Source organism: Butyrivibrio sp. TB (assembly GCF_900110805.1).
Taxonomy (GTDB): Bacteria; Bacillota; Clostridia; order Lachnospirales; family Lachnospiraceae; genus Butyrivibrio; species Butyrivibrio fibrisolvens_C.
On the sequence record NZ_FOER01000004.1, the window covers coordinates 601 to 58271 of the forward strand.

Here is a 57671-nt window from a genome sequence, read left to right on the forward strand (position 1 = left end):
GGGATCTTAGCTCAGCTGGGAGAGCATCTGCCTTACAAGCAGAGGGTCACAGGTTCGAGCCCTGTAGGTCCCACGCTTTAGATTTTATCTAAAGTTTTCTATGAAAACGCCGATGTGGCTCAATTGGCAGAGCAGCTGATTTGTAATCAGCAGGTTAACGGTTCGAGTCCGCTCATCGGCTTTTTTCATAAGGGTGGCTTCCCGAGTGGCCAAAGGGGACAGACTGTAAATCTGCTGCAAATTGCTTCGGTGGTTCGAATCCACCGCCACCCACTTGATAACTTAATACAGACAATAGTGGGAGTTCTTGAAGAACTTCAATGACGCGGGGTGGAGCAGTCTGGAAGCTCGTCGGGCTCATAACCCGAAGGTCATAGGTTCAAATCCTGTCCCCGCTACTTTGTGCCTTGATAGCTCAGTTGGTAGAGCAACGGACTGAAAATCCGTGTGTCACCGGTTCGATTCCTGTTCAAGGCACTTTTTTTATTTTCGACATAAGTATATCTTATGTCTTTTTTTATGTCATATTTTCTGGTATTAAACTCATAAGATCATCAAATATCCTATTGGGGATATATGATGATCTTATTTTCTTTCAAAGATACGATGCAATGGTGAAGATTCTTTACAATATTCAAGATAGTCCTGTCATGGTATAATAGATAAGTTATTAATAGTGGTAGTGCAAAGTTTTGCAGATAATAATACATTTGGAGATACTATTGGGACAGTTATGGGATAAGCTTGGTGATCTTAGCAGAAGCAATATGTATCCTTATCATATGCCGGGCCATAAGAGAAATGCAGGCTGCGGCATGGATACAGCTCTTTTCTTTGATCATGATATTACAGAGATAGATGACTTTGATAACCTGCATGATGCAAGAGATATTATAATGGATTGCCAGAACAGGGCTAATGCTCTGTATAAGGCTGGTGAGACATACTTCCTTGTAAATGGCTCGACCTGCGGCGTTCTGTCGGCCATATCGGCTGTTACAGGCGATGGAGATACTATCCTTACTGCAAGGAACTGTCACAAGTCTTTATATCATGCTGCCTATCTTAGAAATCTTAAGCTGGAATATTTATATCCTCAGCGTATAAGCGGCTATGATTTCTGCGGCGCTGTTAAGCCGGAAGATATTGATGCTGCGCTTAAGGCGGGAACTTCTATCAAAGCAGTGTTTATCACATCACCTACTTATGAGGGTGTGTATTCGGATGTCAGGGCTATTGCTGACATAGCTCATTCATATGGCGCAGCTTTGATAGTAGATGAAGCTCACGGGGCGCATCTTGGAATAAGTGATCGTATAAGTGAAGGTGCTATTGAAGGGGGAGCTGATATTGTAATACACAGTCTTCATAAGACACTTCCCAGCATCACTCAGACAGCGCTTTTACATGTGAATGGGACGATAGTTGACAGGGACAGGCTTAAGAGGTTTCTTAGGATCTATCAGACTAGTAGTCCGTCGTATCTTATGATGGCGTCTATTGATGACTGCATCACTTATATGACTGCTAATGGGAATCTGTGGGCCGATAGCCTTATGTCTTATCATGACAAGATCATAGATGCTACAAGACAGTTACAGCACCTTGAGATCCCGGATGATAATATAGTCAATGATCCATGCAAGGTAGTTATCTCCTGCAGGAATACATCTATAAGCGGATCACAGCTATATGATCTGCTGCGGACCAGATATGCTCTGCAGCCTGAGATGGCATGTGAGACCTACGTCCTTATGATAATCACCGGTATGGACACCATAGAGGGCATAGATAGACTTATAGAGGCCGTAGAAGATATAGATAGAAGACTGGGCTTTGCTCGCGACACGAGGTTAAAGAATGATACTCTTTCTACGGATACGGCTCCAAAAGCTATAAAGACTTTGCGTGATGCATGGGATAGCGGCTTTGAAGAGGTGATCCTGGAATCCGCAGTAGGACGTATAGCAGGAGATTTCGTGAACTTATATCCGCCTGGGATACCTATCATAGTTCCCGGAGAAGAGATCTCTCAAGATATTGTAAGTACTATCCGCGACAGTTTATCCAAAGGACTTAATGTTCAGGGAATTTCAGAGACAGGTAAGATAAGAGTTATTACCTGAAATTAAATATACATTGTGAGGTTTAATATGGGGAAAATAGTTCTGCTCATGGGTAAGAGCACTACAGGAAAAGATACAGTTTATAAAAATCTTCTGGAAAAGCATATTCTGGATCTAAAAAAAGTTGTTTTATATACCACAAGACCCATGCGAGACAAGGAAGAAAATGGCGTTCAGTACTACTTTTGTGATGAAGAGGGTTATCAGAAGTTTTTGAATGACCGAAAGATAATAGAAGGACGTACTTACGACACATGTTATGGACCGTGGCGATATTTTACCGTAGATGACGGGCAGATAGATCTAAGCCTTGGAAGCTTTCTGATGATCGGTACTCTTGAAGCCTATGAGTCCATGAAGGAATATTTTGGGGCCGACAAGGTAGTTCCTGTTTATATCGAGATCTCTGACAGGATCCGCATGGAGAGAGCCATGCACAGGGAGAATAAACAAGAGCACCCCAAGTATGATGAGATGTGCCGTAGATATCTTGCAGACGAGGAAGATTTTTCCGAAGAAAAGATAAAAGTAGCAGGAATCACGCGCAGATTCAATAACGAGGGCTCAATTGATCAGATACTGGGTGAGATAACGTCATACCTAAAAGATATGGGTGTCTGATATCTGTTATCTGTAAGAGGACTTTTAGTATCAAAGATCGGTTGCCTTGCGTAGGATCTGGATGTGATCTTATAAGTTTTATTCCTGCGTGATAATAAAGCGTAAGGAGGCGATTGCATGGATATTAAAGTCGGTCAAGTGCAGCAGACTCAGCAAGTACAGCAGACAGATGCTGCCCAGATAGTTGATGATCAGTTTAAGTTCACTCTGGCATCAAAACTTGAAGACTCAACCCTTGCAGACCGCCTTACGACTATGATGCAGGACATACAACAGCAGGGCAAACTCATTGGCAAGAAGCATGATATCAGAGATATGCAAAGGTATAGGAAGCTTATCAAGGAATTCCTCAACGAAGTCATTACAAGATCACATGCTTTTTCCAGAGAGAACTTCCTGGATAGAAAAGGGCGCCACCGCGTATACGGAATAGTGAGACTTGTTAATGAGAATCTTGATGCTCTTACGCAGGAGCTTTTCAAAGATGAGAAAGATCATATCGCCATAATGGGGAGAATAGGCGATATTGAAGGGCTGATACTTGATATTTTTACTTGAGTATTGAACTTTACGTTCAATAATGTATTTTTGTAAGTCTATGAATGTGTCAGTACATATGTAGCGATAATCATTATTTGTAAAAAGAGGACTGGGAATGGCTGATTTTGCCGATATAATCGGACAAAAGCAGATGATAGATCATCTGCAGAATGCGCTGCGTACAGGTAAAGCATCGCATGCATATATAATCACGGGAGAAAAGGAGTCCGGCAAGGAGTTCATTGCAAGAATATTCGCACAGACTCTGCAGTGCACAGACAGGCATGAAGAATACGGCCTTTTAGAACCCTGTCACGAGTGTCATTCCTGCATTCAGGCAGAAAGCGGCAGTAATCCTGACATAATAACAGTAACCCACGACAAGCCAAACACTATAAGTGTTGATGAAGTCCGTGCTATTTGTGACGATGTTGTTATCAAGCCATATGCGGGGCCTTACAAGATCTATATTTTCCCTGATGGAGAAAAAATGAATATTCAGGCTCAGAATGCGCTTTTAAAGACGCTGGAAGAGCCGCCGTCTTACGTTGTCATGCTGATACTTACAGACAATCTTGATGTCTTTTTGCCAACGATTCTTTCAAGGTGCGTAGTTCTTCCCATGAAGCCGGCGCCGGATGATGCTATTAAGAATTTTCTCATGAAAGAGTACCATACTCCTGATTATAGGGCGGATCTGTGCGTCTCATTTGCAAGGGGTAATGTGGGCAAAGCGATCATGCTGTCTCAGAATGAAGACTTCGACAGGATGAGAAAGCAGACCTTTGGCCTTCTTCAGAAGATAAGCCGAAAAGAGCTCCATGAGATTCTTGATATGGTCAAAGAAATAGAGACACCTCTGGACGAATCAGGGAATGAAGCGAATGCTGACAAGAAGGAAGTTATATCCGATTTTTTGGATATGCTGCTGTTCTTTTTTAGGGATGTACTGGTATATAAAGCCACGGAAAGTGACGGGGGCTTGATTTTCGCAGGCGACCTATCGTATATTAGAGATACGGCTGAAAAATGCACTTTTGAGGGCTTAAATGCCATAGTCAAACTTATCACTAAGACGCGAAGAAGGATACAAGTTAACGTCAATCCCGACATTGCAGTAGAGATGCTTATGATCGGAATAAAGGATAATATGGCATGAATAGCTTGCTAGGTTGAAAGTCATATAGTTATAAGTGGACAAAAGTTTCTTATAATAAAAAATTTAATAGATTGAAAATGATCCTAAATCATCATAGAAACGAGGTTAAGATGACCAGAGTAATAGGCGTACGTTTTCGTACTGCCGGAAAGATATATTTTTTTGATCCGGGAGAATTAGAAATTAAAAGAGGCAGCCATGTTATCGTGGAGACTGCCAGAGGCATAGAGTACGGAACTGTTGTGGCTTCTGCATATGACGTTGAGGATGAGAAGGTTGTAAAGCCCATCAAGACAGTCATCCGTATTGCCAATGAAGTTGATGAGAATCAGGAAAAAGAGAACAGAGTCAAGGAGAAGGAAGCTTTCAAGGTATGTCAGGAGAAAATCCGTAAGCACGGCCTTGATATGAAGCTTATTGACGCTGAGTATACTTTTGATAACAATAAGATCCTTTTCTACTTTACTGCAGATGGAAGGATTGACTTCCGTGCGCTTGTTAAGGATCTTGCGGCTGTATTCAGGACCAGGATAGAGCTGCGCCAGATCGGTGTAAGAGATGAGACCAAGATAATAGGCGGATATGGAATCTGCGGAAGACCTCTTTGCTGCCATTCATATCTTTCTGATTTTGCGCCTGTGTCTATCAAGATGGCCAAGGAGCAGAACCTCTCTCTTAACCCTACCAAGATATCCGGTGTGTGCGGAAGACTTATGTGCTGTCTTAAGAATGAAGAAGAGGTCTATGAAGAGCTCAACAAGAAGCTTCCTAAGGTCGGAGATATCGTAAGAACAGATGACGGATTTGAAGGTGAGGTTGCTAATGTAGGCGTACTGCGTCAGACTGTCCGTATCCTTGTAGATGTTAATGATGAAAAAGAGGTTCACGATTATACAGCTGATCAGGTACACTTTGTAAGGAAGAAGTCCAAGCATGGTAATGAAGCTAAGGCTGATAGGATCGAAGAAGTAAGCCTTGAAGAATTAAAGGCTCTTGAGGATAGCGGTACAAGCGGAGACCTTGACAGTGAGGAGACTCCTAATCAGGGTCAGCCAAGAAATCAGGGAAGAAATAACAAAAATCAAGGTTCAAGGGGCTCCAGACCTCAAAGAAGCGATAACAATAACAGAAATTCTGATAATAGAAATAATGACAATAGGAATGCTTACAACAAGAGCGCTGATTCCAGAAATAATGACGGAAGAAATTCCGACAATATAGAGAACAGCACAAGGAATGCTGATAACAGAACTTACGACAATAGAGAACATGGCAGCAGTTCAGACAGTAGGAATTACGATAACAGAAATAATGACAACAAAAATGTAAACAACAAAAATAACGACAACAGAAACAGATCTGACAATAATCGCGACAATAATTCACAGGGTAATGGACGCAGGCAGGACAACCAAAACTCACATGATAACGGCCGCGGTAATGGTCAAAGAGGCGGCAATCGTCACAACAACCGCCATAATAACAGACGTCAGAATCCTAATGCTAATGCTGCTGATCAGTCAAATGGTAATCAGCAGACAAACTCTCGTCAGAGCTCTGGTCAGGATTCAAATCAGTAATTGGATGGGATTTTCTAATGGAAGTTAAGTTAAAGCCGGGTGAAAGGATAGATGATCTTCAAAGAGACGGACTTAGGATAATACAAGATCCTGAACGTTTCTGCTTTGGGATGGATGCTGTACTTTTGTCCGGCTTTGCTGTATCTGCAGATCCGGTCAAGGGTATAGCAGTAGGCAACAACATGGAAGGAAAGCGTGTACTAGATATGGGCACAGGAACAGGCATCCTTCCTATTCTTTTGTCATCTAAAACAAAGGCCCGTGAGCTGATAGGTCTGGAGATTCAGGAAGATAGTGCAGAAATGGCGGCAAGGAGTATAGATCTAAATGACCTTGCTCCAAGAGTATCTATAGTACGTGGTGATATAAAGGACGCAAGCAGTATATTCGGAGCCGCCTCTTTTGACGTGATAACCTGCAATCCCCCATATATGATAGGAGGTCACGGACTTCAGAATCCGGATTCTCCCAAGGCTATTGCAAGACATGAAGTCATGTGTACATTTGAAGACGTAGCAGAGCAGGCCAAGAAGCTGTTAAAGCCTTCAGGTAAGCTGTTCCTTGTTCACAGGCCATTCCGCCTGTCTGAGATCATGGTGACACTTACAAAACACAGACTTGAACCTAAACGTATGCAATTGGTATACCCTTATATTGATAAAGAACCTAACATGGTACTGATCGAGGCTGTCAGAGGCGGCAAGCCAAGGATAGCTGTAGAGAGACCTCTTATCATATATAAAGCACCGGGCGAATATACCAAAGAAGTATATGATATATATGGATATTAATGATATGGGTATTAATGAATTATAATAGCAAGTGGCAATAAATATGAGTAATAATATGAATAATAATACAAATAGTAAATGTGGAATGCTCTATCTGTGTGCAACCCCCATAGGCAATCTTAAAGATATAACAGCAAGAGTTTTAGAGACTCTTAATATGGTTGATATCATAGCTGCAGAGGATACCAGAAACAGCATACATCTTCTGACTCATTTTGATATACATACACCTATGACCAGCTACCATGAATACAACAAGGTAGACAAGGCCTATTATCTTATAGATCAGATGAAGGAAGGAAAGAACATCGCCCTTATAACAGATGCAGGAACTCCCGGAATATCTGATCCCGGTGAAGTCCTTGTTAAGATGTGCCATGAATCAGGCATCACAGTAACATCTCTTCCGGGACCGGCTGCATGCATCACAGCCCTGACTCTTTCCGGGCTTCCAACCAGAAGATTCTGTTTCGAAGGATTCCTGCCAGGAAGTGATGACAAGAAAGCCAGGAAAGATATCTTGGAAGATCTCAAGGATGAGAGCCGTACTATGATAATCTACGAAGCACCTCATCATCTAAAAGCGGCACTTGTAGACCTGTATGAAACACTTGGCGACCGCAATATGGCTATCTGCAGAGAACTTACCAAGAGATTTGAAGAAGTAATGCCGACAACTCTTAAAGCCGCAATAGATTATTATAATGAGAACGACCCAAGAGGCGAATATGTCATGGTCATAGAAGGAAAGAGCCTTAATGACCAGAAAAAGGAAAAGCAAAAAGAGTGGCTTTCCATGTCAATAGAAGAGCACATGGAGTACTACGAAAGCCAGGGAGTATCTCATAAGGATGCTATGAAAAAAGTTGCATTAGATAGAGGCGTTCAGAAACGTGAAATCTATCAGGCATTAATAAAAAAAGACTAACAAGCTTTGAAAAAGAGATCAAAGCCAGGAGGAGCGGTATGTCAGACAAGCATGTAGCCAAATATCCCCCCATGGGATGGAATTCATGGGACTGTTATGGAGCAAGTGTAACCGAGGAAGAACTCCTTGGTAATGCAAGATACATGGCAGAGAATCTTAAGGAGTACGGATGGGAGTATATAGTCTGTGACATTCAGTGGTCAGAGCCAACAGCAGATTCATGCTGGTATCACAAGTTCGCAGAGCTCAACATGGATGAGTATTCAAGACTTATCCCTGCAGAGAACAGATTCCCATCATCTAAAGGTGGACAGGGCTTTAAGCCTATAGCCGATCAGATCCATGATATGGGTCTTAAGTTCGGCATCCACATCATGCGCGGAATCCCGCGTCAGGCAGTTCATAGAAATACCAAGATACTTGGAACTGATAAGACAGCAAGAGACATAGCACATCCTGCATCTATCTGTGTATGGAATACGGATATGTACGGAGTTGATGCGAGTCAGGAAGGCGCTCAGGAATATTATGACTCTATATTCCAGCTGTATGCGCAGTGGGGAGTTGACTATGTCAAGGTTGATGACCTTGCAAGAGTTGACGTAGGACCTGACGCACCAGGAGCAGGTTTTTCTGAGATAAGACTTATAAGAAATGCAATCGAGAAGTGCGGAAGACCTATAGTCCTTAGCCTTTCACCGGGACCTGCAAGAGTTGACCAGAAGGATTTCCTGTTAGAGAATGCCAACATGTGGCGTATGACAGATGATTTCTGGGACAAGTGGGAACTTCTCTACGGCATGTTCGAAAGAGCTGATGCATGGGCAGGAATCGGATGCAAGGATCACTGGCCGGACTGCGATATGCTTCCTCTTGGTCACATCGGAGTAAGGACTACACCTGACAGGCATGATGACAGGATGACAAACTTCACCCAGGATGAGCAGAGACTTCTCATGACACTTTGGTGCATATTCAGATCACCTCTTATGTTCGGCGGAGAGCTTCGCGACAACGATCCGTTCACACTGGGCCTTCTTACTAACAAGAAACTCCTTAAGATGCACAGAGACGGACGTAAGGCTCGTCAGATCTCAAGGAAAAAAGACATAGTAACCTGGATGTCCAAGACCAAGGATGGCATAAAATATCTTGCGATCTTCAATCTTAATGATGAAGTCAAAGAAGTAAAGCTTAAGTTTGAAGACTATGGTTTTGATAAAGATGCAAAAGTCAGCTGTACAGAGATATGGTCAGGACGACAGGGAAGTCTTGAAAACGGAGACAAGATAGCGCTTAATCCTCACGGATGCATGTGTTTTGAGATAGAGGCATGATAGCTTCATTCTTGAATAACAGGCTAATGTTTTTGGTCAAAATTGCCGATATAATAGTCGGCGAATGTCCATGTGGAACGTTAACAAAAGCTAACGTTCCACATACTGAAAATACAAGGAATTTTACAATTTTTTAACTTTGTATTTTGGATTTTATGATGACATAGACCTTAAAACCATGTATAATGACGGGTGTAGATTGGTAAACTTTTATCATACTAATCTTTATGCTGCAAAACATTTTGCAGCTAACGATTGAATTTGTGATAGGTTATCAGACACAAGTTTTCGTGTGGAAACTCACTCCACATTTCAACCGCAAATTTTTAATTGTCCATAAAGGAGGCTTAAAAAATGAGCAATGTAGATTTATCACAGTATGGCATCTCTGATGTCAAAGAAGTTGTTTACAATCCTTCATACGAACAGCTTTTCAAGGATGAGACAGATCCTTCTCTTACAGGTTTTGATAAGGGTCAGGAGACAGAGCTTGGCGCTGTTAACGTTATGACAGGTATTTACACAGGACGTTCTCCTAAAGATAAGTTCATCGTAGAAGATGAGAAGTCTAAGGATACAGTATGGTGGACATCTGAAGAATATCCTAACGATAACCACAAAGCATCACAGGCTGCATGGGATGCTTGTAAGAAGCTTGCAGTAGAAGAGCTTTCAGGCAAGAAGCTTTATGTTATAGATGGTTTCTGCGGAGCTAATGAAGGAACACGTCTTGCTGTTCGTTTCATCATGGAAGTAGCTTGGCAGGCACACTTTGTTAAGAATATGTTCATCCGTCCTACAGATGAAGAGCTTGCTAACTTCAAACCTGACTTCGTTGTTTACAACGCTTCTAAGGCTAAGGTTGAGAACTACAAGGAACTTGGACTTAACTCTGAGACAGCAGTTCTTTTCAACGTAACATCTAAGGAACAGGTTATCCTTAACACATGGTACGGCGGAGAGATGAAGAAGGGTCTGTTCTCAATGCAGAACTATTTCCTTCCTCTTCAGGGCATCGCTTCTATGCACTGCTCAGCTAACACAGATATGGAAGGTAAGCACACAGCTATCTTCTTCGGTCTTTCAGGAACAGGTAAGACAACACTTTCTACAGATCCTAAGAGACTTCTCATCGGTGATGACGAGCACGGCTGGGATGACAACGGCGTATTCAACCTTGAGGGTGGATGCTATGCTAAGGTTATCGGCCTTGACAAAGAGTCTGAGCCTGATATCTACAATGCTATCAAGAGAAACGCTCTCCTTGAGAACGTAACAGTTGATGCAAATGGCAAGATCGACTTTGATGATAAGTCCGTAACAGAGAATACTCGTGTATCATATCCTATCGAGTTCATCGACAAGATCGCACAGAAGGTTAACAAGATCTCTTCAGGTCCTGATGCTGATAACGTAATCTTCCTTTCAGCTGATGCATTTGGAGTACTTCCTCCAGTATCAATCCTTACACCTGAGCAGACTAAGTACTACTTCCTGTCCGGTTTCACAGCTAAGCTTGCCGGTACAGAGAGAGGTATCACAGAGCCTACTCCTACATTCTCAGCTTGCTTCGGTCAGGCATTCCTTGAGCTTCATCCTACAAAGTATGCTGAAGAGCTCGTTAAGAAGATGGAGAAGTCCGGTGCTAAGGCTTACCTTGTAAACACAGGTTGGAACGGCACAGGTAAGAGAATCTCTATTAAGGATACACGTGGTATCATCGATGCAATCCTTAACGGTGATGTTCTTAAGGCTCCTACTAAGAAGATTCCATTCTTCGATTTCGAAGTTCCTACAGAGCTTCCTGGAGTTGATCCTGCAATCCTTGATCCTAGAGATACATATGCTAACGCTTCTGAATGGGAAGAGAAGGCTAAGGATCTTGCATCAAGATTCCAGAAGAACTTCGTTAAGTACACAGGAAATGAAGCTGGTAAGGCACTTGTATCTGCAGGTCCTCAGCTCTAATAAATAGTTTATCCTATGGCTTAATAGATCTTAAATATTTTCGCCCCTGGTCCTGTGATCAGGGGCGTTTTTTAACACGCTAAGGCATGAGGTTAGTTATGGGGAATATTGTATTAACACCGGATCAAAAAGTGTATATTATACTTCTTGTATCATTAATATGCGTAGTAGTATTGATACTGATACTAAAGAAGTTTAAGGTTCCAAAGCCTCCGCTTGTAGATGAGCTTGAAGGCCATGACTTTGAATATTACTGCGCTGATCTTCTGAAGATGAATGGCTTTTCTAAAGTTGAAGTGACCAAAGGTTCAGGAGACTTTGGAGCTGATATCTTATGTGAAAGAAACGGAATCACATATGCCATTCAATGTAAGTGCTATGACAAGGATGTTGGAGTTCATGCTGTTCAGGAAGTATATGCGGCCAAGGACTATTATGACAGGATGGTGGCAGCAGTACTATGCAACCAGTACTTTACAACTCCTGCCGCTATGATGGCTGACAAATTAAATGTTATGCTCTGGGACAGGGATTATCTGGATATGCTGCATGCAAGCTGTAAAGCTTAGTAATTTAGGAAGCGCCCTCAGGTGGTTCTGATAAAATATATTCTTAAGTTTTCTATAATTAGAAGGCTTTTTGACACCTACCTCATTATATTGAATAGATAAAAGCGTTGGAGAGTCTGATTTAATTAACAGACTCTCCTTGTTGCAATAACATATATATCTAATAATATGATTCAATATGAATGAGCTAGAACACTAGTACTACAGCATAATACACTCAGTTACTTCAGTGCCATAAAATCGCTATAGTCATAGGATCTGGGTTCAACTTTACTCTCAGGAATATAGTAATTATTCTGTTCAGCCCATGCGGCTATAACCATGGTTTGTGGATCAAAGTCGTTTGCACTATGAGAGGCGAAATACTCATCTGTTCTGTCATTTACAAGATATCCTCCCAGCATCTGATAAGATCCGGATTCCAAAGGCTTCCCGGCATCTTGTACAGTCCAGGCTACGGTACCCTCAGCATATCCATTGACATAAGGATCAACCCATGTGGTAATCCCTTCATTGCCGGTAGAGCTTCCTGCATATTTTGAAGTAATAGTATTTATTGTTCCTGTAAATTTATCTTTGATATACACTCCAGATACTTCTTTTACTTTTTTATTCTGACCTGTAGTTTCTTCAGTATAACTTTCATTGCCTTGACCATTAGGATAATCATCTTCCCAATATCCGTAGAATGATCTGGTAAAAGTATAAGATGCATCTTTGTAGGTCTTAAAGATAGAGCCGTGTCCGTGCCTGTTGAAACCTACGAATTCGCCGTAATATATAGTATAAACTCCGTATTGGTGATTTTCTGCTATAAGGTTATCCTGTCTGTAGATTCCTACACCGGTACCTGTTCCGCCTTTAGGATCATCCGGAACATATATTTCGATACCGTCGGCATCAGTTGCCATGTAGGCATCAATTGTGCCCTGATAGTAGAGAGATGTTGCATATGACATATCGCCTACAATAAGGGTGTTATACAGCATGTCCATATCAATTGTGGAAACGTTCGTAGCATATGCCGTATGGACGCCACCAAGTGAGGTAACAAGGATAAATGAGGCAATAAGAGTCAGGACTTTATTGAAAGTTTTTTTATTCATAAGATGGCCCTCCTATTAGATAAAAATAGGTGTCAAAGTATCATTTGCCACCTGTGATGGCCGAATTGTACAATCTTTTGAACTTATTGAGGTCATAAATAATTAGATATCAGGAGCTTCGATCTCGTCGAACTCGTCAAAACCTATATAATCTGTAACAAGAGAGCAGCTACTTATATCTGCATCTTCAAATCCGATCATTTCGAACAGAATCTGTTCACCAACTCCTGCGAGATCTATCTCTACAGTAGATGGAAGGAAGGTTTCACTGTCAACGTAGATTATCATATGTGATGTGATATCATCATAATCAATCTCATCTTCAAGGAAGACTCCGGAGAGGAAAAATTGTGTTTCAACAGCAAGTTTAAGATCATCTCCTGTAAGATCCATCTGCATAACATAGAACGAGGAATCATCTATTTCTGAAAGCTCCGGATCAACTTCATAATCTATAGAGCCATCTGCCAGCTTCTCGAAGAATTCGAAATCATATACACTTCCTATATATTCTTCTATCTCTTCAAGATCATCGCTGTCTGATTCAAGATCTTCTGTCTCCCAGTCTTCACCATCTTCTTTGTAGTAAGCGGAAGTACTCTTGCCATCAGTAAGGATATAGAATTCGTTTGCAGTTACATAATCGCCTTCTTTTATACCAAGTTCATCGCTGAACATGCTCTCTGTAAGGATCATGTGGCAGGATTTGTTTTTGCCAAGCAGTGCTTCAAGCTCATGATCCATGATAAGAGTAAGGTCAGCGGATTCGCCTGAGTCTGTAATATCTGCTACCAGCTCAAATACAGATCTGGCAGAGTAAGATGATACATCTTCCAATGCTTCATATACAGCGGCTGCAAGGTCTTCCGGAATATCTGATTCACCGGACTTTTTGAAACTCTTTTCAATCTTTTCCATGTCTTTGACATAGGACTTTTTGGCACCGGCTTCTTCAAGCAGCATCAGGCAGTATATGTTAACTTCCTCTTTGTCTATGAAGACAGTGATCCTGACATCGTTTTCGCCATAAAGCTCACCTGTGAAGCTGAAAGTGATAGCAGGGTTACCTGCAATCTTGGTCTTACTGGTCTTAGATACATTAGTGAAGTCTTCACCTTCAAGTACACCCTCTTTGAAGTAACCAAGTATCTCATATTCATCATCTTCGGTCAGGGTCTTAAGTTCGCTGGAAGTAACATAATCCAGAAGAGATTCCTTAAGGATCATGAGAGCGGGGACATCATCATAGTCACCCAGATAATAGTACACAGCTTCATCATCGGGATCACCTTCCTTCTCACAATCATCGAAGGATTCAGGAAGAGTGAAGGTATAGCTTCCGAAGGTTTCAACATTGTCATCTTCTGTCTGGGAAGATTTATCTACCTGAATAGAGCCGGAAGCTTTGGCTGATGCCGGAATAGAAGTGATGGGCAGCAGCATGATGCCCATGCAAAGAGAAGCTGATACAGTGACACTAATAAGCTTTTTGATAGAAATCATAGATGGCCTCCTTGTCGATAAAACGCTCCTTGACACAACTTGAGCTCGTGGGGACACTCTATTTATATATCGGTATATGGGATAGCTTACCGTATATATTTTAAGAAAAAGATATATACTTCCTATTATTCAAAGGTTGATACTATATAGTCCAGATCTTCAAGATATGATGTATCAGAATCCTCATATTCAATAAGCAACAGTTCATAGAAGTAATCAGAATCCATGAAATGAGCTATTCGTATATCATTGTCACCATATAATGATACTGTTGCGGTATATATTATTGCAGGGTATCCTGCAATTGTTATTTCTTCTGTTTCTGATAAATAGTAAGAATCTTCTTCAAGCGTATCCTTGAAAGATTCCAGTATTTCTATAGCTTCTTCATCTGTAAGTCCGTTTACTTCGCCAGAATCGAAGTAATTTTCGATTGGTTCATAAGTCAGCATAATAAGAGGAAGATCATATTCATCTTCGCCGTAGAAGTAAACTGTACCATCTGAGTCATATTCAGGCTCGCCCCAATAGGAGGGAACGGTAAAGGTATAGTAGCTAAACATATAATAGTATGAATCATCATCGGACTTGCTATTTTTAGTGGATGATACAGCATCACCTGATAAGGTAAGACTTACATCATCAAAATATGAATCTATAAGACTTCCGTTATATCTTATGCCGTGAAGCATAACTCTTATAGTGGTTGTTCCATCGGGAACTTCAGCACTTATGGTGAACTTTGCCCATTCAATAGCCCTTTGCTCTTTAGAATATGAGTCAATGACTTTACCTTTGGAATTCAGGAATATAAGCTCAAGGCGGGCAAGATCAGTAGGATCCTGATCAAAAGTTGAAAGCATTGCACTAAGTACTGCCGTCTGCCCTTCAGCATCTGAATCTACATAGACATCCTGATATATGTAAGTATCTTCTGATGCACCATCAGATGGCCAGGCAAAATGGTCTCCGTCAGTAGCGTCATGCGCTGTCGTATCAGGATCATTATTCCATATTCCATCAGGATCTTCCCAGCCATCAAGTCCATCTTCAAAGCTGGGATTGGTCAGAAGATTACCGCTTTTAGACGTCTTGGATGAAGAGCTGCCATCAACGACAGTTCCTCTTATCATGCACATTCCTTTATTATCTGTGTCGTAGGCATATGACCAGGTAGAAGCGTTAGAGTCATAAAGATAATAGGTTCCCGGTTCGAGTGTAACATTGGGGAATGCATACCAGTTTACATTTTCTTTGCCTCCCTGGCCTTGTTCAGCCTGGACAGACCATGGACCATATTCGTCTCCTTCTTCTGATTCTATCCAGACGTAAGCATATTCCCACTCATCAACATCATCAGGATACCAGTGATAAGTCCAGATTCCGGTGATCAAAGTTGTTTCTTCTATTTCAAATACGACATCCTCAGAAGGTCCACTTGATACACCGGCAATGCTGTTGTTTTCATATATAACATCGCCATTATCGTAAAATTTTTCGCCCAGGGTATCATAAGAGCCTGCAGCACAGACATTGAAAGAAGAGAGCATCATCCCAGCGACCGGAATGCATAATGATAAAGATGATGCATGTTTCAAGAAGTGATTTAAACATTTCATAGACGGCCTCCTTGTCATGAAAACTATCCTGTGTGTAACATAGGGAATCAATTTGTATCTCGGTACTTAAACCTTAATAATGCACACAAAAAGATGATTTGACACTGACAAAATTCTGACATTTTTCGTGTCAAAATTACGACAATTCTATGGATTCTTAATAGCCGCTATGATAATGTAGATATGAAGGTTTCTTTGTGAGATTACGACAGATTAAGAGTTATAAATTTGTGGTGAAGTTTTGTAATAAATAACCCATAAACTTCCTTAGCTTAAGATGCAAGTAGTTTACAGAGGTATATTATGTTCGCTCAAAAGCTCGATTATATCATGAATCTTACAGGTACAAGAGCCAATATTCTAGGAGCCGCATGTCATGTGGACTCTTCTCATATAAGTCGTCTTAGAAATGGTGCCAGGAAACTTCCCAGAAATCCGGGGTTTCTTGATGATATGAGCGCTTATTTTGCCTCACATATAAGTATGGGATATCAGCAGGACGCCATGTGCAAAGAGCTGAATATTTCAAAGTGGCCCCAGGATGAGCAAAGTGCAGAATCTCTCATAAAAAACTGGTTTTTAGGTAATGAAGATAATATAAGATACGGAATACCAGGACTTTTAGACAGCTTTGGAACAGGATCTGCAAGAATCGTTTTAGACAATGATGAAGAACTGGTTTTATCTAAAACCAAAAGATATTATTATGGCCCGTCCGGTAAGAGAGAAGCTGTTTTACAGTTTTTTGACCACATTTTAAAAAGTAATAAAGCGCCTATGACACTTCTTTTATTTTCAGATGAAGATATGGCGTGGCTTTATAATGATCCGTTTTTTGCTGCAAGGTGGGCCAAAGCATTCACCAAGGTATTAAGAGCAGGCAATAAGGTTAAGATCATCCATAACTTAGGGCGTGATATAAACGAGCTTTTAGAAGCCGTAGCCAAATGGATCCCTGTCTATTCTACAGGCATGATAGAACCTTATTATTATCCAAAACTAAGGGACGGACTATTGCAAAGAACATTATTTATTGCGCCTTCATGTGCCGCAGTAGTATCCGACTCTGTTGGCATGAACACAGAAGGAATGCTTAACGAGTTTATAACTGATCCCAAAGCTGTAAATGCTTTGGTAAAAGAATATGAAGAAATATTTGACAGAAGCAAGAAGCTCATGGAAATATATGGGCCTCAAAGATCTGGTGAATTTTGGAATGTACATCAAGAACTGGCAAGTGTAGATGCTGATATTATGCTTATGGGTAAAGTACCAACCCTTATCACAATGCCGCAGTGGGTTGCAAGAAGTATGCAGGACAGGGCTCCTCAGAGCAGCATCTATGCTCATTGGACAATGTTCAGAGGCTTTTTTGAATCGCTATCATCTAAAAAGACTTATACAGAGATACTCCCAAAACCTGATATCAGTAAAGTAAATGTTCCCCTTCCATGTGCCGGCCTTATTGGGGCAGCAGGTATGACATACACGCCTGAAGAATGGAAAGCGCATATTGAAAATAGTGAACTATATGCCAAGACGTATAAGTACTATAAACAAGTGCAAGCAGAGAATATTCCTGACAACATGTATGTTATAGCAAGTGAAGATCACTATGCTTTTATGATCAAAACAACAGCGCCTGAAATAGCCTTTGCTATCACAGAAAGCCGGATGATAAGCGCTTTCTGTGAGTTCATGCAAAGGACGTAGATTATTTATAGGTATCTGCTGTGATATTATCAAGATCTGCATCTTTGGTTTCTTTGACTTTGGTTATCAGTATTATAAGGCTTAGAGCCATAAACGGAAGACAGATGATCATGAACAGTACATCCATGGGAAGGAAGTTCTGACATACGATGAAGATTGTCTGTCCCAGGAACATACCGGCACCTATCAGTACAGATATGGTGCCCATTACAGAAGATCTCATACCGGAAGGAGAAGATTCGGCAGGCATGGTCAGTATCAAGGTATCAGACATGGACCAAAGGCCACCTATTGAGCATCCGTATGAGATTCCTGCTGCTATAGGTCCAAGCCCCAGTCTGCAGGAGAGGACGAACATCAAAAGACCTATTATCGTAACAGATCCTAGTATCAGGCATACCTTCTTACGACCAAGCTTATCTGAGAAGAATCCGCTTAATATTGTAACAAGCCCGTTGAAGAAAGGATATATTACAAGAGCAGTTGCTACCATATCTGTAGACATGGCTCCTTCAAGTACAGTTGCATAGTAAGAAGTATAGAATGTTGTAGCAAAAAAGATAAAGCCTGCTATGAAGATCCAGCGTAGCTGCTTGTTAGTAAATATAAAACGGATTGCTCTAAAAACTCCGCCTTCTTCAGAAGTGCCTTTTTCCTTATCTTCTCGTATTTTCTTTTCTCTTTCATCTTTGGTCAGAGATAGGTATCCCATTCGCTGTTCCAGAAATACAGGTGTTTCATGCATGAAAAGATATGATAATAATCCAATCACTATAGCAGAGACTACCGGGATCGCATAGACAAGACGCCAGCTTGAAGGCTCATTGTCATTAAGGAATATCCTTGAGAATACACCGATAAGCGATACACTTACAAGCGCAATGCCCTTAGCTATAAAGCTATATGTGGCACGCTTTTGCTTGGGCGCTGTCTCCATTATATACAGAACCTGCATATCGTTTGGAGTAAAAAACATCATAAAAAGCATTCCCAGAATGTACCAGGCAACATTTTGCGATGTCATTACAATGCACATACCTATGCCCATTCCAACCGTATTGATCATAAGAAAGAGCTTCCGCCCGTATTTATCGGACAGAGCTTTATAAAAAGGCGTTATTATAAGAAGCAGGTTAGAGAACACCTGAATAGGTGCAACAACATTAAAAGCTTTGGTATACTCGGGTGTATTAACATTTCTTGATGAGATATTAAACAGATCGAATAGAACATAAGGCTGCATTGCAGCATTCATATTGGAAGTGATCTCATCTACGATATATATTATCGTAAGTAGGATCATAGCTACTCCAATATAGTGAAGAGGCTTTTTTCTCGAAGCTTCCTTTTGCAGTCTGCATAACTGCTTTGATTCTTTTTCTGTAGTATTCATTTGTGATTTCCCCCTGTAGAAAGTAAGTACCCATCTACTATTATAGCGTTTATATACAGACATGAAGAGTTTTTATATAAGAAATAAGTAGAAAATCATAAACAAAACGATATGAAAGCAAAAAAGAATGCGTAATACCGTTGACTGCATACCATTCGACATATGGAATTAACGTTTCGTCAGGATTGGCTGACAAGAAAAAATATCAATACTATAATGGGGACGAAATTTTTTGGGGGTGGAGCGAATGATTTATGGCTTGTATATGTATAGAAAAAGGTATGTGTGAAAGCGATCTGGTTCGCCTTGCCAGGGCTGATGGATATTTTGGTAACTCATCAGAAGATGATGCAGCAATGACAAACAGTTTGAACAGTGGTAAAGCGGTTGTGCCCTTCCACTTGACGTCAGATAAAGAAGGTGAGATAGATGCTTCAATCGATGATGTGCATGATGAAATCACCAGTAATATATCGGTATAATGTTAATTCCATGGATTTAGTTTCATTAGAACAAGTTAGTGAAGCTATTGGTTTGGTAGATGAAGCAGTTGCAAAGCTGGGAATTAGCACAGTTACAGCAGAAAATCAGGAAGAAGTAATATTATGGATCAAAGAGGAATTAAAAGATGGTTAAGAATAGAAAAATTATATTTGCAACTATAATTATTACTGTATTTGTAGTAATAATTATTATTCTCCTAAATAGAGATCGCATAAAAAGAGAAGAAGAGTTTAAAAGAGAATTGGAGTTGCTATATGAAGATGAGACTTTTGCATTGGGGATGGATACTTACAATTGTTATAGAGATTTTAGTTATGTCGACGTGAACTGGCTAATCATTAGTTTGGCATCGTATAACCATTACACAAAAGAGGAATTATCAGTAGAAGAGGTCAAGGAATTTCTGTCTTCGGAGTATGACGATAACGGAGAGTTATATGTATTGAATCCGCCTGAAAATATAGCAAAGTTTATTATTTGGTCTAAGAGTGGGGGAAGATCTTTGACTGGTGAATATTATATACATCTATGTAGATTTCAAGATGATAATAGCGAGAAATATACTTTGAAGTCTGCTTTGATAATGGATGAAGAAAAACTGTACGAACTAATAGAAGATTTTGAAAATTGTCCTAACAGAGAGGAATATGACAATTTTTTTTGATGTAATTTGGAGTCTTTTGAATAGTAAGTAATAATGTTTGTGATGCTATAAAGGCGGAATAAAGTTAAATTCCTTGATAAAAACGGAACATTTGAGCTTGAGGATGCGGATCTTTGTAACAATCTGTATTTTCCGCTTGCAAGCGAGCGCGGCCTTAAGAGATGCGTGACACCCCTTCTGTCCGGTGATTCCAAGATCGATCAGAACCACTTCATCTTGGAACCCATGAGCATTGAAAACCTTAATAAAAACAGACTTACCAGGAATTTCTGGTGCCTTGTTAATGGGGCGCCATGGTCTGCAAACGGCAGCAGTGCATCACAGAATGTAGGTAGACTAACTGATGACAGGGAGCCCTGTAAGGTTACTGCCGGATTCATGTGGCACAAAGTAGAAAGAGAAAATCTTTGCCCAAGGATGAATTGCTAAAGGCTGTAAATAAATTTTTTGTATCTAATAAATGGTAGAACATTCATACGCGGTGATGTAGTTTTTTGACATCATACATGCGATTATCTGAAAGCTCTAAAAGAGTATCAATGCTAAGGGTTTCTGAATAAATGGCATGGCCTATAGACGCTTTTATGCTTATATTGTTACCATCAATATTTAAAGGGCTGTCAATATAGCGATAAATACGCTTTTCCAAAGATTCTATGTCAGAACTTGAAAATAGCTGATGAATAACAATAAACTCATCTCCGCCATATCTGAAAGCAACACTGTTATCGGCACAGGCATTCGTAATAGACTTGGCCACAGATGTAAGTACCATATTGCCATATTCGTGTCCATGTTTATCATTGATTCTTTTAAAATGATCAAGATCTATCATGAACAGTACAAAGTCGGTTTTCTTTGCTTTGTATTGTTTTTCATATTCAAGGATAATATTTCCGAAGGCTCGTCGGTTGAGAATCCCTGTAAGATCATCAGTATTACTTAAGTGTGATAGCCTGTTTTTCTCTTCGACTTCATCTGTTATATCAAGAAAATATCCCACAAGGCCGATGATCTTTCCGTCAGAATAAAGAGGACATTTGGAGGCTTTGATCTTTCGAAGCTTTCCTTTGACGATGCATTCGCCGGGAACATTTAGTATGGACTGTCCGGTATTAAGTACCTGTAATTCGATCTTCTTGAAAGGCTCCGGATCTATATGCCATCCCATATCTTCATCATTTTTACCGATAATATCATCGATACCGGATAGACCATAGTAATCCAAAAACATCTGATTTGCGCCAAGAAAACGCCTGTCACTGTCTTTCCAGAAAATACCTACTGGTAATAATTTTAGAATATTGTCAAGAAGGTTAGAATCGGTTATTTTATCCATAATATGCGTCCTGTAAGAATAGATATAGTAAACAGTATTTAAACTATACAGAAAATAGTGGAGCAAAAAAGCAGATTAAAAATGACATACATCTTCTTATAATTGTATCAAATATTTTTGTTTTATTGAATATATAATTTAGCGAGAAAGTTTTTTTTATCCTCTATCCAAGATGAGGGTACATGAGTATTGTGAATATATGTTATGATATAGATATCAATTTATTCGGGGGTCTTTTTATGGATAATAAAAAAGCCGTTGTATCACTAGGCCACGAAGCGCTGGGATATACAACCAATGAACAAAAAGAGGCAGTTTCCAGAACAGCCAAAGCTCTTGCTGATCTTGCACAGGCAGGGTATCAGCTTACAATAACTCATTCAAATGGACCGCAGGTCAGCATGATACACAAAGCCATGACTGAGCTGCACAGGATATATATTGACTATACGCCGGCACCTATGAGTGTTTGCAGCGCCATGAGCCAAGGCTATGTAGGATACGATATTCAGAGTGCTCTACGTAGTGAACTTGAGCAAAGAGGCATCTCCAAGACAGTTACCACAGTCCTTACACAGGTCACTGTTGATCCATATGATGAGGCGTTCTACTCTCCAACTAAGGTTATAGGCCGATATATGTCCAAAGAGGATGCTGAAACCCAGATCAAAAAGGGCAATTATGTCAAGGAAGTTCCCGGTAAGGGATACCTTAGAATAGTTGCAGCTCCCAAACCTATAAATATCGTAGAGTTGGATGCGATAAAGCTTCTTGCCGATGCAGGTGTAGAGGTAATTGCCTGCGGCGGTGGCGGAATCCCTGTCCTTGAACAGGAGCACAAATTAAAAGGAGCATCAGCTGTAATCGAGAAGGATGCTATTGCAGGTAAGCTTGCGGCAGACCTTAAGGCAGACCGCCTTGTAATACTTACATCTGTTCCATGTGTATATACATCTTTTGGTAAGGAAGATCAGGCTCCAATCGAGAAGATGACTATTGCCAAGGCAAAAGAGTATATAGAAGCGGGCGAATTCGGAGAAGGAGACATGCTTCCCAAGATAGAAGCTGCCATACAGTTCCTTGAAGCTAATCCTGAAGGATCAGTACTTATAACATCACTGGATCACGTATCGGATGCACTTAAAGGCCGCTCCGGAACATTCATTACAGCATAATAACACCGGATACGGGAAAGAAACCGGGGACAAAGTTAAGGGACCATTTTTGGATTCAAGATCCAAGAAGTGGTCCCTTTAATTCTTCATCTGGAAGTCTTTTATTTGACAGCTGTTCTCTGCTTTTTAAGAATCTATCTTTATCTTTTGGAATCAGCCTTCAGTTTCTACAGCACCTGGCATAGATGAGGCATTTTCATCTGTAGTATAGAACTCGGCTTCGTCAGATGCATTCCATCCGGATTCTAAATAGATATTGCCGTCATCTGAGATGAAGAGAGTAAGGTTTCTGGTTACTCCATGAGGCGCTACTGATGTAAACCACCTTCCGGACATTGTAGTGCCATCACCAAATATAGCTTCACCAATAGAGGTTTCAAAGATTCCATATAAAATAGGAGTCTCAAAATACTCTTCATAATCAAGTCCGTTATCACTAAGAAGCTTATTGATAGCTGTAAGCTCATCTTCTGTAAAAGCAAACTCAATATCATGTTCATTAATATATTCAGGCTCGGTCGTCACATAGGTTCCATTGGCGGATACGCCTCCTCCCATGCATCCAAAGCCCCTTTGAGCAATCTCCATTGATTCGCCGCTTATTTTGAAAAAGTATACAGCATCAAATTCTTCGTCTACAGCGAACATAGTATTCTCCGAAAGATAGTAACCTGTAATATTATCTATATCTCCACAGTTGCCGTAGTGGTCGAAACTACCATTTACAAGGCAGGTACTTTTTGAAACTTCTTCTATTTCGACATAGCCATCTACACCCATAGCTACATATGTCCTGTTCCAGGTGCCGATGAATTTGCTGTTATCTATATCGGATACTCCGTTTTTGAGTGTCTGGAGCTTTGAATCATCAACTTCTATACTTGGATCATTAAAAAGTTCTTCGAACAAGTCACAAGCTGCAATATAGCCTTCTGAAGAAGAGATAAGAGCGGTGGACTCATCATCTACCAGATCATCGCTTGTATCAATTGATGAAGCGTCAGATGAGTTGTCAGATGCGTCTTTCGAGCTTGAATTATTAGAATCAGTATTTACATCTGTTGTTATGACTATAGATGCATCATCAGTAGAACTTAGATTTTCGATATTAGCGTCAGTGCATCCTATGAGAAAAGAAGCAGATAGAGATGCGAGCAAAGCTTTTGCAAGTATTTTTTTCATAATAGTCCTCTTATTAATAGATAAGCATGATCTATTGAACGTATCTTATAAAAATATACTATCAATATACATGTCTATGATCTTGTGATCAAAAAGATACTATTATTAAAAACTATAATAGTTATATTTTCAAGGGTTGTATATTTTGTGATATTATAAAAAACCCCGGAAAATGAATGAACATCTTCCGGGGGATATTGTACTAATGAGCAGATGATATTACAGATCGGATACATGGAATACTTCCAGTAGTTCAGTAAGCTCGGTTGAGATATTCTCAAGTGTAGCAGAAAGATCGCTGATATTCTCGACAGTGTTGTTGACTTCCTGCATTGAAGCACTTGTCTCCTGAGCGCTTGCAGCATTTTCTTCTGATATAGCTGACAGTGAACTCATTGTATCGTTTAGATCAACGCATTTGGTTCTGGTGATCTCTGCTGCATCCTTGGCTTTGTTGAAGTTCTCACGTACATCTGCGATCATACTGATAACATCTCGTACAGCCTCAGCTGTTTCATCGCTTATCTGCTGCTGGCCTCCAACTGCGTCATTGAGCTGGTTTACGGTTCTTACTGCGGATTCGGAGCTGTCGGATAGTCCCTTCATGATCTCGCCGATACGCTGAGCGGACTGAGATGACTGAACTGACAGATCCTGAATCTCTGTAGCAACGACCGCGAAGCCTTTACCTGCTTCACCTGCTCTTGCAGCTTCGATTGATGCATTAAGTGACAAGAGGTTGGTTCTGGAACTTATCTCATTAATAGCTGCAACGGCATTCTGAACTTCTTCTACAGAATCACCCATTGCTTTTACTTTTTCTGATACATCAGCAAGTGAATCTGCTGACTGGGTCATGGCAACTTTTAACTTCTCGAAGTTAGCCTGCATGTTGTCGGAAGACTCTGCCATAGCATTGGCTTTCTCGTCAGCAGCATCAACTTCATTATTGAGGGTTTCAACATTCTGAAGAATCTCCTGAATAGCGTTAACACCGTCCTGAACACTCTCAGCCTGATTGGTAGCACCATCGGCAATCTCACCTACAGCTATAGTGATGTTAGCACTGTTGTCCTTGGTCTGTGCTGCGCCCTGAGCCAGTTCGATAGAGGAGTCGTGGACACTTATAGAATCGTTCTTGGCACCTTTTAAGAGCTTGCTTACAGAATGTCTCATCTTTTCAAGCTGCTGCATGAGTATACCAAAATCATCATGAAGCTCTGTGTATTTAGGATCTATATGTCTTGAGAAGTCTCCGCTTCCCATTTCATCAAGCCATACAGAAGTATCCTTTAATGGACCTACGATAGATCTTGTGAGCATTACTGTCAGTACTACAGATATTATGATAAGTACAACACCTGTACCTATGGAGATGACAGATATGTTGGCTGCTTTGGCGGATAGGACGCCTTCATGCTCAGCAGTAGTAGAATCTATATAATCAATATAGTTACCGGTTCCTATAACCCATTCGAAGTTAGGATAAGCTTTGGTATAGGCTCTCTTTGGTGAAGGCTCTGTCTCGCCGGCCTTTGGGAAGTAGTATTCGTTGAAGTAGCCTTCGTTTAAATTCTTTTTGGCACCTTCAATGAAGTCAGCCACCATTGCAAATCCCTGACTATCTTTGGATCCCAATCTGTTGGTTCCTTCTGTCTCGTTTCCAAGGAGGACTACATTGACGCCGTCATAGGTATCAACCCACAGATATCCGGCTTCGCCATAGGTTATACCTCTTATAACAGTCGCGGAATATTCTTTGGCTTCATCAAGTGTCATTGCACCGGCCTGATACAATCCATAATATGTATCGCAGATTGCGAAGGCCGTATCAACTTCGTTTTTTATCTGATCATCATAGTCCTGACTGATGGAATCTTTGATGATCTCAACTGAAGTCGACTGAATCTGACTCATTCCTATTATAGCCATACCGCTTAATCCGATCATGGCTATTACTACAACTGCAAGAAGGATACTTAGCTTTGTTCTGACTTTCAGATTTTTCATAAGATTTTCCTCTATTAAACATATAAATATATGGTTTTGGGAAAAAGAAACACCCAATGACTAGAAGATATTTCGGGTTTTTGGCCATAATTATTTAGCGGCTGAAGATTATTTTTTTAAGTTAAAAAATAGACTGTGCAATGACCCAAAAGAGCTTTTGGCATCAGGTGCATCATATATATTAGTGATGGTAGTAACAGCCAGGGGATACATTATCTAAAAGTTATTGTTAGAGCCTTTGTTGTGATATACTATTTAAAGTATTGTGCTTAACATGCATATCAGGGAGGTTCAAGATGGATATCGCACTTAAAATCACACAGGAGCTTGGCGTTAACAAATGGCAGGTAGAAGCGGCCATTAAGCTTATCGATGAAGGTAATACCATACCTTTTATTTCCAGATATAGGAAAGAAGTAACAGGTTCACTTAACGATGAGCAGCTCCGTAACCTTGATGAGAGGCTCAAATACTTAAGGGGCCTTGAGGACAAGAAGCAGACTGTCCTTGCGTCCATAGAAGAGCAGGGTAAGCTCACAGAAGAACTTAAGAACAAGATCATAGCAGCAGAGACTATAGTAGCTGTTGATGACTTGTATCTTCCATATAGACCTAAGAGAAAGACAAGGGCAAGCGTAGCAAGAGAAAAGGGTCTTGAGAAGCTTGCTGATATCATAAGACAGCAGAAGATCTCTATAGATGAACTTATAGTAAAGGCAGGAGAGTTTGTCACATCAGGTGATGTACCTGCAGATAAAGAAGTCAAGAATGTCAAGGAAGCCCTTCAGGGTGCCAAGGATATAATCGCAGAGGAACTGTCTGATAATGCAGATGTTCGCACTTATATCCGTGAAGCTACTATGCAGGAAGGCCTTATATCATCTACTGCCAAGGATGATAAGGCGGAGAGTGTATATGAGCAGTATTATGCTTATGAAGAGCCTGTAAGCAAGATCGTAGGACACAGAGTCCTTGCTCTTAATAGAGGAGAAAAAGAGAAATTCCTTAATGTTAAGATATCTGCTCCTGTAGACAGGATTCAGATGTTCCTTAATAAGACTCTTAGTCCTGATGGAGAGACTCCTCTATCTCCTGTAATAGCAGAGATATGTCAGGATGCATATGATCGTCTTATAGCTCCTGCTATCGAAAGAGACATAAGGAATGAACTTACAGAAAAAGCTGAGGATTCTGCAATCACAGTATTTGGTAAGAACCTCCAGCAGCTTCTCATGCAGCCACCTATTGCGGGTAAGACTGTACTTGGCTGGGATCCTGCTTTTAGAACAGGTTGTAAGCTTGCAGTAGTAGATCCTACAGGTAAAGTTCTGGATACTAAGGTTATTTTCCCAACAGCACCTCAGAACAAGGTAGATGAGGCTAAATTTGAACTCAAGAAGCTTATCAAGAAGTATGGCATAGACCTTATCTCAGTTGGTAATGGTACAGCATCCCGTGAGTCGGAGCAGGTTATAGTAGAACTTATCAAAGAGGTCGATACCAATCTTCAGTACGTTATAGTTAATGAGGCCGGAGCTTCCGTATACTCTGCAAGTAAGCTTGCTACAGAAGAGTTCCCTCAGTTCGATGTAGGCCAGAGGTCTGCAGCATCTATAGCAAGACGTCTTCAGGATCCTCTTGCAGAACTTGTTAAGATAGATCCTCAGTCTATCGGCGTAGGTCAGTACCAGCATGACATGAACCAGAAGAAGCTCGCAGAAGCACTTGGCGGAGTTGTAGAAGACTGCGTTAACAAGGTAGGCGTAGATCTTAATACAGCATCTGCACCACTTCTTACATATATATCAGGTATCAGCAAGCCTATTGCCAAGAATATTGTTGAGTATAGAGAGAAGAACGGCAGATTCACATCCCGTGAACAGCTCCTTAATGTACCTAAGCTCGGACCGAAGGCTTATGAACAGTGTGCAGGATTCCTCAGGATCCATGATGGAGACAATCCTCTTGATGATACTTCAGTTCATCCTGAGACATATGAAGCTACCAGAAAGCTCATGGAGAGACTTGGAATCACTATGGATGATGTCAGAGAAGCTCAGAAGCAGGCAGCAAAGAGCATAGCTCCCGGAGCACAGAAAGCCAAGGCTTCTGACAATAAGGCTTCCAAGCAGGGATCTAAGAATGACAACCGCCGCAGAAATGAAAATAAAGTCGTAATAAGAAATACAGGAACAGCAATGGGCGCGGCTCTTGCAGCAGCATTTGGCACAGCATTTGTTGCTGATGGATCATCGGACAACAAGAAAAGCTCAGGTTCAAAAGGCGGATCAGCAAGTGCAAATAATGGCAGCAGCGTATCATCTTCCAAAGGCACAGCAGGATCTCTTTCTGCAAAGCTTGGAGATAAGGCTAAGCTTGCAGCAGATCTTGGAATAGGTGAGATCACTCTTACAGATATCGTATCTGAGCTTGAAAAGCCAAGCCGTGACCCTCGTGAGAGCATGCCGGCACCAGTCCTTCGCTCAGATGTAATGGATATGAAGGACTTAAAGCCCGGAATGATCCTTAAGGGAACAGTACGTAACATAGTAGATTTCGGTGCCTTTGTTGATATAGGTGTGCATCAGGACGGACTTGTACATATATCTCAGATCACAGACCGCTATATTAAGCACCCTCTGGAGGCTGTGAGCGTTGGCGATATCGTCGAAGTTCAGGTTATAGAGGTTGATATTAAGAAGCAGAGAATCGGACTTACAATGAAGATCAAGAACCAGAGCAAGTAAGCTTTGGATAGAGGGATATGAGAAAACAAATCTTATCTGCGTTAATAATCATAACAGTTTTGTTCACAGAGTTGTCTTTTGCAAGTAAAGGCAGCTCTATGGATGATACTATTGCCAGCATGCAGGAAGAGGAAGCCAAGACTCAGGAGAAGATATCTGATCTTGAGAAGCAGACTCAGGAAACTCAGAATGCTATAGATGAGCTCAATGAGCAAAAAGAGCAGACACAGAACAATGTATCATCTCTTCAGAATCAGAAGTCTCAGCTGCAGGATACTGTAGATGACTATTCTGACAAGCTTGAAACGCTCAGCGCTGAGATCACAGAGACAGAGAGTGCCATGGCAGAAGTTTCAGCTCAGATCATTGCACTAAATGAAGACCTTCAGGCTGCGGAGACTCTTAGAAAAGAGCGATATGAAAGCCTTAAAAAGCGTATGCAGATGACATACGAAAGAGGCGGTGATGAAAGTCTTCTTTTGATCCTTTTTGACTCAACATCACTTCAGGACTTCCTGACCAAATATGAATATATCAATGATATAGTAGCCTACGACCAGATGAAGATGGAAGAATATCAGGCTCTCGTAGACAGCATAGCTGCGCAGATAGCGGAGATAGAGAAAAAAGAAGCAGAGCTCGATGAATATCAAACGCAGCTTGATGAAAAGCATGAAGAGCTTGCTGATCTGACAGATACGGTAATGGGGCAGCTGTCTTCTACCAACAGTACCCTTTCTTCTGAAAGAAGTAAGCTGGATGATTATGACAAGCAGTTATCCGATCTTGATGAAAAGATGAAGTCCCTTGAATCCCAGACAGCAGCTGCTCAGGCAGAACTTGCCAAGCAGATAGCAGAAAGACTTGCTCTTACCAAGGAAGATACATCAGGTTCATACAGCGCTTCTGCATCAGAGCTTGAATGGCTTGCTGCAACAATACAGGCAGAAGCAGGAGGCGAGTCCTATACGGGTAAGCTTGCTGTAGGCTCTGTTATCATGAACAGGGTTAAGAGTTCGGCATTCCCTAATGATATTGTAAGTGTTATAACCCAGACCAATCAGTTCGCATCCTACAGGTCAGGTAAGGTTGAACTTATCATATCGGCTGGTCCCAATTCCACCTGCATTCAGGCAGCTCAGGAAGTTCTGGGCGGAGCCCGTGTGGGCGACTATCTCTTCTTCATGACCCAGTATTGGGCTGACTATTACGGGATCAGTGAATATACCATGATAGGTAACCATGCATTCTTCTACCGCTGGGTTACCAACAAGAAGTCAGAAGAACAGAGCACTCCGGATACAAGTACTTCGGAACAGAGTGAACCTGCAGATAATACTCAGGATAGCGGATCACAGGATGCACTTCCGGAGGACAATGCTGTACCTGAAGCTACTCCCGAAGATAATGGTGAAGGAGATGGCGGATCAGAAGGCGATGGCGGATCAGAAGGCGATGGGCAAAAAGGATCTGGTGATGGAGAAAACACGCAGTGATATCACGTAATATGTATAAAATATATAGTGATAGATCTGATTGAATGGATAAAAACGGAAAATTGTCTATTGATATATAAGAAAATGTATTGTACTATATGTGTGAATGACTAAGAATAAGTTATTCACACATATTTTTAATTCTCTTATTCAGAGTGGTGGAGGTACATAGGACCTGTGAAGCCACGGCAACCCCTTGATCATATCAGGAAGGTGCCAACCTGAGCGTGCAAATTACGAGCAATAAGAGGATCTGAGACCAATATCAGTTCCGCTTGTTTGTGCACGCAACAAGCGGATTTTTTGTGCGCTAAATAGCGCGGTGTGTTTACACACAGAAAGGAAAACTAATGGATAAGTTTATTTTCACTTCCGAGTCAGTTACAGAAGGACATCCGGATAAAATCTGTGATAACATCTCTGATGCTATCCTTGATGCCTGCATAGCACAGGATCCTATGAGCCGTGTAGCTTGCGAGACAGCAACATGCACAGGTTTCGTTCTCATCACTGGTGAGATCACAACTAAGGCAGTAGTTGACTATGCCAAGATCGCTAGAGAGACAATCTGCGAGATCGGTTATGACAGCTCAGCTAAGGGCTTTGATGGTAACACATGTGCTGTACTTGTAGCACTTGATCAGCAGTCAGCTGATATCGCTATGGGTGTTGATAAGGCTCTTGAAGCTAAAGAGAACCAGATGACAGATGAGCAGCTTGAAGCTATCGGTGCCGGAGATCAGGGTATGATGTTCGGTTATGCTACAAACGAGACAGAAGAATACATGCCATACGCTATCAGCCTTGCACACAAGCTTACCAAGAAGCTTACAGAAGTTAGAAAGAACGGAACACTTGATTACCTTAGAGCAGATGGTAAGAGCCAGGTATCTGTTGAGTATGATGAGAATGGTAAGGTTAAGAGACTTGAAGCTATCGTTATCTCAACTCAGCATGATGAAAAGGTTACCCAGGAACAAATCCACGCTGATATCAAGAAGTATGTTATCGACGCAGTTGTTGATGCAGCTATGGTTGATGCTAACACCAAGATCTATATCAATCCTACAGGACGTTTTGTAATCGGCGGACCTCAGGGTGATGCCGGTCTTACAGGTCGTAAGATCATTGTTGATACTTATGGCGGAGCAGCTCGTCACGGCGGCGGTGCTTTCTCTGGTAAGGACTGCACTAAGGTTGACCGCAGCGCAGCATATGCAGCAAGATACGTTGCTAAGAATATCGTAGCAGCAGGTCTTGCAGACAAGGCTGAGATCCAGCTTTCATATGCTATCGGTGTAGCACAGCCTACATCTGTTCTTGTAGATACATTCGGAACAGGTAAGGTTTCTAATGAGAAGCTTACAGAGGCTGTTCGTAAGGTATTCGACCTTCGTCCTGCTGGAATCATCAAGATGCTCGACCTTCGCCGTCCAATCTACAAGCAGACAGCAGCTTACGGCCACTTCGGACGTAACGACCTTAATCTTCCTTGGGAGCAGACTGATAAGGTAGAAGAGCTCAAGGCAGCAGTTAATGCATGATCAGCTTGATTAAAAATAGAAATAAAAAAATGTAATAATATAAAAAGCGTCCCCCTTAAGGATCTGATTTTCCTTAAGGGGGACGCTTTCATTAACTGCTAATAGTATAAGGCAGGTGTCAAAAGTCCCGTCAAACCCTTATGTCATCTGTACATTTTCACTTCCAAATTTATCCTGCAGCATGGTCATGACTTCTTCTCCCGCATTGAATTTGATGCCGGGATATTTCTTCATCTGTTTGGTGTCTTTGAGGTAGGCGATTATAGAATCTTTACCGCCGTGACCTTCTATGATGCTGAGCATTTCTTTTTCGCTTATATCAAAAGCTTCCCTGTTTGCAAACTGAACCCATACTGTTCGTGGGATCTCTTCAAAGGTCATGACTTTGTCAGCCATGAGTTTGGCGTCTTTTTCATCTTCGACGGATACATGGCCTTCGATTATTACGTGGGCATCTTCTGATAGCTTCATGGCAGCACGCTCATAGATCTTAGGGAATACTATGACTTCTACAGCGCCTGTCAGATCTTCGAGTGTTACGAATGCCATCATTTTATCATTTTTGGTATACTTAGTCCTTCTGTCTGTGACCATGCCGGCAAGAGTTACCTTTTGTCCTTCTGTAACTTTAGGTGTTCCTGTTTCCTCATCGAGATAGAAATCTGTTGTGAGGTTTGTAGAGTGTTTTTTCATAAAAGAGGCATAGGCTTCAAGCGGGTGACCACTTACATAAAAGCCCAGGACTTCTTTTTCAAAATTAAGGAGCTCTTCCTTATCAAACTCGCCTACATCAGGAAGCGGTATCTCGAACTGGTGCTTTTCTTCAGGTGCTGCAAAATCAAAAAGCGACATCTGACCTGCCATTGTGTTCTTGTTGTTATGGAGGGAGTCCATGATCTGCATGTATACATACATGTACTGGCGTCTTGTTCCTCCGAGGCAGTCAAGGGCGCCGGACTTGATGAAAGCTTCTACGGCTCTCTTATTCATCTGGCCATCACCGGACATCCTTGTGAGGAAGTCATTAAGGCTTCTGAACTTGCCGTTTAAGTGTCTTTCTGCTACTACAGCTTCTATGACAGGAGTTCCGACTGATTTGATTGCGGTAAGAGCGTATAATATCGCCTTGTGCTTGTGGTTGTCTAAAGAGGCCACGTTCATAGCTTTAGAGGAATGCTCTTCATTAGGGGATGCAGCGTTCTTAGTCGAAGAGGTGGCACTTTCATCTGTATCCTCGTAGGTACAAACTGAGAATCCCACTTCTCCCTGGTTAATATCAGGAGCAAGGATTTCTATTCCCATAGAGTGGCATACGGATATGTAATACGAAACCTTGGAAGGTACGTCTATTACTGATGTCATAAGGGATGCCATAAATTCTACAGGATAGTAGTATTTGAGCCAGGCTGTCTGCATGGCTACAACTGCGTAGCAGGCGGCATGGGACTTGTTAAATGCATATTTGGCAAAGTCCATCATGGAGTCGTAAATCTTGTTGGCAACATCTGTAGATATACCTTTTGAAGCACATCCGGGAACCCCTTCTTCGGGATTGCCGTTTACGAAGTTGTTCCTTTCAACTTCCATGACATGCTGCTTCTTCTTACTCATGGCACGTCTTACAAGGTCTGCTCGTCCCAGAGTATAACCTCCAAGCTGCTGTACTATCTGCATTACCTGCTCCTGATAGACGATACATCCGTAAGTTGGCTTTAAGATGGATTCAAGCTCAGGAGTGTCATAGGTTATGGATGACTGGTCGTTTTTGCCCTGGATATATTTAGGAATGAAATCCATCGGACCCGGGCGAAATAGGGATATACCGGCTATGACATCTTCAAGTGATCTTGGCTTTAGTTCCTTCATGAATGACTGCATGCCGCCAGATTCCAGCTGGAAGATACCATCTGCATGACCGCTTCCTATAGATGCAAGGACCTTGGGATCGTTGTAGTCTATGTTGTCGATATCTATATAATTCTTATCACCTTTTTGGGCTCCAATAGAAGCGTTGGCTGCATTAACTGCATCTTTTATTACAGTTAGGGTTCGAAGCCCCAGAAAGTCCATCTTAAGAAGGCCCAGCTCTTCGATGGTAGTCATCGTGAACTGAGTTGTTATGGAACCTTCGGCTGATCTTGAAAGAGGGATCAGGTCTTCGGCATTTTTGGAGCAGATAACTACGCCTGCAGCATGGATCGAAGTATGCCTTGGAAGGCCTTCAAGTTTTCTGCACATTTCAAGAAGGTCATGAGCCTGGTCGTTTTCTTCGTATTCTTTTCTAAGTTCAGGATTCATCTCAAGAGCTTTATCAAGTGTTATCTTAAGCTCCATAGGAACCATTTTGGACAGGGTATCAGCATAGGCATAAGGGATATCCATAGCTCTTGCGACGTCTTTGATTACGCCTCTTGCAGCCATGGTTCCAAATGTTATGATCTGGACTACTTTATCTTTGCCATACTTTCTTGTCACATGATCTATAACGTCTTGGCGGCGTGTATATTCGAAGTCCACATCTATATCAGGCATGCTGACACGTTCCGGGTTAAGGAATCTTTCGAAGAGAAGATCATACTTAACAGGGTCTATATTAGTTATATGCATGCAGTAGGATACGACAGATCCTGCGGCGGAGCCTCTTCCCGGGCCTACCGCGATGTCATGCTCTCTTGACCAGTTGATGTAGTCCCATACAATGAGGAAGTAATCAACATAGCCCATCTTCTTGATGACAGACAGCTCGTAGTCAAGCTGCTTTCTGACTGTTCCGTCGTCATCAGGATATCTTTCTTTTAATCCGTCATCACAGAGCTTATTAAGGTATGTCCATGAATCGTAGCCTTCCGGTACATCGAAATGTGGGAGCTTGGTTACACCGAACTCTATCTCGACGTTACATCTGTCAGCTATTATCTGTGTGTTATCTATAGCTTCCTGAGCGTATGGGAAGAGGGCTCTCATCTCGTCTTCGCTCTTAACATAGTAGTCAGGCTTGCCGCTCATCCTCATACGGTCTTCGTCAGATACCTTGCGCTGCGTCTGTATGCACAAAAGTACGTCCTGAGCAGCAGCGTCTTCAGATCTTGTATAGTGGCAGTCGTTGGTTGCAACAAGTGGGATGTCCAGCTGCCTTGACATACGAAGTAGAGCATTGTTGACATCTGCCTGCTCCGGGATTCCGTGATCCTGCATCTCAAGGAAGAAGTTGCCGTGCCCGAAGATATCGTCATACTCTTTGGCAATTTCTACAGCCTTTTCATAGTTGCCTGATGTGATGGCCCTTGGGATAGCACCTGCAAGGCAGGCAGACAGGCATATGATGCCTTCGTGGTACTGCTTTAGAAGCTCTATATCAACTCGGGGCTTATAATAATAGCCTTCTGTAAAACCTCTGCTTACGATATGCGACAGGTTCTCATAGCCTTTGTTATTCTCTGCCAGAAGGATCAAGTGGAAGTATCTGTCTTCGCTTGAAGTATCCTTGTCAAAACGTGATCCCGGAGCTACATATACCTCGCATCCTATGATCGGCTTTATGCCGTTTGCTCTTGCTTCTTTATAGAAATCTATAACGCCGTACATGACGCCGTGGTCTGTGATGGCACCGGCGCTCATGCCTAGCTCTTTTAATCTTTTTACATATTCAGTTATCTTGTTGGCCCCGTCCAAAAGCGAATATTCAGTGTGGACGTGCAGATGTGTAAATGCCATATAAATCTCCCATTAGCTACTTGTAGACCTAATGGTATAATCATAACATATTTTTGAGTTTTTCATTGCAAGAAGAACCTTGTTGCGATAAACTTATAAAGAAGTATTTTTTGGAATTTATATTGATATTTTTTTGTCAAACTTCTAAAAGAAATTGGCTAGGAAGTATTGAAAGGAAGCATGGATTATGGCAAAAGAGATTAAGAAGATTGGCGTACTTACCAGCGGTGGTGATGCTCCGGGTATGAATGCTGCCATAAGAGCAGTAGTACGTAAATCAATCGCAAACGGACTTCAGGTAGTTGGAATCAAAAAAGGTTATCAGGGACTTCTTAATGAAGAGTTCATAGATATGGACCGTCATTCTGTTTCAGATATCATCCAGAGAGGTGGTACAGTCCTCGGAACTGCCAGATGTATGGAGTTCAAGACTGAGGAAGGTCAGCAGAAGGCAGTTGAGATCTGCCACCAGTATGGTATCGACGGTGTCATCGTAATAGGCGGTGACGGATCTTACAGAGGTGCTCAGAAGCTTTCACAGCACGGCATCAATACAATCGGTATACCGGGTACTATCGACCTGGATATCTCATGTACAGATTATACTATCGGTTTCGATACAGCTATCAACACAGCTATGCAGGCTATCGATAAGGTTCGTGATACATCATCTTCACATGAGAGATGCTCTATCATCGAGGTTATGGGTCGTCACGCAGGTTATATCGCACTTTGGTGTTCTATCGCTAACGGCGGTGATGATATTCTCATTCCTGAGAAATATGACTTCAACGAGCAGAAGGTTATCGACAACATCATCGACAACCGTAAGAGAGGTAAGACTCACCACATCATCATCAATGCTGAGGGTATCGGACATTCAACATCTATGGCTCGTCGTATCGAGGCAGCTACAGGTATTGAGACAAGAGCTACTATCCTTGGTTACATGCAGCGTGGTGGTTCACCTACATGTAAGGACCGTGTATACGCTTCTATGATGGGTGCATACGCAGCAGATATCATGACTCAGGGTAAGACCAATAGAGTTGTCGGATATCGTGATGGTAAGTTCCAGGATTTCGATATCGAGGAAGCTCTTAACATGGAGAAGTCAATCGACGAGTACATGTATCAGATAGCAAGAATCCTCTAATATTTATGTTTAAAACTTCAGGACACCGGAGCAATCCGGTGTCTTTTGTGAATATGGGGTTATCGGGGGGATTCCTGAGGGCTGGCAGTTTATAAATGATTATTGTGTCAAAAAGGATTTCAACTTCAAGGCATGATATCTGAAATAATATATTCCGTGATCAAAACTCGCTTCGCTCAGACATGTGGATCCCTTGCAGAATATATTATTTCATCTATCAAGCTCTTGAAGTTGGAAATTCTTTTTAAGACACAAAAATCATTTATAAACTGCCAGTCCTCAGGAATCTTCAACGCGTAAGCAGCATAATATGTGTGCGCGGTTTGAGATAATAAGATATTATATTAATGAAATAGTATTTTGAAATAAGCTGTATCCATGAAAACGGATAGTTTAAAAATTTTTAAACGGAGTCATATGATAAGCAGTCCATCTAATGAAAAAGTAAAAAGAATAGTAGCATATAATGCCAAGAATCGTCTTCGGAAAGAGGATAAAGTTTTTATTGTTGAAGGAATAAGGATGCAGGTGGAGATACCGGCGGAGCTTATTCTTGAGACATATGTGTCCGAATCTTTTTTGGATAAGGCATCGGGAAGTGATAAAGAATATTTGATGAGTCTTCCTAATGGATATGAAGTGGTGACGGATCAGGTGTTCAAGAAGATGTCTGATACCAAGGCGCCGCAGGGGATTCTTTCTCTTGTTAAGCAGCTTGAATACGAAGATAATGACCTCTTCGTTTCAGCCAAAAACAGAGATGGATCAAGTACAGGGCAGGCACCTATGATTCTGATTCTTGAAGGCATTCAGGATCCTGGAAACCTTGGCACGATCTTTAGAAGTGCTGAAGGAGCCGGCGTTACCGGTATATATATGAGCAGCGACTGCGCTGATGTATACAACTCTAAAGTTGTAAGATCCACGATGGGAGCTATATTCCGTCAACCTTTCAGGTATACAGACGATCTTCTTGGAACTATAAATATGTTGAAAGATAAAGGCATCGTAAGCTATGCTGCTCATCTTAAGGGCACTAAAAACTACGACGAGCTTGATTATACAAAAGGAACAGCATTTCTTATAGGTAATGAAGGTAATGGCCTTAGTAAAGAAATCGCAGATGCGGCAGATGAGTATCTGCTGATACCTATGCTGGGTCAGGTGGAGTCCATGAATGCGGCAACATCTGCAGCACTACTTGGATTTGAAGCAGCAAGGCAGAGACGAATTGGTTAAATAAGAAAACTGCCCGGTTGTATTACAGAGATGGCAATAGTCATAAGTAAAAACAACCGGGATTAAGTTAATACAAAAGGTATATAAGGAGGCAAGCAATGGTTATAGGTTTTATCGGACTTGGAAATATGGCTAAGGCCATGATTGGTGGCATCTTAAAGAAGGATATCGTATCCTGTGAAGATATAATCGGTTCAGCTGCTACTAAGAAGACCTGCGAGAAAGTAAGCGAGAAATTCGGGATTCAGACAAGAGATTCCAATCGCAAGGTAGCAAAGGAAGCAGATGTTATAATCCTTGCGGTTAAGCCTCAGTACTTCACTCAGGTCATCGCTGAGATAATGGATGATGTTGATGAAGACAAGCTTGTGATATCTATTGCTGCAGGTAAGACTCTTAAATGGATCGAAGGCGCTTTTGAAAAGAGGGTCAAGCTTATCCGTGTTATGCCTAATACACCTGCCCTTGTAGGCGAAGGATGTACAGCGGTTTGTCGTAACGAGCTTGTATCTGATGAAGAGCTTGCATTTGCCATGACTATATTCGAAAGCTTCGGACAGGCAAGTGTTGTCAATGAGAATCTTATGGACGTAGTAGGTGGTGTCAGCGGATCAAGCCCTGCATATGCATTCATGTTCATAGAGGCAATGGCTGATGCAGCCGTAGAAGGCGGAATGCCAAGGAAGCAGGCTTATCAGTTTGCTGCACAGTCCCTTCTTGGAAGTGCCAAGATGGTACTTGAGACCGGCAAGCACCCCGGAGAACTCAAAGATATGGTATGTTCACCCGGTGGTACTACGATAGCAGCAGTTAGAGTCCTTGAAGAGAAGGGATTCAGAGGTGCTGTGATCGATGCTATCAAGGCCTGCATAGATAAGACTAAGCAGTTATAATATGTATAGCTCCCTAGTGTACTGACTTGTTCGGCTGAAAATAAAGAGAATACAAATTAAGCCGGTCTTAATAATTCTAAAAAATGGTAATATAACTACATAAAAACCTTTAACTATATTATTGGAAAATGGCCCACAAAACCCTTTGAAATCAAGACAAATCCAGATTGGAAGCCATTGTGCGGGAACTCTCGATTTGACAAAGCTGTGTCCAAATGTTAAGATGTCTCTTGTGGATTTTTAAAAGAAAATTAACAAAAAATCCATAAGAGGGACAAAGCTTATGAAAAAGAAGAGAGCGAGTGTTCTTCTCACGAGCCTTTTGCTGGCAGCTTTAATGCTCACACCCGATTTGGGAATAACAGCTAAGGCCGGTGGGGTTGGTGTAGCTTCTGTGATTGGTGCATCCGATGAAGATGATCAGGATGAAATTGAAAAAGCGCAGGAATCAGCACAAGCTATTCAGGAGAACGCAGAGAAGACAGATGGTGCAGGTACATCATATGTCGCAGGGTACAGCTCAGATCTGGTCATGGCCAATGTCAGTAAGACACTAAATGTCAGAACCGAACCGAGCGATAGTGCGGAGAAAGCCGGAGTACTTTATAAGGACTGTGGCGGACGCATTCTGGAACAGAAGGACGGATGGACTAAAATAGAATCAGGTGATCTGGTAGGATGGGCAGATGATGATTATCTTCTCTTTGGTGAGGATGCCAAAGAGCTTGCTTCTGAAGTTGGAAGTGAAGTCATAACTGTAACTACCAATGCTCTTTATGTAAGAAGTGAGGCAACTACTTCTTCAGATTCTCTTGGAGTTATAACAAAGGGCGATCAGCTGGATATAATCGAAGATCTTGGAAATGGCTGGATCAGCGTTGAATACGACGATGAAGAAGGCTATGTACAGGCTAAATATGTAACTACGGATTTCAGACTTGATGCCGGAGAGACTCTTGCTGCTATCAAGCTTCGTGAAGAGGAAGCCAAGAAGGCCGAGATGACACGTCAGCGTGAAGCTGTACAGGCAGATGGCGACGAAGTTAAGCTCCTTGCTGCGCTTATTCAGTGCGAGGCAGGCAACCAGCCATATGAAGGCAAGGTAGGCGTCGGAGCAGTTGTTATGAACCGCGTCAAGAGTGCTGCATATCCTAATACAATATATGACGTTATCTACGCTTCAGGCCAGTTCACACCTGCCCTTAACGGCAAAGTGGCTGAGGTCTATAATAGTGGCAAGATAAGCGATAGCTGTATGCAGGCAGCGCAGGCTGCTATCAACGGTGAGACTACCGTAGGCGGAGCTACCCATTTTAAGCGTGTAGGTCACCACGACGGTGGTTACGTAATACAGGATCACGTATTCTGGTAAAACTAAATATTTATCCGGATGCTACATAAGCGACGGATCATGGCTCTCCTGCTAAGATGATGGCAGGGGAGTTTTTATATAACTCTCACTTGTATGCAGGCCAATCCAGGTAGCTTTAGTATATAAGCATTTGACATAGTCTACTATTTGGATTGATTGTATATTTTAGATATCTAATGTGCGAAAAGAGCAAATTAGAATATGCTAAAACTGACTTGTTATATATTTATCATAAGGGCAGTTTAGGGTATACTATAGAAAAACAGAGAGATTCCTGAAGCTGTCTTTTGGGAGAAAGGAGTTTTGCATGGAGATAAATATGGTTGTTGTCTGGCTGGTACTGCTTCTTGTATGTATCATAGTTGAAGCGGCAACAGCATCTCTTGTCAGTATCTGGTTTGCTTTTGGGTGCCTTGTTGCAGCTGTTATGGCTCAGATAGGAGTTCCGATATTTGCTCAGGTAGTTGCTTTTACGATCGTATCAGCTCTTATCATGGCAGTGATAAGACCTATCGCCAAAGAGCATTTTGGTAATAAGACGGTTGAGACCAATGCTGGAAGCCTTGTAGGCAAGCATGCAAGAGTAACATCTGATATAGACAATCAGCAAGGATTAGGCCAGGTCAATGTTGAAGGTATGGACTGGTCTGCAAGATCAACTTTTGACGAAGTTAAGATATCCGCCGGACAAACTGTTATAATAAAAGCTATCGACGGTGTAAAACTTATAGTAGAAAAAGCAAACACAAATTAAGGAGGAGAACTATGACAGGAATAGTAATTGCTATTATTTTAATCATCATCGTAATTCTTTTAGCATCATGCTTTAAGATCGTTCCACAGTCTTATGAATATGTAATTGAGAACCTTGGTACTTACAAATGTACCTGGAAAGCCGGAATTCATTTCCTTGTACCTTTCTTCGAAAGAGTTGCCAAGAGAGTTAACTTAAAAGAGCAGGTGTGTGACTTCCCACCTCAGCCTGTTATCACAAAAGATAACGTTACAATGCAGATCGACTCAGTAGTATTCTTCATGATCACAGATCCTAAGCTTTATACATATCGCGTAGAGAATCCGATCATGGCTATTGAGACTCTCACAGCTACAACACTTCGTAACATCATAGGTGATATGGAACTCGACCAGACACTTACAAGCCGTGAGACTATCAATACTCAGATGAGATCACTTCTTGATATTGCTACAGATCCTTGGGGCATCAAGGTTACAAGAGTAGAGCTTAAGAACATCAACCCTCCTGTTGCAATAAGAGATGCGATGGAGAAGCAGATGAAAGCAGAGCGTGAGAGACGTGAAGCTATCCTCCGTGCAGAAGGTGAGAAGAAGTCAACAGTCCTTGTAGCAGAAGGTAAGAAGGAATCACAGATCCTTGAAGCTGAAGCTAAGAAGCAGGCTACAATCCTTGCAGCTGAAGCTCAGAAGGAGAAAGAGATCCGCGAAGCAGAAGGTCGTGCTCAGGCTATCCGTGCTGTACAGGCTGCTAATGCAGAAGGTATCCGTATGATCAAAGAGGCAGGAGCTGACGAGTCAGTTCTTACTATTAAGTCTTTGGAGGCTTTTGAAAAGGCTGCTAACGGCAATGCTACCAAGATCATCATCCCTTCAGAAATCCAGGGTCTTGCAGGACTTGCAACCTCTTTCAAAGAGATCGTTAAGGATGATTCCAAGAAATGATTAGACTGGAATAAAAAGATCATTCTAAGAAATGATTAGATTGGGATATAAAGATCATTCCGGGAAATAATTATATTAGGATGTGAAGATCATTCCGAGAATTATCATATTGGAATGTAAAGATGATTCCATATAAAGAATAATATTGATATTGTTAAAAGGTTTCAGGCTTTGGCTTGAAACCTTTTTGTTTTATAAAAAATTGCATATATGCAAACATAAAAAGCTTCCGATCTGTCAATGCTATACTCAGCATAAATCAAGCAGGCGGAGGTTTTTGTATGAATGAAAAGGGAATAAAAAAGGGAATAAAAAAGGGAATAAAAAAGGGAATAAAAAAGAATGAAGCACTTCTCTGGCTGGGAAGCTGGACTTCAAAATTTGGAAATATTGTATTCGACTATGCTAATAGTATAAGCATCGTAAGCTTTTTTGCCGGAAAGCCTATAGTAATGGCCTTGTATCAAAGCTCAGAAACGATAATCCAGATCATATTCAATCTTGTGGGCGGAGTTAAGGCTGACAATGGCAACAGGAAGAGGCTTGTCGTTATAACAGATATACTGGCAGCTCTTATATGTTTTGTCCTTAGCTTTTTGATTGATTCCGGAAGGATGGCTATGGCAATAATAGCTGCCAATGCTCTGCTGGCTCTTGTATATGCCTTTAATTCACCAACATATAAATCACTTGTCAGAGAGATGATCTATAAAGATCGTATAGGCTTTTTTAATTCAATAGCTCATGCAGGGAGCGAGATCATAGGTATTACGGGGCCTATACTAAGTGTAGGTCTTGTGGCTGTGATAGGAACAAGGGGAGCTCTTTTGTTTGATGCTATGACATTTTTGGTATCAGCACTTCTTGAATGCTGCCTTGTAAGAGTTGTGGAGACGCCTTCCAAAGTAAGGGGCAGTCAGAATGTGATCACAGATATTATCGAAGGAATAAAGTATCTTTTAAGTGAGAGACAGATCTTCTTTCTGGTCATACTTTCTGCACTTGTTAATTTTTTCCTTGCAGGATACAATCTGTTACTGCCATATACGGATGTGATGTACAAGGGGATCTTTGATAATTTCTATAGTAAAGCTCTTGCTATGGAAGCGGTTGGAGGGATACTTGGATCTTTAGTTATCTCTAAAGTGGCAGACAGGTTCAAAGATAATGTTTATATCATGATACTGTTTTTGTCAGGAACGGGTATTGCTATGCTGGCTGAACCAATAATAGCACTTTTACAGAATATGTATCTGTGCCTTATCCCTTTTGCGATATTTGGTATATCACTAACAGTTTTCAATATTATATTCATGTCACATGTTCAGGTATCAGTTGACGAGAACTTCCTTGGAAGGGTGTTCAGCATCATCTTCACTGTAGCAGTCTTGTTCATGCCTGTAGGATCATTTTCTTTTTCTGCTTTTGTAGATGCTAAGAGTGTGGGAAGCTTTGCAATAGTCGGAGGCGGCATAGTGATCTTATCACTTATGAGCATTTTCATATTGAAGGCTATCGAAAGAAGAAATGGATAATGGCGAAGATATAATAAACTGCACCGTCTAAGTGGGAAGTTCGAGTAATCAAATATAGTCGGTCATATCTTTGCGATAGTTTTGGGCTAGGTTAAGGCAGCCTAGATAATCGTAGATTTTGATTGCTTCTTCCATGATGCTTTTGCCTTTTTCATGGTCTTCCCATTTGTATATGTACATGCCGAGTAGGAAGTGGTAGAGGTTTCGTTCGTATAGTTTTGTTTCATCGGAGATTAGAGCCGGTATGTTGTCTTTATAGTAGGTGGCGACATCTTTGTTGTTTCTATATACACAGGTTTCGAAGATGTTTAATAGCACTATAGTTGCAAGGTTTTTATTGGCGCCTGTTTTTATGACTTTGTTTAAAACTTCTGTGCCCATCTTGTGTAGAAGAGGGATGTCTATGAACATGTAGATGTTGCCAATCAGTATCAGTTCATAGATATTCCATTCATCTGTTACGAAGAGGTAGTCTGCAATCTCACGTTCATATTCTTTTGGAAAAGGAATGCTTCTGTCACATTTACAGATAAAGCTCTGAGCCAGGATCATATTTAAATGGTATTGGTATACAGATGGATTGCTGCTATATTTCTCTTTTTGTTCTTTATATAAACTTCTGAATCCTTCTATATCTCTTTCATACTCAAGCTTAGATAATTTGGACATGAATTCGATTGTTTCTGACTTTTGATGGCCGTTAAGAGCGCTGAAGAATTCACCGGGTTCTGTCTGTATATTTTTAAGGGCCGATATAAATTTTGATATAGACAGATCTGCTTGTCCTCTTTCAAAACGAGACAGTTGTGACATGGACACGTTTTCATCTGAGGCCTGTTTAAGGCTTATGTGATTATTGATTCTAAGTTCGCGAAAGGTTCTTCCTATTTTTAAAAGACTTTTCATAAAATGTCTCCTGCATTTATGCGTTTTCGGTTATAGTAATAGATTTTGAGGCTGCTGTTTTTGTATAGAGGATAGTCTGAGATGTTTATTTACAGCTGATTATTTTTATCACAAAATCTATAATATATTATACACGGCGTGAAATCAGTGTTTTGATAATTGATGACTTCTTTAACTTAAATTACAGAAACGCGCAGTAAATGCATGTTTTAGCAATTTAAGTTAAAGAATATATATTACTCAAGTTAAGAACAGAGGTGTGAACTTTTGCATACTACATAAATAAATATACAATTACGGGGTTGTTAAAAGTATAATTATGCATTATAATCTTTAATATCTTACAAACGATTTGGCTTTTAGAGATGAAAGGAATAGAGGTTATGGCAGAGATTAACTTACATGGCAGGGATTTTTTGAAACTTTTGGATTTTACTCCCGAGGAGATTGAATATTTATTAGATTTGGCAGCGGACTTTAAGGACAAGAAACAAAAAGGTATTCCTCATAATGAATACCCGACCAAGAATGTTGCTCTTATATTTGAGAAGACATCAACTCGTACAAGGTGCTCTTTTGAAGTAGCAGCACATGATCTTGGAATGGGTTCTACTTATCTTGAGCCGACGGGTTCTCAGATAGGCCATAAAGAGAGTATTGCTGATACAGCAAGGGTTCTTGCAAGCATGTATGATGGAATAGAATACAGGGGTTTTGATCAGGAGATAGTGGAGACTCTTGCCAAGTACTCCAAGGTTCCTGTTTGGAACGGACTTACCAATGAATTCCACCCAACTCAGATGCTGGCAGATCTTCTTACTATAAGGGAACACTTCGGGTATCTAAAAGGTATACATCTGTGCTATCTTGGAGATGCCAGATACAATACAGGTAACTCCTTGATGGTCGCTTGTGCCAAGATGGGTATGCATTTTACTGCTGTTTCTAATAAGAAGTATTTTCCCTCAGAAGATCTTATAAATACATGCAAAGATATTGCAAAGGAAACAGGTGCTGTTATCGACTTCTCAGAAGATGTTATGGCCGCTACTAAGGGCGCAGATGTTATCGCAACTGATATCTGGGTATCTATGGGCGAGCCTGAAGAGGTATGGGAAGAGCGTATCAAGGACTTATCTCCTTATGCTGTTAACAGTAAGGTTATGGCCAATGCAGGTGATAAGGCGGTATTTATGCACTGTCTTCCTTCATATCATGATCTTAATACCAAGATGGGTCAGAAGATCAAGGACAAATACGGACTTGATGAGATGGAAGTTACAGATGAAGTGTTTGAATCAAAGCAGTCACTGGTATTCCAGGAAGCCGAGAACAGAATGCACACTATCAAGGCGGTTATGTACGCGACGATCTGATATTTAGTAGGTGATCTATTATTAGAATTATAAAAAATCCCCTATAAGCGAAGTTGCTTATAGGGGATTTTTGCGTATAATTTTAATGGGATATAGAAGTACATCCTTGTACTTCTAAGAATATCCTAGTTACATCCTGTAACAGGGATATAGAAGTACATCCATGTACTTCAGTTAAAAGAGGTTTTTAACATGCTTGAGATGACAGAAGATAGGATTAGATCTATGCTTACTACAAAGTGGGCTGGACAGAATCTTTATGTAAAGAAGGAAACCGGTTCGACCAATGATGATGCCAAAGAGGCCGGGCAGAAGGGTGAAGACCATGGAACGCTTATAGTTGCTGATATGCAGACTAAGGGACGTGGGAGGAATGGCAGGTACTGGCATACTCCTAAGGAGAAGAATATAGCAATGAGTCTTCTTCTTCATCCTGATTTTTCGCCTGCCAAGGCACCTGAACTTACTATAGTTATGGGGCTTGCTCTTGCTCAGGGGATAGAAGAGGTATGTGGGCATAAGGTAGGTATCAAGTGGCCCAATGATATAGTTCTTGATAAGCACAAGCTCTGCGGGATCCTGACTGAGATGTATCTTCATGATGGCAGATGCGATGTGGTTATAGGTGTGGGCATCAATGTCAATCAGGAGACTTTTGCACCGGATATAGCGGACATGGCCGGATCTCTTTTCACACAGACTGGTATAGAGTATGATAGGAATGAAGTTATCGCTAAGGTAATGAACGCTTTTGAGAAAGATTATGAACTCTTTTTGGAAAATGAGAATCTTAAGTCCCTTAAGGATAGCTATGAAGCACATCTTCTTAACAAGGGAGAAACTGTCAGAGTCCTTGATCCAAAGGGTGAGTATCAGGGTACTGCTCTTGGTATAACTGATACGGGTGAACTGATTGTAGCAAGAGAAGATGGAAATAAGGCTATTATAAATGCAGGCGAAGTCTCAGTCAGAGGCTTGTACGGATATGTATGATTATAATGTCAGTCCTTTTTGGCATAGGCTTTAAGGGTATAACGCAGCTCAGGTGCTAACATTGAGTATAAATAAAAAATGTATAGGAGACCATTATGAACAAAAAACTGGTTCTTGTAGTAGATATTGGAAATACAAATTTTACATTCGGAGCTTTTGAAGGCAAAGAGCAGAAGGCAACCTTCCGCATGATGTCTCAGAATGCGTGCACTTCTGATGAGTATGGAATACAGCTTATCGCAATGCTAAGTGCTAATGGCATTAACAAAGAGGACATTGAAGGTATAATTGTTGCAAGTGTTGTACCTCAGGTGATGCATGCATTCATATCAGCACTTATCAAGTATATAGGAATAAGGCCTTATATAGTAGGCCCTGGAATCAAGACAGGCATCAAGATCACAACAGAGAATCCCAAGGAGATCGGTCCTGACCTTATAGTTGATGCTGTTGCGGGATTCGAGCTTTATGGCGGACCTGTCATGGTCATAGACTTTGGAACAGCTACTACATATGAGATCATCAATGAAAAGGGTGAGTTCTTCACAGGTGTCATCTCTCCCGGTATCAGGATCTCTGCCAAGGCTCTTTGGCAGGATACAGCCAAACTTCCTGAGATCGAGATCAGGAAACCTGCATCAATACTTGCTAAGGAGACTATCTCCAGTATGCAGGCAGGACTTATGTATGGACAAATCGGTCAGACCAAGTATATAATAAGCCGCATGAAAGAAGAGTCAGGTCTGTCTGATATGAAAGTTGTAGCAACAGGCGGACTTGGAAGAGTACTTGTGGATGATATACCGGAGATAGATGTATACAATCCCGCGCTTACTCTTGAAGGACTCAGGATATTATATGAAAAGAACAGAAAAGTAAAACCTACAGAAAGCGATTATGAGGATAATGCAAATTAAAAAAGATAATCGATTTGATGTGGTAAGTGGCATTATTTTTACTTTGGCCACAAGGTTTTGATATGTTCATAGGGCTTTTGATAAGTTCTATACAAAGAGGAATGTTATGAGTAATAAAGATTTTGAACAAAATGATGATAATGTAAATGTAAATTCTGAAGGAATGTCTCCAGATCAGGTGGATGAAGAGATTCATTCTGAAACTCTTGAGGGCAAGAAGAGAAAGCCTCAGCACCTTATTATCAATAAGGAGAGCGGTAAGGTAATAAATGCTGAAACAGGTGAAGAGGTTCAGTCTATTGATATCGTGACCGAGGACGGAATGCTTGGCTCCGTATCATCAACCGGTAGGATCGTCCTGTGCGGTGCTAATGCTTATGAGGAAAAATATTACTTCAATCCTCTTTTTAGAAAGGTCCCTGAAAGTATTCAGAAGGAACTACGCATTATCTGCGTACTTTATACTCAGAATGCAGGCGGTGTCTTCACTATAGAGTTTGAAGAAGACGGAACTATCACCATGGAGACCAATGCTGATGAAGAGGATATTACATATGACGAAGTCAGCGCCGGTCTTCTTATAGGAGAGATCAGAAGACAGCGTCAGGATCTTTTCAGGGCACTTGAGACTTATTACAAGGTTATAGTGCTCCATCATGATGTATCAGAGCTTTTAAGCGAAGATGAAACGGATGATGAGGACTAAAGGATTTAATCTTCGATTAACTCCACAAATGCTTTGCTCGCGACATGAGGTTAAGAATGCAGTATTATCACAAGTTACAGATTGGTAATGTAACTATTCCTAATAATATAATCTTAGGCCCTATGGCAGGTGTATCAGACCTGCCATTTCGTTTGCTGTGCCATGAGCAGGGTGCAGGGCTTGTATGCATGGAGATGGTATCCGGCAAGGCTATCACCTATAAGAACAAAAAGACCGGAGATCTTATGGAGATCCATGAAGGCGAGCATCCTGTATCACTCCAACTCTTCGGATCAGAGCCTGATACTATGGCCAGGGCTGTTACTATGATAAAGGATCGTCCTTATGACATACTTGATATCAATATGGGATGTCCTGTTCCCAAGGTTGTATCTAACGGTGAAGGCTCAGCACTTATGAAAAGTCCATCTTTAATAGAAGAACTGGTAAGAAGTGTAAAAAGCGCCACAGACAGGCCGGTAACTGTTAAGATTCGAAAAGGATTTACCGATAAAAGTGTCAACGCTGTAGAGTGCGCTCTTGCAGCCCAGCAAGGCGGAGCAGATGCAGTAGCTGTTCATGGAAGGACCAGGGAGCAGTACTATAGCGGCAAGGCAGACTGGACTATTATAGCTAAAGTTAAAGAAGCTCTGAGTATACCTGTAATAGGTAACGGAGACATTGTAGATGCAGAATCTGCCAAGCGTATGATAGATGAGACAGGGTGCGATGGCATTATGGTAGCAAGAGCTGCTCAAGGTAATCCCTGGATATTCAGAGAGATAAGCGCAGGACTTAAGGGTGACCCTATCCCGGACAGACCTTCCAAGCATGAAGTATATGACATGATCATGCGTCATGCTGATCTTCAGCTTCAGTACAAGGGCGAGTATATCGGCATAAGAGAGATGAGAAAGCATGTCTCATGGTATACGACAGGATATCCCAATTCCGCCAAGCTAAGAGATGCAGTCAATGCCATGGAAGATATGGATAGTTTAAGGAAGGCTTGCAGGGACGTCTTTTTGGCAGAATAAGTTTAAAAATGCAGGGAATATAGTTTAGGACTTATTCAATCCCAGACTGATCGCGGGATGGTGTTTTATCGGCAAAAAGAAAAATCCTATTGCGTTTTGAAATATATTAATGTAGAATATACGAGTTATATTCTACTTATACGATATTTGACAAAAGTAATGTTTTAAATAAAGATTTTTAGGAGGCGCAAGCAGACCATGGATGAGAAGAAGATTTTAACTTACGAAGGCCTGAAGAAGTACGAGGACGAGCTCGAAAACCTTAAGGTTGTAAAAAGAAAAGAAGTTGCAGAGAAGATCAAAGAAGCTCGTGAGCAGGGCGACCTTTCTGAGAATGCTGAATATGATGCAGCTAAAGATGAGCAGCGTGATATCGAAGCAAGAATCGAAGAGCTTGAGAAGATCCTTAAGAATGCAGAAGTTGTAGTAGAAGAAGAGGTTGATCTTGATAAGATCTCCATCGGCTGCAAAGTTAAGGTTAAGGACATGGAGCTTGACGAGGAAGTTGTTTATAAGATCGTAGGATCATCAGAGGCAGATTCCCTTAAGGGCAAGATCTCTAATGAGTCTCCTGTAGGTAAGGCTCTTATCGGAGCTAAGAAGAACCAGACTGTTAAGGTTGAGACTCAGGTTGGCGTTCTTAAGTTCAAAGTACTTGAGATCGAGCGCCCTCAGATCGCATAAGGATTAACTTGTATTAGGTCGTGTGCATCGGCCTGTAATTGTGTGTGATTCTTGAACTTTTTTCAGAAACGCGTATTTGTGCACGTTTCGTGAGAATATGACTCGAAGTAAAAGTCCTGTGTTATGCACAGGACTTTTGTTGCGTAAATGAGCCTGCATGAATTTAATGCAGGCTGATATAAAAAAGATTCTGTAAGTGAGGTAAGAAATGGCAGATAACAATCAGCAGAACAAGGGCGCTGCTCCCGCAGAAGAGCAGGATGTAGGAAGACTTCGTCAGGTAAGACGAGATAAGCTTAAGGAGTTACAGGATGCCGGCAAGGATCCTTTCCAGATAGTAAAATATGATCAGACACATCACACACAGGAAATTCGTGATAACGCCAAGAAGCTTGAGACAGTTCTTGAAGTAGGAGAAGATGGCAAGACTATAACTCCAAGCAGAGAAGATATCCCTGCAGAGAAGATCGTATCCATCGCAGGTCGTATGATGTCCAAGCGTGTAATGGGTAAGGCATCTTTCTGCAATATTCAGGACAGAGACGGACGTATGCAGGTATATGTATCACGTAACGATCTTGGTGATGAAGCATATGCTGAGTTTAAGCGTATGGATATCGGTGATATCGTAGGAATCAAGGGCTTTGTATTTAAGACCAAGACAGGTGAGCTTTCAGTTCACGCTTTTGAGCTTACACTTCTTTCAAAGTCTCTTATGCCGCTTCCTGAGAAGTTCCACGGCCTTACAGATACAGAGACAAGATATAGACAGAGATATGTTGACCTTATAATGAATGAAGACGTTAAGGAGACATTCAAGAAAAGGTCTGCTATCCTTCGTGAGATCCGTAACTTCTTATCTGGACGTGATTTCATGGAAGTTGAGACACCTATGCTCGTTGAAAACGCTGGTGGTGCCGCAGCAAGACCTTTCATCACACATTACAACGCACTTGGCGAAGATAGAAAGCTCCGTATCTCTCTTGAGCTTTACCTTAAGAGACTTATCGTAGGCGGAATGGAGAGAGTATACGAGATCGGACGTGTATTCCGTAACGAGGGAACAGATCCTCGTCACAATCCTGAGTTCACACTCATGGAGCTCTATCAGGCATATACAGATTATGAAGGAATGATGGAACTTACAGAGTCCATGTTCAAATATCTTGCCCAGACTGTATGTGGTACTACTCAGATCACATACGGCGATAAGGTCATCGACCTTGGTAAGCCTTTCAAGAGACTTACAATGTCAGATGCAGTTAAAGAATATGCAGGCGTTGATTTCGAAACTATCGAGTCTGCAGAAGCTGCAGTAGCACTTGCTAAGGAGAAGGGTCTCGAGATCGAAGCAGGCCACGATACAAAGGGTGATATCCTTAACCTCTTCTTCGAAGAGTTCTGTGAAGACAAGATGATCCAGCCTACATTCATCATGGATCACCCTGTTGAGATCTCACCTCTTACAAAGAGAAAGCCTTCTGATCCTTCAAAGGTAGAGCGTTTCGAGCTTTACATCAACGGATGGGAGATGTGTAACGCATACTCAGAGCTTAACGATCCTATCGATCAGAGAGAGCGTTTCAAGGCACAGGATGCTCTTGCAGCAGCCGGTGATGAAGAAGCTAACCACACAGATGAAGACTTCCTCAATGCTATGGAGATCGGTATGCCTCCTACAGGTGGTATCGGATACGGTATTGACAGACTTTGCATGCTCCTTACCAATGCTCCAAGCATCCGTGACGTACTTCTGTGGCCTGCACTTAAGTCACTTGATCCAAATGCAAGAAAGTCAGCAGAAGCAGAAGAAGAGTCTACGGGATTCTTCACACCTAACAACAAGATTGACTTCTCTAATGTTAAGATTGAGCCTTTATTCGAAGAGAATGTTGACTTCGAGACTTTCTCAAAGTCAGACTTTAGAGCAGTTAAGGTTAAGAACTGCGTAGCAGTACCTAAGTCCAAGAAGCTCCTGCAGTTCACACTTGATGATGGAACAGGAACAGACAGAACTATCCTTTCAGGAATCCATGCATACTATGAGCCTGAAGAACTCATTGGTAAGACACTCGTAGCTATTACAAATCTTCCACCAAGAGCTATGATGGGCATCGAATCATGCGGTATGCTCCTTTCTGCAGTTAATAACAAGAAGGATTCCGAAGAGGAAGAGCTTCACCTTCTCATGGTTGATAACCACATTCCTGCAGGTGCTAAGTTATATTGATAATAGATTTTTGATATAAAAGATAAAAATGACGCCGATACCCTTTTAATAGGGATACGGCGTCATTTTTTTATATACTCATACTCCCGTCATTACAGGATGTAAAAAGGGAATGCACAGAAGTACACGGATGTACTTCTATTCCCGTCATTACAGGACGTAAAAGGGAATGTCCAGAAGTACATGGATGTACTTCTATTCCCGGCTTGATAAGTAAAAGTGCGCATACGTATTAATACATATGAGATTGGCGTCAATTGCAACTTAAACATCCCTGATCGCAACTTAGTACCAAAAGCATTGTAGTAAGGCTTCTTCTAAGATAATCTATGCATATCAGATGACAACAACGCAGAAATACAGTAAAACCTAAATCTTGAAACCGTATTTCTGAAAGATATCTCACAATAAACTCATAAAAGGAGCATACACATGAAGACACTTACACTTACCCAAAACAAGAACAGATTCATCCAGGGACTTGACTTCCTTAGCTACGGACTTGAGATCTTTGCATTTATAGGAGTTGAACTTATACTGGTCTATGGTATTGAATTTAATCTATATGGCTATGATACAGTCAAAAGTTATACTACTCTTCAGAACATCATTCACTGGTTTATAATATGTGCTGTTTGGATTTTCGGAATCTGGTACGTTGTCAGAGAAGCTGCTAAAAAGTCAGATGTTGACCTTTATAAGAATTTCAAGGAAAACAGTCTTGTAAAGGGCGCAAAAGAAATGTCTGTTGTTCAGTGGGGACTTCTTATCACAGGTACAGTTTTGTGTCTTATCTCTACATGGATCGACTGGAACGGCAGTAAGTTTCTTGCAGAGCTTAAGAGCAAAGGATTTCTTTTACCGATCCAGTATTTATATTATTTTGTAGAAGTTGCTATGGTGCTTCTCATAATCGTATTCGGACAGTACGCATTTGAAAAATGGTTCAAAAATGATAAGATTCCATATGGAGGAATTCTGGTAGCACTTACCTGGGGACTTGGCCACTGGATGACAAAAGGGTCTCTTGGAGTGGGAATCTACACAGCAGTCGGTGGTTTCGTATTTGGAGGCGCATATCTTCTTACAAATAGAAATATCAAGCTGACTTACCTGTTCCTTTGCATTATGTTCATTCTGTAAGGTAATGTAATAAGGGTTATACGCAGAAACAAGGGATTGTTAGATAGGCCTTGTACATCGAAATGCTATTATTTTTGATATGTATCGGGCCTTGTAGGTTAACCTCATGTATGCCTTATAGCTAAAATATGGGGTTGATGATGAAACTTATAAAAACAAAAGAAGAATATTTAGACGAGAACTACCTTGAACTACACTACGACGAAATCGACTCTGAGACTGTCGGAGTACTGGAAAGATTAAGATCTGCACTTAAATACATTGAAGGAACACTTGATGATAAAAAACTGACAGTGCCTCTTGCAGACATGTTCTATTTTGAGACTGTAGACAGGAAGACCTTTGGATATACTAAGGATTCCTGTATCGAAGTCAAGGAAACCCTTCAGGGAATAATAGATGAATATACAGACACAGGATTCGTCAGGATCAGTAAGTCATCAATAGTAAATCTCTATAAGATCAAAAGACTTCAGGGTGACCTTAATATGAGAACCCTCATATATCTTAAAAATGATGAGTGTCTTGTAATGAACAGAGGTTATAGGGCAGAATTCTACAAGGCTTTGAACAAGCTCCAAGGTAAGAAGGGGTGAAGACTATGAAGATAATAGACAGGCACAATTTTATATCTGTAGTATGCGTTTGCTTCACACTGGTGGTATGCGGCAAGCTTATTTTAGAAAAAATGACCGGATTTACTGATGAGTTTTATATAGAAAATATTTTCATCTGCCTTGGAATATGCGTACTTGCTACATTTATTCTATCAATGCATTATTATCTCCAGAAATTCCCTTTTATACCTGTAGTAATAGGTCAGTACGTCCTTTTGATAGGAGTGATATTTGCATCTATCTGGATTTCTTCAAGATTTATTGACATGTCGCCGTCTGCTTATAAAGACATGTTTGTCTCAGTTACTATCCCGTATGTGATAGGAGCAGCAGCGTATTACATCAGTTATTTTTGGCAGATCAAAAAAGCTAATGATATATTGATAACAATTAATTATAATAATATACAAGACAAATGAATATAAACAAAAGTAAGTATTGTATTTGCCTTTGGGTTGACTGACCAATGTAGAAAGGAAATGCTAAATGGAAATCAGCAGAGATAAAGTTATTATAAGGACCAGTATCATAGGCATCATAGCAAATGTATTCCTGGCAGCCTTCAAGGCGTTTGTAGGTGTAGTATCTAATTCAATAGCAGTAACACTGGATGCTGTTAACAATCTATCAGATGCTCTGTCTTCGATCATTACTATTGTCGGAACTAAGCTTGCCGGCAAACTCCCTAATAAGAAGCATCCTTTTGGATATGGAAGAATAGAGTACTTGAGCGCAATGATCGTTTCAGGTATCGTTCTATATGCAGGTATTACTTCTCTTGTAGAATCTGTCAAAAAGATCATTTCTCCTGAGAAGGCTGATTACAGCATGGTATCACTTGTGATAATCGTATCAGCTATAATCGTTAAGCTTATTCTGGGAAGATATGTCAAGGCTCAGGGTGAGAAGGTTAATTCAGGATCGCTCATAGCATCCGGTAAGGATGCTTCTTTTGATGCTATCTTATCAACTTCTGTACTTGCAAGTGCTGTAATATATCTTTTTACAGGCCTGTCTTTGGAAGCATATGTCGGAGCTTTGATCTCAGTTATCATCATCAAGTCAGGTATTGAGATGATGAAAGATACACTGGATGAGATTCTCGGAGTCAGAGCTGATAAAGAGATGACACAGAAGATCAAAAGCATCATCAAAAAAGAGCCTGAAGTAAGAGGAGCTTACGACCTCATAATATACAACTACGGCCCTGATAATAATCAGGCTACAGTCCATATCGAAGTTCCGGATACTATGACAGTTGATAAGCTGGACGAACTTACAAGACGTCTGGAAAAAAAGGTTATGAAGGAGACAGGAGTATATCTTGTCGGCGTAGGAGTATACTCTTACAATACAGGAGATAACGAGGCAGCCAAACTGCGCAATGCTATCTCTGAGAAGGTCCTTGCTTATGACTTTACTGTTCAGATGCATGGATTTTATGTAGATTTTGAGACCAAAGAGGTTCGATTCGATGTAGTTCTAAGCTTTGCCATCGAACCTGAGAAGGCACTGGAGATCATTAATAGAGATCTCAAGGAAGCCTTCCCTGAATGTTCTTTCCAGATTGCGGCAGATATTGATGTATCTGACTGATGACAAGCGATCTTGCTGTTCTATTGAAGGCGTCATATGAATGGACAAGTTTAGTAAAAGCTGCTAAGAGCCTATTTACATGATCTTGGAACAATGCCAAAAGCCCGGATCAGGCTTTTGATATAGCTTTATTAAGCGTATTAAGAACGAGTTTTTTATTGGCGGACCATAAGGGCGCGATAAGCAGCCTTTTTGGTCCGTCTCCTGTTATACGATGAACCACAATTTCCGGAGGCAGAAGTTTCAAACATTTGACTACGATATCGCAATACTCTTCAAGAGTAAAAATATGAAATGAAGTCTCTTCAAACTCTTTTGCAAGATCAGTGCCTTTTAGTACATGAAGAAGCTGAAGCTTGATTCCGTCAAGAGAAGGTGTAAGGCCTGCAAGATACATAACAGAAGAGAGCATATCTTCTTCACTTTCACCGGGAAGCCCTAATATTACATGAACGATAACGACAAAGTCTCTTTCTTTTAACCTTCTATATGCATCTTCGAATACAGGCAGCTTGTATCCCCTTCTAAAGTGCCGTGCCGTGTCTTCATTAATAGTCTGAAGCCCAAGCTCAATCCAGATATCCTTCCCATACTCGTTTCGAAGCGATTCCAGCATCGAAATTATCTCATCAGGCAGACAGTCCGGCCTTGTTCCAATAGACAAAGCAACAATCTCAGGATGTGACAAAGCCTGCCTATAAATCTTTTCTAAGATTGCCGGATTTCCATAAGTATTAGTAAACGACTGAAAATAGGCTATATACTTATGATCCTTCCCCTTAAGCTTAGCTGCAACCTTCTCTTTAGCTGATTCAATCTGCCTGTCGATATTTTCTTCTATAGATGTGGAATTACCATTTTCATCCTTCGCCAGAAAAAAAGCCGCAAAATCCCCAGACCCTCCTTCCGAACAGAACGTGCACCCACCATTTCCAACAGTCCCATCTCGATTGGGGCAAGTGCATCCAGACTGAAGCGACAATTTATAGACCTTGCATCCATATGTTCTTTTTAAATAATCAGATAAAGTGTTTATATTCATATGCTAATTATACTCCAGATAGTTACATATATTCGCGACCTTGAAATAGAAGCGCACATTTATTATCGCCCGTCCCCCCGCCACCACCCCCACGAATATCCACAATTGCATATTTTGTCTTTAAAGGATATACTATAGCGTGATATATAATCGATAATTATAAGATGCGGACATTATAATTATAAACCGCATCACCACAGGTCCAGGCGCATCATTCGCGCTGTGAGGCCGGAAAGAAGGTAAAATGTACACAAAGATCGGTAGTAACGAACCCTGCTGGTGTGGCAGCGGCAAAAAGTACAAAAAGTGCCACGAGCAGTTTGATGAGCGCATTATCGGGTTTGAACTTAAAGGGCATGAAGTTCCACCCCGCAGGATCATCAAGACCAAAGAACAGGTAGAAGGAATCAAAGAAAGCGCCAAGATCAACATAGCTTGTCTTGACCGCGTAGCTAAAGAGATTCATGCAGGCATGTCAACTGAAGAGATAGATCATATAGTAGCAGAGACAACAAGGGCAATGGGCGGCATCCCGGCGCCACTTAACTACGAAGGATTCCCTAAGAGTGTATGTACCTCTATCAATGATCAGGTATGTCACGGAATCCCATCCCCTGATGATATATTAAAAGATGGTGATATCATCAATGTAGACTGCTCTACAATCTACAACGGATATTTCTCCGATTCATCACGAATGTTCCTCATAGGAGACGTATCTCCCGAGATGAGAAAGCTTGTAGAAGTTACCAAGGAATGTGTAGAGATCGGTGTCAAGATGGTTAAGCCATGGACTTTCATGGGAGATATGGGCCATGCTATACACCAGCATGCGCTTGATAACGGATATACAGTTGTAAGAGAAATAGGCGGTCACGGCTGCGGCGTAGAGTTCCACGAAGATCCATTCGTAAGCTTTGTATCAAGGCCGGGAACAGAGATGCTCATGGTACCCGGTATGACTTTTACCATAGAGCCTATGGTCAATATGGGAACAGACCGTATCTTCGTAGACGAAGAGAACGACTGGACTATCTATACCAATGACCACAAGCCGTCTGCGCAGTGGGAAGTTCAGGTACTCGTAACGGAAGACGGCTGCGAAGTTCTGACATACTAAGACAAGGCTGATAGCAGACTATATATAATCCGGGAAAAGATCTATTAAAACCTGATCATTCCCAGATACAAAGGCATTTAAAG

47 protein-coding genes, 5 tRNA genes, 1 pseudogene and 1 riboswitch are annotated in these 57671 nt (G+C 41.2%); of the genes and pseudogenes, 43 read left to right on the top strand and 10 right to left on the bottom strand.

Annotated elements, in window-relative coordinates:
* From BMX21_RS03455 to BMX21_RS03525, 15 genes and pseudogenes are all read left to right on the top strand, one after another.
* Positions 1 to 73, top strand: a tRNA-Val gene (locus BMX21_RS03455).
* A gap of 35 nt (positions 74 to 108) precedes the next feature.
* Positions 109 to 181 (top strand) — tRNA-Thr (locus BMX21_RS03460).
* Between the two features lie 10 nt (positions 182 to 191).
* Positions 192 to 273 (top strand) — tRNA-Tyr (locus BMX21_RS03465).
* Positions 274 to 324: 51 nt separating this feature from the next.
* A tRNA-Met gene (locus BMX21_RS03470) sits at positions 325 to 398 on the top strand.
* Positions 399 to 404: 6 nt separating this feature from the next.
* Positions 405 to 477 (top strand) — tRNA-Phe (locus BMX21_RS03475).
* Positions 478 to 722: 245 nt separating this feature from the next.
* Positions 723 to 2126, top strand: a complete 1404-nt coding sequence (locus BMX21_RS03480) for an aminotransferase class I/II-fold pyridoxal phosphate-dependent enzyme (RefSeq protein ID WP_092041393.1) — start codon at positions 723 to 725, stop codon at positions 2124 to 2126.
* Between the two features lie 27 nt (positions 2127 to 2153).
* Complete coding sequence (locus BMX21_RS03485; RefSeq protein ID WP_092041396.1) at positions 2154 to 2747, top strand: nucleoside/nucleotide kinase family protein; 594 nt, start codon at positions 2154 to 2156, stop codon at positions 2745 to 2747.
* A 117-nt stretch (positions 2748 to 2864) separates the two neighbouring features.
* Entirely contained in the window at positions 2865 to 3305 is a 441-nt protein-coding gene (locus BMX21_RS03490; protein WP_022755661.1) for a YaaR family protein, read from the top strand.
* A gap of 97 nt (positions 3306 to 3402) precedes the next feature.
* Positions 3403 to 4446 (top strand): DNA polymerase III subunit, encoded by a 1044-nt coding sequence (locus BMX21_RS03495; protein WP_092041399.1) that lies wholly within the window; start codon positions 3403 to 3405, stop codon positions 4444 to 4446.
* Between the two features lie 110 nt (positions 4447 to 4556).
* Positions 4557 to 5471: pseudogene (locus tag BMX21_RS20135) on the top strand (PSP1 domain-containing protein); the annotation flags it as partial.
* A gap of 572 nt (positions 5472 to 6043) precedes the next feature.
* Positions 6044 to 6817 (top strand): tRNA1(Val) (adenine(37)-N6)-methyltransferase, encoded by a 774-nt coding sequence (locus BMX21_RS03505; protein ID WP_092041405.1) that lies wholly within the window; start codon positions 6044 to 6046, stop codon positions 6815 to 6817.
* 55 nt (positions 6818 to 6872) lie between these two features.
* The gene (rsmI, locus tag BMX21_RS03510) at positions 6873 to 7745 is read left to right on the top strand and encodes a 16S rRNA (cytidine(1402)-2'-O)-methyltransferase (protein WP_092041408.1); all 873 of its coding nucleotides are present in this window, start codon (positions 6873 to 6875) and stop codon (positions 7743 to 7745) included.
* 38 nt (positions 7746 to 7783) lie between these two features.
* Positions 7784 to 9082: a glycoside hydrolase family 27 protein gene (locus BMX21_RS03515; protein WP_027207435.1), complete on the top strand. Its 1299-nt coding sequence runs from the start codon at positions 7784 to 7786 to the stop codon at positions 9080 to 9082.
* A gap of 354 nt (positions 9083 to 9436) precedes the next feature.
* Positions 9437 to 11050, top strand: coding sequence for a phosphoenolpyruvate carboxykinase (ATP) (pckA, locus tag BMX21_RS03520; RefSeq protein ID WP_022755667.1), 1614 nt, complete (start codon positions 9437 to 9439; stop codon positions 11048 to 11050).
* A 98-nt stretch (positions 11051 to 11148) separates the two neighbouring features.
* Positions 11149 to 11619 carry a restriction endonuclease gene (locus BMX21_RS03525; protein WP_092041410.1) on the top strand — a complete coding sequence of 157 codons (471 nt, stop codon included), beginning with the start codon at positions 11149 to 11151 and terminating at the stop codon, positions 11617 to 11619.
* A gap of 221 nt (positions 11620 to 11840) precedes the next feature.
* Here BMX21_RS03525 and BMX21_RS03530 read toward each other — a convergent pair whose 3' ends face one another.
* The 3 genes from BMX21_RS03530 to BMX21_RS03540 all read right to left on the bottom strand — a co-directional run bounded on the left by BMX21_RS03530 (position 11841) and on the right by BMX21_RS03540 (position 15847).
* Positions 11841 to 12725, bottom strand: coding sequence for a hypothetical protein (locus BMX21_RS03530; RefSeq protein WP_027207432.1), 885 nt, complete (start codon positions 12723 to 12725; stop codon positions 11841 to 11843).
* A 102-nt stretch (positions 12726 to 12827) separates the two neighbouring features.
* Positions 12828 to 14228 (bottom strand): hypothetical protein, encoded by a 1401-nt coding sequence (locus BMX21_RS03535; RefSeq protein WP_092041413.1) that lies wholly within the window; start codon positions 14226 to 14228, stop codon positions 12828 to 12830.
* Between the two features lie 125 nt (positions 14229 to 14353).
* The gene (locus BMX21_RS03540) at positions 14354 to 15847 is read right to left on the bottom strand and encodes a hypothetical protein (protein ID WP_092041417.1); all 1494 of its coding nucleotides are present in this window, start codon (positions 15845 to 15847) and stop codon (positions 14354 to 14356) included.
* A gap of 303 nt (positions 15848 to 16150) precedes the next feature.
* Between BMX21_RS03540 and BMX21_RS03545 the strand changes: the two genes are divergently transcribed.
* On the top strand, positions 16151 to 17560 hold the full coding sequence (locus tag BMX21_RS03545) for a hypothetical protein (protein ID WP_092041420.1): 1410 nt from the start codon (positions 16151 to 16153) through the stop codon (positions 17558 to 17560).
* Position 17561: 1 nt separating this feature from the next.
* Here the strand turns inward: BMX21_RS03545 and BMX21_RS03550 are convergent, their stop codons facing one another.
* On the bottom strand, positions 17562 to 18953 hold the full coding sequence (locus BMX21_RS03550; protein WP_177173903.1) for an MFS transporter: 1392 nt from the start codon (positions 18951 to 18953) through the stop codon (positions 17562 to 17564).
* A gap of 254 nt (positions 18954 to 19207) precedes the next feature.
* Between BMX21_RS03550 and BMX21_RS03555 the strand changes: the two genes are divergently transcribed.
* The 4 genes from BMX21_RS03555 (at position 19208) to BMX21_RS03570 (ending at position 20550) form a co-directional block, all read left to right on the top strand.
* A complete protein-coding gene (locus BMX21_RS03555; RefSeq protein ID WP_092041426.1) occupies positions 19208 to 19435 on the top strand; it encodes a hypothetical protein in 228 nt (75 codons plus the stop codon).
* Between the two features lie 10 nt (positions 19436 to 19445).
* On the top strand, positions 19446 to 19589 hold the full coding sequence (locus BMX21_RS19285; protein ID WP_177173904.1) for a hypothetical protein: 144 nt from the start codon (positions 19446 to 19448) through the stop codon (positions 19587 to 19589).
* Positions 19582 to 20121 carry a hypothetical protein gene (locus BMX21_RS03565; protein WP_092041432.1) on the top strand — a complete coding sequence of 180 codons (540 nt, stop codon included), beginning with the start codon at positions 19582 to 19584 and terminating at the stop codon, positions 20119 to 20121. Before BMX21_RS19285 ends, BMX21_RS03565 begins: the two co-directional genes overlap by 8 nt.
* A 165-nt stretch (positions 20122 to 20286) precedes the next feature.
* Positions 20287 to 20550, top strand: coding sequence for a hypothetical protein (locus tag BMX21_RS03570; RefSeq protein WP_092041435.1), 264 nt, complete (start codon positions 20287 to 20289; stop codon positions 20548 to 20550).
* 43 nt (positions 20551 to 20593) lie between these two features.
* On the opposite strand, the gene BMX21_RS03575 is transcribed toward BMX21_RS03570, so the two are convergent.
* A complete protein-coding gene (locus BMX21_RS03575; protein WP_092041438.1) occupies positions 20594 to 21460 on the bottom strand; it encodes a GGDEF domain-containing protein in 867 nt (288 codons plus the stop codon).
* Positions 21461 to 21699: 239 nt separating this feature from the next.
* Between BMX21_RS03575 and arcC the strand changes: the two genes are divergently transcribed.
* On the top strand, positions 21700 to 22635 hold the full coding sequence (arcC, locus tag BMX21_RS03580) for a carbamate kinase (RefSeq protein WP_092041730.1): 936 nt from the start codon (positions 21700 to 21702) through the stop codon (positions 22633 to 22635).
* Positions 22636 to 22788: 153 nt separating this feature from the next.
* Here arcC and BMX21_RS03585 read toward each other — a convergent pair whose 3' ends face one another.
* A complete protein-coding gene (locus tag BMX21_RS03585; RefSeq protein ID WP_092041441.1) occupies positions 22789 to 23817 on the bottom strand; it encodes a hypothetical protein in 1029 nt (342 codons plus the stop codon).
* Between the two features lie 219 nt (positions 23818 to 24036).
* Complete coding sequence (locus BMX21_RS03590) at positions 24037 to 25827, bottom strand: methyl-accepting chemotaxis protein (protein WP_092041444.1); 1791 nt, start codon at positions 25825 to 25827, stop codon at positions 24037 to 24039.
* A 296-nt stretch (positions 25828 to 26123) separates the two neighbouring features.
* Between BMX21_RS03590 and BMX21_RS03595 the strand changes: the two genes are divergently transcribed.
* The 3 genes from BMX21_RS03595 to metK all read left to right on the top strand — a co-directional run bounded on the left by BMX21_RS03595 (position 26124) and on the right by metK (position 31614).
* Positions 26124 to 28574 (top strand): Tex family protein, encoded by a 2451-nt coding sequence (locus BMX21_RS03595; RefSeq protein WP_092041449.1) that lies wholly within the window; start codon positions 26124 to 26126, stop codon positions 28572 to 28574.
* Positions 28575 to 28591: 17 nt separating this feature from the next.
* A complete protein-coding gene (locus BMX21_RS03600; RefSeq protein ID WP_092041452.1) occupies positions 28592 to 30070 on the top strand; it encodes an LA_3659 family protein in 1479 nt (492 codons plus the stop codon).
* 143 nt (positions 30071 to 30213) lie between these two features.
* A riboswitch (SAM riboswitch) is annotated at positions 30214 to 30320 on the top strand.
* Positions 30321 to 30420: 100 nt separating this feature from the next.
* On the top strand, positions 30421 to 31614 hold the full coding sequence (metK, locus tag BMX21_RS03605; protein ID WP_022757816.1) for a methionine adenosyltransferase: 1194 nt from the start codon (positions 30421 to 30423) through the stop codon (positions 31612 to 31614).
* A 138-nt stretch (positions 31615 to 31752) separates the two neighbouring features.
* On the opposite strand, the gene BMX21_RS03610 is transcribed toward metK, so the two are convergent.
* Positions 31753 to 35328 (bottom strand): DNA polymerase III subunit alpha, encoded by a 3576-nt coding sequence (locus BMX21_RS03610; RefSeq protein ID WP_092041454.1) that lies wholly within the window; start codon positions 35326 to 35328, stop codon positions 31753 to 31755.
* A gap of 187 nt (positions 35329 to 35515) precedes the next feature.
* Between BMX21_RS03610 and pfkA the strand changes: the two genes are divergently transcribed.
* From pfkA to BMX21_RS03645, 7 genes are all read left to right on the top strand, one after another.
* Positions 35516 to 36484: a 6-phosphofructokinase gene (gene pfkA, locus BMX21_RS03615; RefSeq protein WP_022753847.1), complete on the top strand. Its 969-nt coding sequence runs from the start codon at positions 35516 to 35518 to the stop codon at positions 36482 to 36484.
* A 417-nt stretch (positions 36485 to 36901) separates the two neighbouring features.
* Positions 36902 to 37723 (top strand): TrmH family RNA methyltransferase, encoded by an 822-nt coding sequence (locus BMX21_RS03620; RefSeq protein ID WP_092041457.1) that lies wholly within the window; start codon positions 36902 to 36904, stop codon positions 37721 to 37723.
* Between the two features lie 98 nt (positions 37724 to 37821).
* A complete protein-coding gene (gene proC, locus BMX21_RS03625) occupies positions 37822 to 38616 on the top strand; it encodes a pyrroline-5-carboxylate reductase (protein ID WP_022753845.1) in 795 nt (264 codons plus the stop codon).
* A gap of 283 nt (positions 38617 to 38899) precedes the next feature.
* Positions 38900 to 39988: an SH3 domain-containing protein gene (locus BMX21_RS03630; protein ID WP_092041460.1), complete on the top strand. Its 1089-nt coding sequence runs from the start codon at positions 38900 to 38902 to the stop codon at positions 39986 to 39988.
* Positions 39989 to 40295: 307 nt separating this feature from the next.
* Positions 40296 to 40742, top strand: a complete 447-nt coding sequence (locus tag BMX21_RS03635) for an NfeD family protein (RefSeq protein WP_092041463.1) — start codon at positions 40296 to 40298, stop codon at positions 40740 to 40742.
* An 11-nt stretch (positions 40743 to 40753) separates the two neighbouring features.
* Positions 40754 to 41686 carry an SPFH domain-containing protein gene (locus tag BMX21_RS03640; protein ID WP_022753842.1) on the top strand — a complete coding sequence of 311 codons (933 nt, stop codon included), beginning with the start codon at positions 40754 to 40756 and terminating at the stop codon, positions 41684 to 41686.
* Positions 41687 to 41967: 281 nt separating this feature from the next.
* Positions 41968 to 43221, top strand: coding sequence for an MFS transporter (locus BMX21_RS03645; protein ID WP_092041466.1), 1254 nt, complete (start codon positions 41968 to 41970; stop codon positions 43219 to 43221).
* A gap of 48 nt (positions 43222 to 43269) precedes the next feature.
* Here the strand turns inward: BMX21_RS03645 and BMX21_RS03650 are convergent, their stop codons facing one another.
* Positions 43270 to 44127 carry an Rgg/GadR/MutR family transcriptional regulator gene (locus BMX21_RS03650; RefSeq protein ID WP_092041470.1) on the bottom strand — a complete coding sequence of 286 codons (858 nt, stop codon included), beginning with the start codon at positions 44125 to 44127 and terminating at the stop codon, positions 43270 to 43272.
* Between the two features lie 392 nt (positions 44128 to 44519).
* Between BMX21_RS03650 and argF the strand changes: the two genes are divergently transcribed.
* The 11 genes from argF (at position 44520) to BMX21_RS03705 (ending at position 55426) form a co-directional block, all read left to right on the top strand.
* A complete protein-coding gene (argF, locus tag BMX21_RS03655) occupies positions 44520 to 45503 on the top strand; it encodes an ornithine carbamoyltransferase (RefSeq protein ID WP_027204351.1) in 984 nt (327 codons plus the stop codon).
* Between the two features lie 192 nt (positions 45504 to 45695).
* Entirely contained in the window at positions 45696 to 46496 is an 801-nt protein-coding gene (locus tag BMX21_RS03660; protein WP_022757805.1) for a biotin--[acetyl-CoA-carboxylase] ligase, read from the top strand.
* A 107-nt stretch (positions 46497 to 46603) separates the two neighbouring features.
* Entirely contained in the window at positions 46604 to 47413 is an 810-nt protein-coding gene (locus tag BMX21_RS03665; RefSeq protein WP_027204350.1) for a type III pantothenate kinase, read from the top strand.
* Positions 47414 to 47519: 106 nt separating this feature from the next.
* Positions 47520 to 48119 (top strand): DUF6145 family protein, encoded by a 600-nt coding sequence (locus tag BMX21_RS19640; RefSeq protein ID WP_242829844.1) that lies wholly within the window; start codon positions 47520 to 47522, stop codon positions 48117 to 48119.
* Between the two features lie 56 nt (positions 48120 to 48175).
* Positions 48176 to 49156 (top strand): tRNA dihydrouridine synthase DusB, encoded by a 981-nt coding sequence (gene dusB / locus BMX21_RS03675; RefSeq protein WP_092041473.1) that lies wholly within the window; start codon positions 48176 to 48178, stop codon positions 49154 to 49156.
* A gap of 198 nt (positions 49157 to 49354) precedes the next feature.
* Complete coding sequence (greA, locus tag BMX21_RS03680; protein ID WP_022753833.1) at positions 49355 to 49840, top strand: transcription elongation factor GreA; 486 nt, start codon at positions 49355 to 49357, stop codon at positions 49838 to 49840.
* Positions 49841 to 50048: 208 nt separating this feature from the next.
* Entirely contained in the window at positions 50049 to 52070 is a 2022-nt protein-coding gene (lysS, locus tag BMX21_RS03685) for a lysine--tRNA ligase (protein ID WP_092041476.1), read from the top strand.
* 432 nt (positions 52071 to 52502) lie between these two features.
* Positions 52503 to 53213, top strand: a complete 711-nt coding sequence (locus BMX21_RS19525; RefSeq protein ID WP_207647636.1) for a hypothetical protein — start codon at positions 52503 to 52505, stop codon at positions 53211 to 53213.
* A gap of 140 nt (positions 53214 to 53353) precedes the next feature.
* Entirely contained in the window at positions 53354 to 53809 is a 456-nt protein-coding gene (locus tag BMX21_RS03695) for a LytTR family DNA-binding domain-containing protein (RefSeq protein ID WP_177173905.1), read from the top strand.
* A gap of 5 nt (positions 53810 to 53814) precedes the next feature.
* Positions 53815 to 54249, top strand: coding sequence for a DUF6608 family protein (locus tag BMX21_RS03700; RefSeq protein ID WP_092041482.1), 435 nt, complete (start codon positions 53815 to 53817; stop codon positions 54247 to 54249).
* Between the two features lie 67 nt (positions 54250 to 54316).
* Positions 54317 to 55426: a cation diffusion facilitator family transporter gene (locus BMX21_RS03705; protein ID WP_092041484.1), complete on the top strand. Its 1110-nt coding sequence runs from the start codon at positions 54317 to 54319 to the stop codon at positions 55424 to 55426.
* Between the two features lie 109 nt (positions 55427 to 55535).
* Here BMX21_RS03705 and BMX21_RS03710 read toward each other — a convergent pair whose 3' ends face one another.
* The gene (locus BMX21_RS03710) at positions 55536 to 56468 is read right to left on the bottom strand and encodes a tRNA modification radical SAM protein MnmL/YtqA (protein WP_092041487.1); all 933 of its coding nucleotides are present in this window, start codon (positions 56466 to 56468) and stop codon (positions 55536 to 55538) included.
* A 244-nt stretch (positions 56469 to 56712) separates the two neighbouring features.
* Here BMX21_RS03710 and BMX21_RS03715 point away from each other — a divergent pair, with 244 nt between their 5' ends.
* On the top strand, positions 56713 to 57588 hold the full coding sequence (locus BMX21_RS03715; protein WP_092041490.1) for a methionyl aminopeptidase: 876 nt from the start codon (positions 56713 to 56715) through the stop codon (positions 57586 to 57588).
* Positions 57589 to 57671: the final 83 nt, after the last annotated feature.

Excerpts from the sequence above, each read along its gene's own strand:
- BMX21_RS03485 (WP_092041396.1), top strand. The coding sequence starts at position 2,154 with ATGGGGAAAATAGTTCTGCTCATGGGTAAGAGCACTACAGGAAAAGAT.
- BMX21_RS03490 (WP_022755661.1), top strand. The coding sequence starts at position 2,865 with ATGGATATTAAAGTCGGTCAAGTGCAGCAGACTCAGCAAGTACAGCAG.
- BMX21_RS03495 (WP_092041399.1), top strand. The coding sequence starts at position 3,403 with ATGGCTGATTTTGCCGATATAATCGGACAAAAGCAGATGATAGATCAT.
- BMX21_RS03505 (WP_092041405.1), top strand. The coding sequence starts at position 6,044 with ATGGAAGTTAAGTTAAAGCCGGGTGAAAGGATAGATGATCTTCAAAGA.
- rsmI (WP_092041408.1), top strand. The coding sequence starts at position 6,873 with ATGAATAATAATACAAATAGTAAATGTGGAATGCTCTATCTGTGTGCA.
- BMX21_RS03515 (WP_027207435.1), top strand. The coding sequence starts at position 7,784 with ATGTCAGACAAGCATGTAGCCAAATATCCCCCCATGGGATGGAATTCA.
- pckA (WP_022755667.1), top strand. The coding sequence starts at position 9,437 with ATGAGCAATGTAGATTTATCACAGTATGGCATCTCTGATGTCAAAGAA.
- BMX21_RS03525 (WP_092041410.1), top strand. The coding sequence starts at position 11,149 with ATGGGGAATATTGTATTAACACCGGATCAAAAAGTGTATATTATACTT.
- BMX21_RS03530 (WP_027207432.1), bottom strand. The coding sequence starts at position 12,725 with ATGAATAAAAAAACTTTCAATAAAGTCCTGACTCTTATTGCCTCATTT.
- BMX21_RS03535 (WP_092041413.1), bottom strand. The coding sequence starts at position 14,228 with ATGATTTCTATCAAAAAGCTTATTAGTGTCACTGTATCAGCTTCTCTT.
- BMX21_RS03540 (WP_092041417.1), bottom strand. The coding sequence starts at position 15,847 with ATGAAATGTTTAAATCACTTCTTGAAACATGCATCATCTTTATCATTA.
- BMX21_RS03545 (WP_092041420.1), top strand. The coding sequence starts at position 16,151 with ATGTTCGCTCAAAAGCTCGATTATATCATGAATCTTACAGGTACAAGA.
- BMX21_RS03550 (WP_177173903.1), bottom strand. The coding sequence starts at position 18,953 with ATGAATACTACAGAAAAAGAATCAAAGCAGTTATGCAGACTGCAAAAG.
- BMX21_RS03555 (WP_092041426.1), top strand. The coding sequence starts at position 19,208 with ATGGCTTGTATATGTATAGAAAAAGGTATGTGTGAAAGCGATCTGGTT.
- BMX21_RS19285 (WP_177173904.1), top strand. The coding sequence starts at position 19,446 with ATGGATTTAGTTTCATTAGAACAAGTTAGTGAAGCTATTGGTTTGGTA.
- BMX21_RS03565 (WP_092041432.1), top strand. The coding sequence starts at position 19,582 with ATGGTTAAGAATAGAAAAATTATATTTGCAACTATAATTATTACTGTA.
- BMX21_RS03575 (WP_092041438.1), bottom strand. The coding sequence starts at position 21,460 with ATGGATAAAATAACCGATTCTAACCTTCTTGACAATATTCTAAAATTA.
- arcC (WP_092041730.1), top strand. The coding sequence starts at position 21,700 with ATGGATAATAAAAAAGCCGTTGTATCACTAGGCCACGAAGCGCTGGGA.
- BMX21_RS03585 (WP_092041441.1), bottom strand. The coding sequence starts at position 23,817 with ATGAAAAAAATACTTGCAAAAGCTTTGCTCGCATCTCTATCTGCTTCT.
- BMX21_RS03590 (WP_092041444.1), bottom strand. The coding sequence starts at position 25,827 with ATGAAAAATCTGAAAGTCAGAACAAAGCTAAGTATCCTTCTTGCAGTT.
- BMX21_RS03595 (WP_092041449.1), top strand. The coding sequence starts at position 26,124 with ATGGATATCGCACTTAAAATCACACAGGAGCTTGGCGTTAACAAATGG.
- BMX21_RS03600 (WP_092041452.1), top strand. The coding sequence starts at position 28,592 with ATGAGAAAACAAATCTTATCTGCGTTAATAATCATAACAGTTTTGTTC.
- metK (WP_022757816.1), top strand. The coding sequence starts at position 30,421 with ATGGATAAGTTTATTTTCACTTCCGAGTCAGTTACAGAAGGACATCCG.
- BMX21_RS03610 (WP_092041454.1), bottom strand. The coding sequence starts at position 35,328 with ATGGCATTTACACATCTGCACGTCCACACTGAATATTCGCTTTTGGAC.
- pfkA (WP_022753847.1), top strand. The coding sequence starts at position 35,516 with ATGGCAAAAGAGATTAAGAAGATTGGCGTACTTACCAGCGGTGGTGAT.
- BMX21_RS03620 (WP_092041457.1), top strand. The coding sequence starts at position 36,902 with ATGATAAGCAGTCCATCTAATGAAAAAGTAAAAAGAATAGTAGCATAT.
- proC (WP_022753845.1), top strand. The coding sequence starts at position 37,822 with ATGGTTATAGGTTTTATCGGACTTGGAAATATGGCTAAGGCCATGATT.
- BMX21_RS03630 (WP_092041460.1), top strand. The coding sequence starts at position 38,900 with ATGAAAAAGAAGAGAGCGAGTGTTCTTCTCACGAGCCTTTTGCTGGCA.
- BMX21_RS03635 (WP_092041463.1), top strand. The coding sequence starts at position 40,296 with ATGGAGATAAATATGGTTGTTGTCTGGCTGGTACTGCTTCTTGTATGT.
- BMX21_RS03640 (WP_022753842.1), top strand. The coding sequence starts at position 40,754 with ATGACAGGAATAGTAATTGCTATTATTTTAATCATCATCGTAATTCTT.
- BMX21_RS03645 (WP_092041466.1), top strand. The coding sequence starts at position 41,968 with ATGAATGAAAAGGGAATAAAAAAGGGAATAAAAAAGGGAATAAAAAAG.
- BMX21_RS03650 (WP_092041470.1), bottom strand. The coding sequence starts at position 44,127 with ATGAAAAGTCTTTTAAAAATAGGAAGAACCTTTCGCGAACTTAGAATC.
- BMX21_RS03660 (WP_022757805.1), top strand. The coding sequence starts at position 45,696 with ATGCTTGAGATGACAGAAGATAGGATTAGATCTATGCTTACTACAAAG.
- BMX21_RS19640 (WP_242829844.1), top strand. The coding sequence starts at position 47,520 with ATGAGTAATAAAGATTTTGAACAAAATGATGATAATGTAAATGTAAAT.
- dusB (WP_092041473.1), top strand. The coding sequence starts at position 48,176 with ATGCAGTATTATCACAAGTTACAGATTGGTAATGTAACTATTCCTAAT.
- greA (WP_022753833.1), top strand. The coding sequence starts at position 49,355 with ATGGATGAGAAGAAGATTTTAACTTACGAAGGCCTGAAGAAGTACGAG.
- lysS (WP_092041476.1), top strand. The coding sequence starts at position 50,049 with ATGGCAGATAACAATCAGCAGAACAAGGGCGCTGCTCCCGCAGAAGAG.
- BMX21_RS19525 (WP_207647636.1), top strand. The coding sequence starts at position 52,503 with ATGAAGACACTTACACTTACCCAAAACAAGAACAGATTCATCCAGGGA.
- BMX21_RS03695 (WP_177173905.1), top strand. The coding sequence starts at position 53,354 with ATGAAACTTATAAAAACAAAAGAAGAATATTTAGACGAGAACTACCTT.
- BMX21_RS03700 (WP_092041482.1), top strand. The coding sequence starts at position 53,815 with ATGAAGATAATAGACAGGCACAATTTTATATCTGTAGTATGCGTTTGC.
- BMX21_RS03705 (WP_092041484.1), top strand. The coding sequence starts at position 54,317 with ATGGAAATCAGCAGAGATAAAGTTATTATAAGGACCAGTATCATAGGC.
- BMX21_RS03710 (WP_092041487.1), bottom strand. The coding sequence starts at position 56,468 with ATGAATATAAACACTTTATCTGATTATTTAAAAAGAACATATGGATGC.
- BMX21_RS03715 (WP_092041490.1), top strand. The coding sequence starts at position 56,713 with ATGTACACAAAGATCGGTAGTAACGAACCCTGCTGGTGTGGCAGCGGC.